Origin of the sequence: Aquimarina sp. MMG015, from assembly GCF_018100855.1 — a bacterium.
Taxonomy (GTDB): domain Bacteria; phylum Bacteroidota; class Bacteroidia; order Flavobacteriales; family Flavobacteriaceae; genus Aquimarina; species Aquimarina latercula.
On the sequence record NZ_JAGJEB010000001.1, the window covers coordinates 461,372 to 519,042 of the forward strand.

The 57,671-nt window shown below is 32.3% G+C and carries 49 protein-coding genes and 1 tRNA gene (1 of these 50 cut by a window edge); 18 read left to right on the forward strand and 32 right to left on the reverse strand.

Going from position 1 to position 57,671, the window contains the following annotated elements:
• The first annotated feature begins 217 nt into the window (after positions 1 to 217).
• Genes J8L88_RS01975 through J8L88_RS01990 form a run of 4 tightly spaced genes read left to right on the forward strand, consistent with a single transcriptional unit; the run spans position 218 to position 3,127 of the window.
• Entirely contained in the window at positions 218 to 1,015 is a 798-nt protein-coding gene (locus J8L88_RS01975) for a hypothetical protein (protein WP_211059802.1), read from the forward strand.
• Positions 1,016 to 1,034: 19 nt separating this feature from the next.
• Positions 1,035 to 1,685 carry a hypothetical protein gene (locus tag J8L88_RS01980; protein ID WP_211059803.1) on the forward strand — a complete coding sequence of 217 codons (651 nt, stop codon included), beginning with the start codon at positions 1,035 to 1,037 and terminating at the stop codon, positions 1,683 to 1,685.
• Positions 1,661 to 2,440, forward strand: a complete 780-nt coding sequence (locus tag J8L88_RS01985; protein WP_051336253.1) for a sensor histidine kinase — start codon at positions 1,661 to 1,663, stop codon at positions 2,438 to 2,440. Before J8L88_RS01980 ends, J8L88_RS01985 begins: the two co-directional genes overlap by 25 nt.
• 33 nt (positions 2,441 to 2,473) lie before the next feature.
• On the forward strand, positions 2,474 to 3,127 hold the full coding sequence (locus J8L88_RS01990; protein ID WP_027394680.1) for a response regulator transcription factor: 654 nt from the start codon (positions 2,474 to 2,476) through the stop codon (positions 3,125 to 3,127).
• An 88-nt stretch (positions 3,128 to 3,215) separates the two neighbouring features.
• Here the strand turns inward: J8L88_RS01990 and J8L88_RS01995 are convergent, their stop codons facing one another.
• Positions 3,216 to 3,806, reverse strand: coding sequence for a carboxymuconolactone decarboxylase family protein (locus J8L88_RS01995; protein WP_027394681.1), 591 nt, complete (start codon positions 3,804 to 3,806; stop codon positions 3,216 to 3,218).
• Positions 3,807 to 3,934: 128 nt separating this feature from the next.
• Between J8L88_RS01995 and recJ the strand changes: the two genes are divergently transcribed.
• Positions 3,935 to 5,620, forward strand: a complete 1,686-nt coding sequence (recJ, locus tag J8L88_RS02000; protein ID WP_118390036.1) for a single-stranded-DNA-specific exonuclease RecJ — start codon at positions 3,935 to 3,937, stop codon at positions 5,618 to 5,620.
• A 60-nt stretch (positions 5,621 to 5,680) separates the two neighbouring features.
• A complete protein-coding gene (locus J8L88_RS02005; RefSeq protein WP_211059804.1) occupies positions 5,681 to 6,028 on the forward strand; it encodes a hypothetical protein in 348 nt (115 codons plus the stop codon).
• 10 nt (positions 6,029 to 6,038) lie between these two features.
• Here the strand turns inward: J8L88_RS02005 and J8L88_RS02010 are convergent, their stop codons facing one another.
• From J8L88_RS02010 to pdxA, 12 genes are all read right to left on the reverse strand, one after another.
• Entirely contained in the window at positions 6,039 to 6,971 is a 933-nt protein-coding gene (locus J8L88_RS02010; RefSeq protein ID WP_162897368.1) for an alpha/beta fold hydrolase, read from the reverse strand.
• 114 nt (positions 6,972 to 7,085) lie between these two features.
• Positions 7,086 to 7,724 (reverse strand): hypothetical protein, encoded by a 639-nt coding sequence (locus J8L88_RS02015; RefSeq protein WP_211059805.1) that lies wholly within the window; start codon positions 7,722 to 7,724, stop codon positions 7,086 to 7,088.
• Between the two features lie 48 nt (positions 7,725 to 7,772).
• Positions 7,773 to 8,225 (reverse strand): 3-oxoacyl-ACP synthase, encoded by a 453-nt coding sequence (locus J8L88_RS02020; RefSeq protein WP_027394685.1) that lies wholly within the window; start codon positions 8,223 to 8,225, stop codon positions 7,773 to 7,775.
• A gap of 123 nt (positions 8,226 to 8,348) precedes the next feature.
• Entirely contained in the window at positions 8,349 to 8,891 is a 543-nt protein-coding gene (locus J8L88_RS02025; RefSeq protein WP_118388105.1) for a hypothetical protein, read from the reverse strand.
• Positions 8,892 to 8,964: 73 nt separating this feature from the next.
• On the reverse strand, positions 8,965 to 9,639 hold the full coding sequence (gene mtgA, locus J8L88_RS02030; protein ID WP_211059806.1) for a monofunctional biosynthetic peptidoglycan transglycosylase: 675 nt from the start codon (positions 9,637 to 9,639) through the stop codon (positions 8,965 to 8,967).
• An 18-nt stretch (positions 9,640 to 9,657) separates the two neighbouring features.
• Positions 9,658 to 10,770: an FAD-binding oxidoreductase gene (locus tag J8L88_RS02035; RefSeq protein ID WP_118388101.1), complete on the reverse strand. Its 1,113-nt coding sequence runs from the start codon at positions 10,768 to 10,770 to the stop codon at positions 9,658 to 9,660.
• Positions 10,771 to 10,818: 48 nt separating this feature from the next.
• Positions 10,819 to 12,171, reverse strand: a complete 1,353-nt coding sequence (gene accC, locus J8L88_RS02040) for an acetyl-CoA carboxylase biotin carboxylase subunit (protein WP_027394688.1) — start codon at positions 12,169 to 12,171, stop codon at positions 10,819 to 10,821.
• A gap of 90 nt (positions 12,172 to 12,261) precedes the next feature.
• Complete coding sequence (gene accB / locus J8L88_RS02045) at positions 12,262 to 12,753, reverse strand: acetyl-CoA carboxylase biotin carboxyl carrier protein (RefSeq protein ID WP_118388099.1); 492 nt, start codon at positions 12,751 to 12,753, stop codon at positions 12,262 to 12,264.
• Positions 12,754 to 12,781: 28 nt separating this feature from the next.
• A complete protein-coding gene (locus tag J8L88_RS02050; protein ID WP_027394690.1) occupies positions 12,782 to 13,777 on the reverse strand; it encodes a beta-ketoacyl-ACP synthase III in 996 nt (331 codons plus the stop codon).
• A 269-nt stretch (positions 13,778 to 14,046) separates the two neighbouring features.
• Entirely contained in the window at positions 14,047 to 14,244 is a 198-nt protein-coding gene (gene rpmF / locus J8L88_RS02055; protein ID WP_027394691.1) for a 50S ribosomal protein L32, read from the reverse strand.
• 10 nt (positions 14,245 to 14,254) lie between these two features.
• Complete coding sequence (locus J8L88_RS02060) at positions 14,255 to 14,794, reverse strand: DUF177 domain-containing protein (protein WP_027394692.1); 540 nt, start codon at positions 14,792 to 14,794, stop codon at positions 14,255 to 14,257.
• Positions 14,795 to 14,958: 164 nt separating this feature from the next.
• Entirely contained in the window at positions 14,959 to 16,029 is a 1,071-nt protein-coding gene (gene pdxA / locus J8L88_RS02065; RefSeq protein ID WP_027394693.1) for a 4-hydroxythreonine-4-phosphate dehydrogenase PdxA, read from the reverse strand.
• 85 nt (positions 16,030 to 16,114) lie between these two features.
• On the opposite strand from pdxA, the gene J8L88_RS02070 reads away from it, so the two are divergent.
• Entirely contained in the window at positions 16,115 to 16,702 is a 588-nt protein-coding gene (locus J8L88_RS02070) for a riboflavin synthase (RefSeq protein ID WP_027394694.1), read from the forward strand.
• A gap of 15 nt (positions 16,703 to 16,717) precedes the next feature.
• A complete protein-coding gene (locus J8L88_RS02075; protein WP_211059807.1) occupies positions 16,718 to 17,452 on the forward strand; it encodes a hypothetical protein in 735 nt (244 codons plus the stop codon).
• A gap of 82 nt (positions 17,453 to 17,534) precedes the next feature.
• Here the strand turns inward: J8L88_RS02075 and J8L88_RS02080 are convergent, their stop codons facing one another.
• Positions 17,535 to 17,708, reverse strand: a complete 174-nt coding sequence (locus J8L88_RS02080) for a hypothetical protein (protein ID WP_155839739.1) — start codon at positions 17,706 to 17,708, stop codon at positions 17,535 to 17,537.
• 384 nt (positions 17,709 to 18,092) lie between these two features.
• Between J8L88_RS02080 and J8L88_RS02085 the strand changes: the two genes are divergently transcribed.
• The gene (locus J8L88_RS02085; protein ID WP_211059808.1) at positions 18,093 to 21,077 is read left to right on the forward strand and encodes a carboxypeptidase-like regulatory domain-containing protein; all 2,985 of its coding nucleotides are present in this window, start codon (positions 18,093 to 18,095) and stop codon (positions 21,075 to 21,077) included.
• A gap of 418 nt (positions 21,078 to 21,495) precedes the next feature.
• Positions 21,496 to 24,510 (forward strand): carboxypeptidase-like regulatory domain-containing protein, encoded by a 3,015-nt coding sequence (locus J8L88_RS02090; RefSeq protein ID WP_211059809.1) that lies wholly within the window; start codon positions 21,496 to 21,498, stop codon positions 24,508 to 24,510.
• Positions 24,511 to 24,592: 82 nt separating this feature from the next.
• Here the strand turns inward: J8L88_RS02090 and J8L88_RS02095 are convergent, their stop codons facing one another.
• Complete coding sequence (locus tag J8L88_RS02095) at positions 24,593 to 25,999, reverse strand: serine hydrolase (RefSeq protein WP_211059810.1); 1,407 nt, start codon at positions 25,997 to 25,999, stop codon at positions 24,593 to 24,595.
• 19 nt (positions 26,000 to 26,018) lie between these two features.
• A complete protein-coding gene (locus J8L88_RS02100) occupies positions 26,019 to 26,984 on the reverse strand; it encodes an ankyrin repeat domain-containing protein (protein WP_211059811.1) in 966 nt (321 codons plus the stop codon).
• Between the two features lie 212 nt (positions 26,985 to 27,196).
• Here J8L88_RS02100 and J8L88_RS02105 point away from each other — a divergent pair, with 212 nt between their 5' ends.
• On the forward strand, positions 27,197 to 28,270 hold the full coding sequence (locus J8L88_RS02105) for a sensor histidine kinase (protein WP_211059812.1): 1,074 nt from the start codon (positions 27,197 to 27,199) through the stop codon (positions 28,268 to 28,270).
• A 3-nt stretch (positions 28,271 to 28,273) separates the two neighbouring features.
• A complete protein-coding gene (locus tag J8L88_RS02110) occupies positions 28,274 to 28,987 on the forward strand; it encodes a LytTR family DNA-binding domain-containing protein (protein WP_211059813.1) in 714 nt (237 codons plus the stop codon).
• A 127-nt stretch (positions 28,988 to 29,114) separates the two neighbouring features.
• Here the strand turns inward: J8L88_RS02110 and J8L88_RS02115 are convergent, their stop codons facing one another.
• Both J8L88_RS02115 and J8L88_RS02120 read right to left on the reverse strand, forming a co-directional pair.
• Positions 29,115 to 32,744, reverse strand: coding sequence for a M1 family aminopeptidase (locus J8L88_RS02115; RefSeq protein WP_211059814.1), 3,630 nt, complete (start codon positions 32,742 to 32,744; stop codon positions 29,115 to 29,117).
• 13 nt (positions 32,745 to 32,757) lie between these two features.
• Complete coding sequence (locus tag J8L88_RS02120; protein WP_211059815.1) at positions 32,758 to 33,636, reverse strand: ABC transporter ATP-binding protein; 879 nt, start codon at positions 33,634 to 33,636, stop codon at positions 32,758 to 32,760.
• Positions 33,637 to 33,843: 207 nt separating this feature from the next.
• On the opposite strand from J8L88_RS02120, the gene J8L88_RS02125 reads away from it, so the two are divergent.
• Together J8L88_RS02125 and J8L88_RS02130 are read left to right on the forward strand one after the other, a co-directional pair.
• On the forward strand, positions 33,844 to 34,869 hold the full coding sequence (locus J8L88_RS02125; protein WP_211059816.1) for a sensor histidine kinase: 1,026 nt from the start codon (positions 33,844 to 33,846) through the stop codon (positions 34,867 to 34,869).
• Positions 34,866 to 35,600, forward strand: coding sequence for a LytTR family DNA-binding domain-containing protein (locus tag J8L88_RS02130; protein WP_247666397.1), 735 nt, complete (start codon positions 34,866 to 34,868; stop codon positions 35,598 to 35,600). Before J8L88_RS02125 ends, J8L88_RS02130 begins: the two co-directional genes overlap by 4 nt.
• A gap of 61 nt (positions 35,601 to 35,661) precedes the next feature.
• Here the strand turns inward: J8L88_RS02130 and J8L88_RS02135 are convergent.
• A tRNA-Ile gene (locus J8L88_RS02135) sits at positions 35,662 to 35,735 on the reverse strand.
• Between the two features lie 56 nt (positions 35,736 to 35,791).
• Complete coding sequence (mce, locus tag J8L88_RS02140) at positions 35,792 to 36,193, reverse strand: methylmalonyl-CoA epimerase (protein ID WP_027394701.1); 402 nt, start codon at positions 36,191 to 36,193, stop codon at positions 35,792 to 35,794.
• A gap of 115 nt (positions 36,194 to 36,308) precedes the next feature.
• Between mce and rbfA the strand changes: the two genes are divergently transcribed.
• Both rbfA and J8L88_RS02150 read left to right on the forward strand, forming a co-directional pair.
• Positions 36,309 to 36,701, forward strand: a complete 393-nt coding sequence (gene rbfA / locus J8L88_RS02145) for a 30S ribosome-binding factor RbfA (protein ID WP_027394702.1) — start codon at positions 36,309 to 36,311, stop codon at positions 36,699 to 36,701.
• Between the two features lie 90 nt (positions 36,702 to 36,791).
• Entirely contained in the window at positions 36,792 to 37,997 is a 1,206-nt protein-coding gene (locus tag J8L88_RS02150; protein ID WP_211059817.1) for an ABC transporter permease, read from the forward strand.
• Between the two features lie 13 nt (positions 37,998 to 38,010).
• Here J8L88_RS02150 and dusB read toward each other — a convergent pair whose 3' ends face one another.
• Complete coding sequence (gene dusB / locus J8L88_RS02155) at positions 38,011 to 39,003, reverse strand: tRNA dihydrouridine synthase DusB (RefSeq protein WP_211059818.1); 993 nt, start codon at positions 39,001 to 39,003, stop codon at positions 38,011 to 38,013.
• Between the two features lie 297 nt (positions 39,004 to 39,300).
• Between dusB and lepA the strand changes: the two genes are divergently transcribed.
• Positions 39,301 to 41,097 (forward strand): translation elongation factor 4, encoded by a 1,797-nt coding sequence (gene lepA, locus J8L88_RS02160; RefSeq protein ID WP_027394705.1) that lies wholly within the window; start codon positions 39,301 to 39,303, stop codon positions 41,095 to 41,097.
• 317 nt (positions 41,098 to 41,414) lie between these two features.
• Here the strand turns inward: lepA and J8L88_RS02165 are convergent, their stop codons facing one another.
• Positions 41,415 to 42,236 (reverse strand): Cof-type HAD-IIB family hydrolase, encoded by an 822-nt coding sequence (locus J8L88_RS02165; protein ID WP_027394706.1) that lies wholly within the window; start codon positions 42,234 to 42,236, stop codon positions 41,415 to 41,417.
• A 99-nt stretch (positions 42,237 to 42,335) separates the two neighbouring features.
• On the opposite strand from J8L88_RS02165, the gene J8L88_RS02170 reads away from it, so the two are divergent.
• Complete coding sequence (locus J8L88_RS02170) at positions 42,336 to 42,758, forward strand: secondary thiamine-phosphate synthase enzyme YjbQ (RefSeq protein ID WP_027394707.1); 423 nt, start codon at positions 42,336 to 42,338, stop codon at positions 42,756 to 42,758.
• On the opposite strand, the gene J8L88_RS02175 is transcribed toward J8L88_RS02170, so the two are convergent.
• The 10 genes from J8L88_RS02175 to uvrC form a co-directional block, all read right to left on the reverse strand.
• The gene (locus J8L88_RS02175; protein WP_027394708.1) at positions 42,755 to 43,195 is read right to left on the reverse strand and encodes a hypothetical protein; all 441 of its coding nucleotides are present in this window, start codon (positions 43,193 to 43,195) and stop codon (positions 42,755 to 42,757) included. The genes J8L88_RS02170 and J8L88_RS02175 overlap by 4 nt on opposite strands.
• A 91-nt stretch (positions 43,196 to 43,286) precedes the next feature.
• Positions 43,287 to 46,511: a TonB-dependent receptor gene (locus J8L88_RS02180; RefSeq protein ID WP_211059819.1), complete on the reverse strand. Its 3,225-nt coding sequence runs from the start codon at positions 46,509 to 46,511 to the stop codon at positions 43,287 to 43,289.
• A 177-nt stretch (positions 46,512 to 46,688) separates the two neighbouring features.
• Positions 46,689 to 48,326 carry a glucose-6-phosphate isomerase gene (gene pgi, locus J8L88_RS02185; protein WP_211059820.1) on the reverse strand — a complete coding sequence of 546 codons (1,638 nt, stop codon included), beginning with the start codon at positions 48,324 to 48,326 and terminating at the stop codon, positions 46,689 to 46,691.
• 4 nt (positions 48,327 to 48,330) lie between these two features.
• The gene (locus J8L88_RS02190) at positions 48,331 to 49,587 is read right to left on the reverse strand and encodes a peptidoglycan DD-metalloendopeptidase family protein (protein ID WP_027394716.1); all 1,257 of its coding nucleotides are present in this window, start codon (positions 49,585 to 49,587) and stop codon (positions 48,331 to 48,333) included.
• 6 nt (positions 49,588 to 49,593) lie between these two features.
• The gene (locus J8L88_RS02195) at positions 49,594 to 50,559 is read right to left on the reverse strand and encodes a tryptophan 2,3-dioxygenase family protein (protein ID WP_027394717.1); all 966 of its coding nucleotides are present in this window, start codon (positions 50,557 to 50,559) and stop codon (positions 49,594 to 49,596) included.
• Positions 50,559 to 51,335, reverse strand: coding sequence for a DUF3108 domain-containing protein (locus tag J8L88_RS02200; protein WP_027394718.1), 777 nt, complete (start codon positions 51,333 to 51,335; stop codon positions 50,559 to 50,561). The genes J8L88_RS02195 and J8L88_RS02200 overlap by 1 nt, the downstream gene beginning before the upstream one ends.
• A 411-nt stretch (positions 51,336 to 51,746) precedes the next feature.
• Positions 51,747 to 52,886: a 4-hydroxyphenylpyruvate dioxygenase gene (gene hppD, locus J8L88_RS02205; RefSeq protein ID WP_211059821.1), complete on the reverse strand. Its 1,140-nt coding sequence runs from the start codon at positions 52,884 to 52,886 to the stop codon at positions 51,747 to 51,749.
• A 153-nt stretch (positions 52,887 to 53,039) separates the two neighbouring features.
• On the reverse strand, positions 53,040 to 54,197 hold the full coding sequence (locus J8L88_RS02210) for a homogentisate 1,2-dioxygenase (RefSeq protein WP_211059822.1): 1,158 nt from the start codon (positions 54,195 to 54,197) through the stop codon (positions 53,040 to 53,042).
• A gap of 181 nt (positions 54,198 to 54,378) precedes the next feature.
• Entirely contained in the window at positions 54,379 to 56,664 is a 2,286-nt protein-coding gene (locus tag J8L88_RS02215; protein WP_211059823.1) for a patatin-like phospholipase family protein, read from the reverse strand.
• Positions 56,665 to 56,671: 7 nt separating this feature from the next.
• Positions 56,672 to 57,671: the 3' portion of an excinuclease ABC subunit UvrC gene (gene uvrC, locus J8L88_RS02220; protein WP_118388055.1), read on the reverse strand. 800 nt of this gene lie beyond the right edge of the window; 1,000 of the gene's 1,800 nt are visible here — the last part of the coding sequence; the start codon falls outside the window, past its right edge — the gene reads right to left on this strand; its stop codon occupies positions 56,672 to 56,674.

Sequence of the window (57,671 nt, forward strand, 5' to 3'; positions counted from 1 at the left end):
TATAAGTATCTGTTTTTATATTTAAGTATTTACTGCAATTATGCCGTAGAATTACCTGTTTGTAAAAAATTAATGGTAGGTTCAACGAAATAAACACGTGGTAAATACGTGTTTTTTAATGGTTATTACTTGTTAATGCATTCATTATTAGCTCCAAAGGTGTTTTTTGTTTAGTTTTAAAGGAATAAACCAATTTAACGTATAAATTTTCACACAAATGGAACAGGCAATCCAACCAAAACAATTAATGACTTTAGAACAAGCAGAGAAAATTGAGAGATGGCAACAGGAAGAAGTATTGTTGTTAGCCAGACACTTTCAACGCCTAAATGAAACAAAAGGTAGGCCCTTTAGTGGATACTATACTAGAGCTAATTACTTTCAGATGGATGCTGTAGATGTTGCTATATTAAATAGCCTTAAAGATGATGGAAAAACTATTCAAAGAATTAAAACTCATATGGCATTAGAAGTAGAAGACAAAAAGAATTTCACTTTTGTGCCAATTATAGAAGTAGACCTAGAAGATACAATCAACAATTTGTTTTTTACTTTGATTCCAAAATATAAGGAACCGGTAGAGCCAATTCAGAATGGAACAATAGGAGATCTGGATACTGGAGGAGTATTGGTGCCAGGGATTTTTAAAGAGATGATTTTAACCAATTGGAACAATCTTGAAGATAATTTGATAGATGATCTTTTTGTAGCGGTTGATACAAAAACAAGACAAAGAGAGCGAGTAAATTATTACTTAATTGATAACATTGATATAATCGATCTTATTAATGATTCTTTATTGGGAGAAATTGAGGAATTTATTCTCTATCCCGGAGTTGATATGAATAAGTTTCATAAAAGAGATATGATTTCGTTTACTCCAGTCATAGGAATTACTCCTGTAGGTGAAGTCATTACTGAAATTTTATCAAGACATGCGTTGTTAGAATTTACGGATGAAGAGATTTTTATAGAATATTCTACTCCTTGTCCACCTACGTGTCCTAATGAATAATTAGTTTAACTAGTTACTAATGAATGAAGGGTTTTTTAAATTTTTAGGGAATGTATCGTCTTTTATAGTGATAATTCCTTTGTTACTGGCAACTTATAGATTTAAGAAACTAAATAAGGTGCAGATTCGTCTTTTGTATTTGTTAGTATTGGTATTGATAGTAGAATCTATTTCAAATATGCTTTGGCGGCAAAAAATAAACAATCTACCAGTTTATCATTTTTATGCAGTGATTGAGTTTCTATTAATTATTAATATCTATAGGATTGTACTGTCAAAAATTTTCCCAAAACAGTTTTTTATTATTCTGGGGATTACATTTACTGTTTTTGCCATAACAAATACGCTATTTTTTCAAAATTTAAATACATTTAATTCTAATGTAACGACACTTTTAGGTATCATAGTAATATTTCTTTCACTTAGTTATTTTTATGCTTTATTAAAGGAAGTAAAATACAATGCGCTGGAAACCAATCCTATGTTTTGGATCAATGCTGGTTTTTTAATTTATTTTTCCAGTAACTTAATCCTGTTTTTTATTAATAACAATATGTTTCAAGGGTCTACAGAAGCTAGTTATCTCGTTTGGGGACTCCATGCTATTGTAAACATTGTATTGACAATTTTTTATACCATCGCTTTATGGGTGAATCCGAAGAAGCCATAGCATTAAAGATTATTATCATTGGTATGATAGTGATTTTTTTATTATCACTATCAGTGATTGTATTTTTTATTATTTATCAGCGAAGACTATTAGAACAACAAAAAAGGCATCAAAAAGCAGAGTCAGATTATCAAAAGGAGTTACTAAAAACGGCTATCCAAAGTCAAGAAGTAGAACGCAGCAGAATCGCAAAGGAATTACATGACGATGTTGGAGCTATGTTAACAACTACTAAATTATATATTGGTCAAATAACTCATGAATTAAATCCAGAAGAATTAACAACGATAGCAGATAAAATAAGTGGTTTTTTTGATGATATGATACAGAGTGTACGCAGTATTTCTAAAGATTTAAGACCTGTAGTATTAGAAAAATTGGGATTTATGGAGGCCATAGATAGTTTAGTGCAAACCATACGAGACACTGGTAAAATCAATATTTCTTTTATAAATAACACCACATATTCTGTATCTAAGACAAAAGAGCTAAATCTTTATAGAATTATTCAGGAGTTAATTACCAATACACTTAAACACGCAGAAGCTACAGAAATAAAAATCGAAATGAAAAATGAAAAAGAGACATTAATCATTGTTTATGAGGATGATGGAAAAGGTTTAAATCAAAAACAGCTTCAATATAGAAAAGGATTAGGACTAAAAAATATAGAAAGCAGGTTGTCCATTTTATCAGGAACCATTAGCTTTTTAGAAGAAAAATCTGGAATGAAAGTATTACTCAAAATACCATAGTAAATGCACTCTTAACAACCTAAATAAATACCCATGGAAATTATAAAACTAGGATTAGTAGATGATCATAATTTGTTTCGAGAAGGGATTAAATCACTTTTGGATAAAATGGACAATATAGAACTGGTTTTAGAAGCTGTAAGCGGCAAAGATCTATTAGCTAAATTAAATAAACTTGTTCCAGATGTGATTCTATTAGATTTAGAAATGGAAGAAATGAATGGAGTAGACGCTACGTTAAAAATAAAAGAGTCATATCCAAATATGAAAGTTATTATTCTCACTATGCATAAAGAAGAGCGAATGATATCATATTTGATGGAAGTTGGAGCTAATGGATACTTGCTTAAAGATACCAATCCACAAGAATTAGAGGATGCAATACGATCTGTATGTGATAAAGGTTTTTATTTTAATCCTTTTGTTTCTCAGGCGTTACTGAAAGGATTAAAGAATAAGTCCAACAAGCCTCCTGTAATTGGAAAAGATTATCATCTTACTACTAGAGAGTTAGAAGTGTTGGAGTTGGTGACCAAAGAATTTACGACGGCAGAAATTGCGGCGGAATTATTTTTGAGTGTTCGAACCATAGAAGGCCATCGAAAAAATTTAATGATGAAATTAGAGGTAAAAAACACTGCGGGATTGATTATTAAAGCAGTACGAGAGAAGATTATTTCTGTCTAAAAACAATCATAAAAAGGCCTCACAGATTATTGAAATTTGTGAGGCCTGATATTTTAAGAGATAAGAAAACCTATATGTTCAATAGATATTATACGTGTTTTCCTTTTTCCCAACCGTGTTTTCCGAGATATTGTTCGCCAGATTCAATAGCGCCTTCTTCTACGGTAGTTCCCATAGAGTCATTCCAACGATTTAGATATCCAAACAAAGAAATCACACCAAGCATTTCTACGATTTCACCTTCATCCCAATATTTATAAAGTTCTGTTTTGATAGCCTCATCAACATTGTTAGGTACCAAAGAAGCAGCAAGTGAAAAATCTAGTGCAGCACGTTCCGCATCACTAAAAGCTGGGTGTGTTTTATATTCCCAAATATTATCTAACTGTTCCTGTTCTGCACCATAACGTTCTGCAGCACGTATAGCGTGCGCTTGACAATATCTACATCCTGTAGCATTACTACTTACCCAAGCAATCATACGTTTTAGAGCAGAGGTTACACGACCTTCATTTGCCATAACCGCTTTGTTAAGATTAATAAAGGCTTTAGAAATGGCTGGTCTTCGCTGCATGGTCAATACAGAATTTGGACAGAAACCTAAGGTTTCGTTAAAGAATTCCGCCAATTCTTTGGTTTCTATATCATGTTCTGCGGATAGAGGTGTAACTAATGGCATGTGTATGTATATTTTTTTGAGTTAATTTAATTTTAGCAAACCAAAATACAAAACTAATGTCAAACCGGAACGAGTAGCGATGTTTTTTGTACTTTGGTTTTTTAAATAATTTCGGAAGGATAATGCCAATGAGATGGACGCTTAGACCAAAACCAAATATTACTGCAATTACCAACCTGTCAAAAGCACTTAATGTAGATGAAATCATTGCTTCTTTACTAGTTCAAAGAGGAGTTGATACATTCGATCAAGCTAAACAGTTTTTTAGACCTTCCTTAAAAGATTTACATGATCCTTTTTTGATGAAAGATATGGATATTGCTGTTTCTAGAATAGAAAAAGCAATATCAGATGAAGAGAATATTATGGTTTATGGAGATTATGATGTAGATGGAACTACTTCTGTAGCTCTGATGTCTTCGTATTTAGAAACCATTACATCACAAGTAGCAACATATATTCCGGATCGATATGCAGAAGGATATGGGGTTTCTTATCAAGGAATTGATTATGCCTCTGATAATGATATTTCACTTATTGTAGCGTTGGATTGTGGTATAAAAGCAATAGAAAAGGTGGCATATGCAAAATCAAAAGGAATTGATTTTATCATTTGTGATCATCATAGACCGGGAGATATAATTCCAAAAGCAATTGCAGTATTGGATCCTAAGAGAGAAGATTGTGATTATCCTTATAAAGAATTATGTGGTTGTGGAGTAGGTTTCAAACTAATACAAGCTATTGCTTCTAAAAGAGGTGATTCTATAGAAGATCTTCTAATATATTTAGACCTTGTTGCTACAGCAATCGGAGCGGATATTGTTCCGATAACAGGAGAGAATAGGGTGCTTGCTTATTTTGGTTTAAAAGTAATAAATCAAAATCCAAGAACAGGTTTTAAAGCAATGTTATCGCAAGTAAAAAAGAAAACGCTAACAATTACTGATGTAGTATTTATGTTGGCTCCTAGAATTAATGCAGCAGGAAGAATGAAACATGGATTGCATGCGGTAAACTTGCTTAAGGAGAATGATTTAGAGCTTGCATTACAATATGCTTCTGAGATAGAAACGTATAATAGTGATCGAAAAGATGCTGATAAAAGTATTACTGAAGAAGCTTTAGAGCAAATAAGCCAAAATTCTGAAGAAGATAAATTCACAACAGTAGTTTATGATGAGAATTGGCATAAAGGAGTAATCGGAATTGTAGCATCCAGACTTACAGAAACATATTATCGACCAACCTTAGTTTTCACAAAGAGTGGTTCTAAGTTAGCCGCTTCTGCCAGATCAGTTAAAGGATTTGATGTATATAACGCATTGAATGAATGCGCAGAATATATAGAACAATTTGGAGGTCATAAATACGCAGCAGGATTAACATTGAAAGAAGAACAGTATGAGCCGTTTAAGAAAAAATTTGAAGAAGTAGTAGCTACCACTATCGACAAAAGATTATTGACACCAGAAATAATGATAGATACAACAATGGAGTTGGATCAAATTACACCTAAGTTTTTTAGAATTTTAAAACAATTTGCACCCTTTGGTCCAGGGAATCTGGCGCCTGTGTTTATGACAGAAAATGTAAAAGATACGGGGTATGCAAAATGCGTAGGAGCAGATGAGAAACATTTAAAGTGCAAGATGCAAAAAAATGGATTGGCAATAGGAGGAATTGGTTTTAATCTAGGACCTAAATTTAATTTGATATCCGATAATCAGAATGTGAAAGTAGCATATAACATTGATGAAAATGAGTGGAACGGAACAGTTTCTCTACAATTGAAGTTAAAAGATATAATTTAATTTATTTTTATTTAGATTAATTATAAATAATTAATATTTTTGAATCAAATATGATTCAGAATGAGTGCTATAAATAGAATTTACAGTAATAAAATTGGAATATCTTTCTTTTGGAGAAAACAAAAATCAGATGATTCGCCAAAAGTTCAATTGGTATTTAGGGATATTGGATTTTTACTTACCTTAAATGAACTTAAGGATTTTTCGGATTCATGCAGACTTACCGAGCAATCTCAATGTTGTGATCAATGTAGTCATAATTGCAGATCACTATTACTTAGAACGCCATCTGATAAAATTGATTTAGCAATAAGTAAAGATGAACTAGAACAAGTACATGAGTTAATCAACGGTACTGTTTTTAGAGTAGAATTACAAAAATGGATAACCAGTACTGGACGAAACTAATAGTATTTTTCTATCGAAGAAAATCCAAAATTTTATAAGATATTTCTTCTGCTTTAGTTTCTTGTATAAAATGTTTTTCATCTATAAAATGAATATCTGCCTCATCAATTTTCAGGGCATTTGTCACTTTAGTTTGTTGAGGAGTCCATTGTAACATGGTGTCATGAATCCCCCAAATAACTGCAACAGGAATTTCAATATTTTCAAAAACTAAAGAATAATCAGGAAAATAATTACAAGTTCTTGTAAAGAAATAATACATTCCATCAGTTTTACCTTCTAATAAAGGAGTTTTATAACCCTCTACATCTATTTCGTTTAACGTATTTTCTTTAAGCCCTTCTTTGAATAATGATTTCAGAAGTGTATTGGTTGTAACTCCATTCCGATAGGACCACATTGCAGCTTTAGCAGCTGGACCAGGACTAAATCGTATTGGCGGATAAAAACCTTCCTCATACAATAATGTATTTAGTATAATAAGTTCTTCAATTCGTTTAGGAGCTTGATTAAAGAGCTCCCAAGTCCATACACCTCCTACATCGTGCATTACGTGAGACCAATATTCAATACCTAAACCATCCATTAAAGCAAGAAGCCTTTTAGCATGTTCTTTTTCACTATAAATTTTATATCCTTCTGGAGAATCGCTAGAACCATATCCTAACATATCTGGAACAATAACTCGATAGCCTCCAGCAACCAGAGGGTCTATCATTTTACGATATAGCCATCCAGAAGTAGGAACCCCATGAAGAAGTACAATTGCCGGTCCACTTCCTTTATCTATATATTTAATTATGCCATCTTTACTTGGAAATGATCGTTGTTGGGCTCTAAATTCTTCATAAGTCATTTGACCTTTTCTGATTTTAGTATTCTGATATGGTTTACACCCAAAAACAATTACTACGATTAGAAGTAATAAAGAAAGCTTCTTCATTTAGATTGACAATTTGTGAGGTAGCAATTTACTTAAAATCATTTTTTTATACTATTAGATTTAACAAATTTCTAGTACCTCTATTTATATATTATATTAATGGGGGCGTTTGATCTATTCTGTTATAACAATACCATTTAATAATTCTTCGGCAACGGGCTTATATTCCTCTAAAAGATTTTGAGATGTGTATGCTAAAAATTGAACAGATCCTTCTTCATTCGAAAAATAGTACCCGTAATAAGAAATCTTTATTCCTTGCATGGTACCGTCCATCTGCATCAATAACATTTTCAGTCCATTGACCATTCTGTATTCTTCTTTTACAACTTGTATGTCAGGAGCAATTTCTCTTCCATTTTCAAGTGCTAATTCTTTAAATGATTCTAGAGGGATTTCTACTTTTTCAGTAATAATTATGGCATATAAGTCTTCTCCACGTAATTGAAGTTCGTACTCAGCATCATCATTATTAATTCCTTTTTTAAAAGACCATTTTTTTGGGTTTAACCAAAATCCTAATTTAGTACTGTTGCTTTTTAATAAGAAAGTTGATTTCTCACTTTTTTCGAATGTAGCAGGATTCGTAGTAATTTCTTTTTCAATTTCTTCTTCTTGATTTAAGTATTTCCAAGTGCCATCGGTATATAAAATTACTTCTTCACCAGTTTCCGTTACAGCATTTGTTTGAGCTTGTAATGAACTAGTGATCAAAAGAAGAATTATAGAAAGTAATAAGTAGTTGTTTTTCATTATTGTAGATGTTTATATTGTACAAATCTATTAGATTTTATTTTATAACTACACCAAATTTTTTATTTGTATTTCATTTCCATTAAAGTTAAAATAATCACCTATCTTTTTTCCTAATAGTAATTTTCCAATTGGAGTATTGGTAGCTATTGCGAAATACGTTTTATTGTCTATAATAATTTTCCCGGACGAAATGCTTAAGAAATAATTCCCTAGTGATGTTTCTATGATGTTTCCTAATCGTATTACTTTAGAAGACGAGTATATATCAATTTTAGCTAAGGTTTCTTGAAGTTTTTGAACCTCTGCTAATTGCGCTCCTGCTTTTTCTCTTTCTAATTGCAACATTGCCCTCCCAGTTTCATGTTTGTCACCAGCGGTACTTTTTGTCTCAGAGTTAAGAGATTCCTGAATATTAGCAATTCTATGTTCAATACGATTTAAGCGATCCTGTACAAATTGTTGACAATGATCATATAGAGTTTCTTTAATGTTTCCCAAAAAAAATAGATTTAGAATTCTAATATAGAACAACTGTAATAATTGCACAAATATGAACTTCGTTAAGCAAAAAGAAGACTAATTTTAAACTAATAATTTTCTTCTTTAGTGGATTCACTAAAATTAAGTTTTTGGAAGAAAAACATCTACAATACCTTCTAGATATCCCATATTATTATAATTAAAATCGATAACTCTACAATTTTCTGCTACTATAGCAATTTCATCAATTAATATTCTTGGGTCGTCTTTAAAATAAATTTGAGTTTCCAATGAATGATGCCCTTTAGCAGAAATTTTATAATGAAAATGCCTAGCTCTATATCCATATACACCTGGTCGTATAGTTTTTATTTTATAAGCTCCAGATGCGTCCGTAATAATACATCCTGTTAACGTTGTTTGGGATGGAAAATAAAAATTACCATCATTATGATACGCACCTGCATCGTCTGCATGCCAGATTTCTATTTTTGCATTTGGTACTATCTGTTTGTTTTTGGTAAAGATTTTTCCCGATATTATTGTGGGAATTCCAGGTAGGTTTTTGGTATTTAGATTTACAAATTGAGGTGATGTAGAGAAGTCAGAATATTGGGTAGCTAAGCTATTTTTTATCCCATTCGTATGTTGTAAAAAGGTATTATTTCCTGAATTGGTTTTCATAATAAAGAATTTTAAGGGATTTACTTTAAAACAAACCACTCGGATTTTACCCTACCATCTGGAGATATTTTTTCTACTTAGAAATAGAAAAAGCTCCATAATTACGCATCTGTAGGAGAATCCATTTTTTTCTTTTTTGTATATAATTAGATGCTGGTTCTGCTAGATATTTTCTAGGGTTAGGAAGTATTGCTGCTACTGCGGCAGCTTCATTTTTAGTAAGACTTGTGGCAGGTTTATTAAACCAAAATATAGCGGCAGCTTCTGCACCATAAATTTGATTTCCCATTTCTATGCTGTTAAGGTATACTTCAAGAATACGTTCTTTACTCCAGAAAGTTTCTATCAAAAAAGTAAAATAACTTTCTAGCCCTTTACGTATCCAACTTCGTTGTGGCCATAAGAAAACATTCTTTGCTGTTTGTTGGGATATAGTGCTAGCACCTCTTAATCGTTTCCCTGTTTTGTGTTCTTTAATTGCTTTTTCAATTGCCTTGGTGTCAAAACCTCTATGTTCTAGAAAATGTTGATCCTCACTACAGATAACGGCAAGTTGTAAGTTTTTAGAGATATTTTTTAGGTCAACCCATTGATGTTCTATTGGGATTTTTTCGATGGATTGAGCGTTTCTAATAATCATCAGTGGAGTCACAGGAACATTGACCCATTTGTATATGAATACCCAGATTACACTAAGGATTAAGAAGGCTAAAAAACCTTTGAAAATCAAACGAAAGATTTTTTTCATAGTTAATCGGAAATTGATTTATAACAAATCTGCTAGCTCCATGCCAACCTGACTTCCAATTGCTATACCCATACCACCAAGCCGAACTCCGCAGAAAATATTATTGGATACTTGTTTGACAATAGATTTTTTTTGGGAACCAACTCCCATAATACCACTCCAGCGATATTCAATTTCAAAAGTAGTACCTGGTAAGATAGTTTCTTTTAAAATCTTTTCTAGTTCTTGTTGTACTAATTCTGTTTGACCTTGTTTAGTAGTCTCCTCAGCTTTGAAATCAAGATTTCTTCCTCCACCAAAAAGTATTCGATTATCAATATTTCTGAAGTAATAATACCCTTTGTCTAGGTGAAATGTACCCTTAATATTTAAGCCTTCAATTGGTTTGGTTATTACTACTTGTGCTCGCGCAGGCTTTACATTTTGAATTCCAAATTGAGAGGCGAAACCATTGGTGGCGATTAGTACTTTATTAGAGGAAAACGTAAAATGATTTGTTTTTATTTCGACAGTGTTCGGATTTTCAATAAGATCCTCGACAATACAGTTGTTTAATATCTTAACACCAGAAGTTTGAACTTTTTGCAGTAATGCGCTCATCATTTTACCGGTATCGATTTGCCCTTCAAATTGATTTACGATATAATGCGGTTGAATATTTTTGAAGCAGAAAGTATTCTTTGTTTCTAAAAATACGTCATCTTTAAAAACAGGTGTTAATAGGGAGTTTATATCTGAGATTTTAGAAATGCAATTTTCATATAGATTAAAATCAGTTTTTGTAAAAAGCTCGTAACCTCCGTTACGATGATAATCAATATTAGAATCACCGAGATTATTACGCAATAATTGAAGGCCATTTCTTCTCTTTTGTACTAAATCTAAAACTTCTTCTTGAGAGTGAGTCTCTAGGTCATCCAGAATTTCGGAGATACTTCCAAAACAAGCGAAACCTGCATTTTTAGTGCTTGCTCCATTAGGAAAAACTCCTCGTTCTAATATAAGTATTTTAGCCTTTGGAAACTTTTGGTGTATTCTTAGAGCACTGTTTAATCCAACAATTCCGCTTCCGATGATAGTAAAATCGACATTGGATAACCACGTTTTATATTCCCAATAGCTAAAATCCATTATAATAAGTTCATAAAAAAAGCCTCAATAATGAGGCTTAATTGTTAGTTAGTTATCTTTTGGTTCTTCCATCTCAAAATCCTCCATAAACTTCGTGGTGTAATTTCCAGAAACATAATCGGGATGATCCATAAGTTGCCTATGGAATGGGACAGTAGTTTTTATTCCTTCTACTACAAATTCATCAAGAGCCCTTTTCATTTTATTGATTGCTTCTTCGCGAGTTTGAGCAGTGGTGATTAATTTAGCGATCATAGAATCGTAATTCGGTGGAATAATATAACCACTGTATACATGAGTATCTATACGTACTCCGTGACCACCTGGAAGATGTAAATTCGTTATCTTACCTGGTGAAGGACGAAAATCTTTGTACGGATCTTCAGCGTTGATTCTACATTCAATAGAGTGTAATTGTGGGTAATAGTTTTTACCAGAAATTGGTACTCCAGCAGCAACTAGTATTTGTTCTCTAATTAAATCATAATCTACTACTTGCTCTGTGATAGGATGCTCTACTTGGATTCTAGTATTCATCTCCATAAAGTAGAAGTTACGATGTTTATCAACTAAGAATTCTACAGTTCCAGCTCCCTCGTATTTAATATATTCTGCAGCTTTAACTGCTGCTGCTCCCATTTCATCTCTTAGTTCATCTGTCATGAACGGAGAAGGAGTTTCTTCAGTAAGTTTTTGGTGTCTTCGTTGAACAGAACAGTCTCTTTCAGACAAGTGACAAGCTCTACCATTACTATCACCTACAACTTGGATTTCGATATGTCTTGGTTCTTCGATAAGTTTTTCCATGTACATATCATCGTTACCAAAAGCTGCTTTACTTTCTTGTCTGGCAGATTCCCAAGCATTTTGTAAATCTTCTTCTTTCCAAACTGCACGCATACCTTTACCACCACCTCCAGCACTTGCTTTAAGCATTACTGGGTAGCCTGTTTCTTTAGCAACTTTTATACAGGTTTCGAAATCAGGAATTACACCTTCGCTTCCAGGAACACAAGGGACTCCTGCTTCAATCATAGTAGATTTAGCAGATGCTTTATCTCCCATTCTATCAATCATTTCTGCACTAGCACCGATGAACTTTATCTCGTGCTCTTCACAAATTTTAGAGAATTTAGCATTCTCTGATAAGAATCCATACCCTGGATGAATAGCATCGGCATTTGTGATTTCTGCAGCTGCTATTATATTGGACATTTTTAAGTATGATTCGCTACTTGGTGCTGGTCCTATACATACAGCTTCATCAGCAAAACGAACATGTAAACTTTCAGCGTCAGCAGTGGAGTATACTGCTACGGATTTTATACCCATTTCTTTACAGGTTCTGATTACACGCATTGCAATCTCACCTCTATTGGCTATTAGAATTTTTTTAAACATAACGTTCTAAATTTAAAAATCTCAAATTCCATGTTCCAAATTCCATACTATTGGATTTTGGGATTTGTCAATTGGAATTTTAAAATTGGGTTATGATGGGTCTATTAAAAATAATGGTTGATCAAATTCTACAGGAGAATTATCATCAGCTAAAATCTTAACAATTTTACCTGAGACTTCACTTTCAATTTCATTGAAAAGTTTCATTGCTTCGATGATACAAAGCACATCTCCTTCTTTGATTGTGTCTCCAACTTCTACAAAAGTTGATTTATCCGGAGATGGTTTTCTATAAAGTGTTCCTATGATAGGAGATTTTATAGTAATGTATTTAGAATCGTCTTCTTCTTTTGCTGCGGGTGTTTCTGCAGCTGCAACTGGCGCAGCAGCTTGTACTTGTGTTACAGGTTGTGCTGCTGGGACTGCACTACCTACAGGTATTTGTTGTACAATTGTTGTTTCTTTGTTGTCTTCTGAAGTTGTTCTGATAGTAATTTTTACATCTTCCATCTCTAACTTCACTTCGCTAGCCCCAGATTTGGCCACGAATTTGATTAAATTCTGAATTTCTTTTAAATCCATAATGTTGGGTATTGTGTGTTTTAGTTGTTTAGGAATTATAGGCCCATTTTAAGAAAATGGAACCCCAAGTAAAGCCTCCACCGAATGAGGCAAATACTATATTATCTCCTTTTTTGAGTTGTTTTTCGTAATCACTTAATAATAAAGGTAAAGTTGCTGAGGTAGTATTACCATATCTATGAATATTCATAAGAACTTTACTATCGTCTAGGTTCATTCTATTAGCAGTAGCATCAATAATACGTTTATTAGCTTGATGCGCAACAAGCCAATCTACATCATCTCCTGTAATATTATTACGTTCCATGATTTTAGTACTAGCATCTGCCATATTGGAAACAGCGTACTTAAAAACAGATTTACCGTCTTGTTGTACAAAATGTTGTCTATTTGCTATTGTTTCTTCGGTTGGTGGTAAAATAGATCCTCCGGCTTCAATTTTTAAAAATTGGCGACCCACTCCATCCGTACGTAAATATTCGTCTTGTAGTCCTAACCCTTCTTCATTAGGTTCAAAAAGGGCTGCACCACCTCCATCTCCAAAGATGATACAAGTCGTTCGATCTGTATAATCAATTATTGAAGACATTTTATCAGCTCCGATTAGTAATATTTTCTTATATCTTCCTGCTTCTATATAGCTGGCTGCGGTAGACATTCCGTATAAAAAGCTAGAACAAGCAGCTTGTAAGTCATAAGAAAAAGCGTTTATCGCTCCTATCTCAGATGCAGCATATGCTGCTGTTGCTGCTACTGGAAGATCCGGAGTAGCAGTTGCGAATATTACCATATCTATCTCTTTGGGATCGAGATTTTTTTTAGCAATTAAATCTTCTGCTGCTTTTATACCTAAGAAAGAGCTTCCTTTGCCTTCTTCTTTAAGTATTCTTCGTTCTTTAATACCAGTACGAGTGGTGATCCATTCATCGTTTGTATCGACCATGGTTGCTAATATATCATTAGATAACACATAGTCCGGCACATAAGCGCCTACAGCTGTGATAGCGGCTGTGATTTTACTCATATCTTGATTTTAGTTTCACCTGAATCTTTTATTTGGTTTCAGATGGAATTCGCTAATAACTCTGTTGCTTGCTCGCTTTTCAGGAATTAGCATCAATAAATTGCTTAGCTCATTTCGTTACTTGTTATACAAAACGCATAAAAAGTGGTTGAAAATACTAAATTACATGCAAATATGGCGCAAAATAATTGGATTTTGACACATATTCAACTAAAAACAAAAAAACTCTCACATTTGTGAGAGTTCTTGTTAGAATTTTAACAATATACTTAAGCTACTTCTTCTTCAGTATTGTCAATAATTACTTGACCACGGTAATATAATTTACCTTCGAACCAATGTGCTCTGTGGTATAAATGTGCTTCTCCTGTTGTAGGATCTGTAGCTATTTGTGGTACAGTAGCTTTATAATGTGTTCTTCTCTTATCTCTTCTTGTTTTGGAGATTTTTCTCTTAGGATGTGCCATTGCTTAGCTATTATTTATCGTTTAATAAGTTTTTTAATTTATCCCAACGAGGATCAATTTCCTCGTTATCATTTTCTAATGTTTTCTCTTTCGGGCTTAATTCTTCTAGTTTTTCAAGTATATCAGATTCTAATGTTCCATCTTCGACACCAGGGTGAACTCTTTTAGAAGGTACTCCTAATACAATAAGTTCATAAATATATTGTTGAACGTTGATTTCATATTCTCCGTAAGGAATAATAAGAATTTCTTCGTTCTCATTGTTGTACTCTTCTCCAAATTTAACAACTAAAAAGAATTCATTCTTAATAGGTAAATTAAAAGGTTCATTGGTGACATCGCAATTAACATTTATGGTACCATTGGCCACAAATCCAAGCTCTAACATTGTCGTTTTTTTATTAAACTCCAAATCAACTTTAATTGCAGATGCATTAAATTCATCATACTCAAAATGTTCAAAGAACGTATTGCCAATCTGATACTCAAACTTGTGTAATCCTTGCTTCAGTCCAACAAAAGGGATATTAAACTCTTTTAGTGGTTTCATTTCATCATCAGTTTTGAGTCTCTGCCAATTCGGCAAAGGCGGGTGCAAAGATAACAAAAAATCGTTATGAATGCATTTTTGTAAATAAAATTATATCAGAAAGTTAGTCTCTGACAATGTTTTAGCACTTAAGTATGGATATACTCAATTAATTTTCTTTTTAATTATTGTTCTTTGTTGCTTTTATATTGGGGTTTTCGAGGTTGTTTCTTTAATGGGTTTTTTGTTAACTCTTTGTACTCATTTCTGTTTTTGAAAATTTTCAAAGCCGCAAACACAGCCTCCTTAAACGATCCATTATCAGCTTTATTTTTTCCTGCAATTTCAAATGCAGTCCCATGATCGGGAGATGTTCGTACTTTGTGTAAACCTGCTGTATAGTTAACGCCTTTGCCAAAAGATAATGTTTTAAAAGGAATCAAACCTTGATCATGGTAAGATGCAACGATCGCATCGAATGTTTTATAACTATTTGATCCAAAAAAGCTGTCCGCTGCATAAGGTCCGTATACTAATTTACCGGACTCATTTATTTTCTTGATAGTAGGTTTTAGAATTTCTTCATCTTCTTTTCCTATGACACCATTGTCTCCACTATGAGGATTAATTCCTAAAATTGCTATTTTTGGTTTACTAATGCCAAAATCTTGTTTTAAAGTAGTGTAAATGGTATCAACTTTTTGCTCGATAAGTTTAGGAGTTATCGTATCAGCAATGTCCTTAACGGCTACATGATCTGTGAGCAAACCAACTTTTAATGTATCTGTAATCATAAACATTAAGCTGTTTCCCTCTAATTCTTTATCTAAATAATCTGTATGCCCTGGAAAATTAAAATCTTCTGATTGAATACTATGTTTGTTAATTGGAGCGGTTACAAGTACATCTATTTCATCATTTTTTAATGATTTGGTAGCTGCTTTTAGTGATTTTATAGCATAAGCTCCAATTTTTTCATCTTCTTGTCCAAAATTAATATCAACTCCTTCTTTCCAGACATTTAAGACATTTATTTTTCCATCTATAATTTGTGAAGTCTTATCAATTCCATGAAGATTAACATTAATATTATACTTCTTTTTAAGAAAAGAAAGAATTTTAACGGATGCAAAAATTACAGGAGTGCAGAAATCAAGCATTCTAGAATCTGCAAATGTCTTTAAAGCTACTTCACTTCCTATGCCGTTTAGATCACCTATTGATATACCTAATCTTATTTTTTCTTCTTTCTTCATTATAATCTACTTTATAAGTATTTTTGAAATCTAAAAAAAGATCTCAAATTTTGAGGTCACAAATTTAACTAAATAATTCGCATTTATGTTTACAGGAATCATCGAAGAATTGGGAACAGTTACTAATCTGAAAATTGATCAAGAAAATTTAGATATTACCGTTCGTGCGAATTTTACTTCAGAATTAAAAATTGACCAAAGTGTTTCCCATAATGGAGTTTGTCTTACTGTTGTTTCTATTTTAGATGACACTTATACTGTTACTGCTATTAAAGAGACTTTAGAAAAAACTAATTTAAATGATCTTACAGAAGGAAGTGTTGTGAATCTAGAAAGAGGAATGAAACTTGGGGCTAGATTAGATGGCCATATTGTTCAGGGGCATGTAGATCAAACTGCAGTTTGTAATAATATAAAAGAGGCAAATGGGAGTTGGTATTTTACTTTTGAATATGATCCTTTGCTAAATAATATCACGATCGAAAAAGGTTCTGTTACTGTTAATGGAGTTAGTTTAACAGTTGTGAATTCTAAAAAGAATGAATTTAGTGTAGCTATTATCCCGTTTACATATGAACATACTAATTTTAATACTTTTAATGTTGGTACTGTGGTAAATTTGGAGTTTGATGTTATTGGTAAATATGTGAAAAGAATTACAGAATTAGGTTAGGTAATAGTTAAGAAAATGAAGAAAAGGATTTTAATGATACTAGCTTTTTTGTCACTTCTTTCTTGTAATGAGACTAGTGAAGTTCTATATAAAGATAGTTTCGAGGCGTATTCTGTTGGAGAAACGCCAAGTGATCCTTGGGAAAAGACAGGTAATGGAATTGCTGTTATTGATGATACCAAATCGTTTAACGGAAATAAATCAGTCCATTTTGTAACGGGAGAAGGATATAATAACCGTGCTTTTTTAGGGATCAATAATATTTTTCCATTAAAAAATAATGCATACTATGGTAGTCTAAAAATGTATGTTCAAGAGGCTTCTCCTAACGGAATCCATTGGACAATGATCCAGAGTTCAGGTAAGGTAAAAAGTGAAGATTATTCTTCGGAAATTAGATATGGTGGTCAGCATAATAAAAAGTTGATGGCTAATTATGAAACACAAGGGGTAAAAAGTGATTGCTGGAAGCATTCTGATATAGAAATACCAGAAGGTAAATGGTTTACGTTACAATGGTATTTTAATGGAAATCAAGATAGAATGCGGTTATGGTTGGATGGAGAATCAATAGAATCCCTAACTGTGGTAGGTAATGGAGAAGGTTGTGTGGAAAATGATACTAATGGTCAATGGAAATTTCCGATAATGGAAAATATACTACTAGGTTGGGTTGATTATCAAACTGGAGGTGGAACAAGAAATATCTGGATTGATGACTTGATCATATCTTTGGAAAAGATAGATTAATAATTAATTTAATAAACCTATGTTGAATTATGGAATTACTCCAGTCCAATTAAAAATCTGACGTATCAATTAATGATATATTTTAACTAGCAAGAATCGTATCTATTTTTTCTACTTCATTAAACCGAAAAAGAGAGAAAGTTTCTTCATCTATCTTTAAAATTACACCTCCTAGATCTTTAACATCGGCGCACGATTTAAAATCCAATACTTTACCAAAATGTTGGCTTTTAGTATCAATTACTTTATACTGCATAATCACAAGTTTTGATTTGTATTCCCTTATATCATTATAGCTGTTCTTTCCCCAAAAAACATACCATAATGTAGTGATCCTAGGTTGTAAATCTAAGATGAGTGATTCAAATTTAAAAATTATTTTATCAGGTTTTATTAACAATATTGGTTTAATGCTTTGATTTTCAGTTTAAATCCGATCAAAATGGTATAACAATAGTTAGGATTTGGTTAATTTTTTAAATCTAAGGTTTCTTTGTTTTATCTTGGTATTAAAGTTGTGGGATAAATATAAATCTCTAAAAACTTTGATCTTATTATAGATAGATAATCGATGGGCTAACATTGTTGTTTCAATGTAATTACTAAATAAAATGGCTTTATTAATCTTAGAAATATGAATATGCGCAAATTATTATTTTTATTTTTTTTTGGGTTTCTTCCTATACTAGTTTTTTCACAATACAACATTAGGATAGAGGCTTATATAATTGATCAGCAAACAAATCAACCTATTCCATATGTGAATATAGGATTTGTTGATAATGGAATAGGAACGGTGAGTAGAGAAGATGGTTGGTTTCAGTTATTATATGACGAAGAAAGAATTCCTAAAACAGCTACCATACAGATCTCTAGTATTGGATATAAAACATTGAGTTTTTCGGCAAATAGATTTTATAATTTATTAACTAAAGACAATAAAATTTATTTAAAACCAGATGTACAAGCTCTCGAGGAAGCAGTAGTTATTGCCGATAGAAGTATTAAAGATTCCTTAGGGTATTACTCTTACAACGCTAATCTAATGGCTTACTGGAAGGATAAGCAGGCACTTGGTGGAGAAATAGGCTCATTTATAAAACTTGGAAAAAAGAGAGGTACGAAAATTCAAAAGTTAAAATTTAATATCCTTGAGAATACCGCAGATAGTTTGTTAGTGAGGGTAAATGTTTACGATGAAAAAAGAGGGAAGCCAAATAACAACCTACTTCGTAATAATATTTATCATACAATTTCTAAGAAAAGTGGAGAAGAAATCATTGATTTGTCGGCCTATAACATCAGAGTGGATGATGATTTTGTAATGTCATTAGAACTTATAAAAGTATATGGTGATGACATACAATTTGCAATAACAGCCAGTGAATATGGCAAAGCTTATTTGCGATATGTAAGTCAAGATGCTTGGAAGCGATTATATAAAAAAGGAATAGCATTTAAGGTAGAAACATCCTATTTAAAATCACAAAAAGAAACAAAAGAAAGACAGAAACCACAGCATATAACGGTGTATTGGGATGCTTCTTTATCAATGAGGAATAGAGATCTAGAAGCTGAAAAGAAAATATTAGAAAAGTATTTAACTAATTTAGAAGAGGTAAGAGTAGACTTAATTCCGTTTACAAATCGTCTTCATGATAAACAAACTTTTGATATTAGAAAGGGTAAGAGTAAAGAGTTGATAAAGGCTGTCGAAAATATTGCTTATAATGGTGCGAGTAATTTTTCAAATTTGTTTCCCGAAAACCTTGATACAGATCAATATTTGGTCTTTACTGATGGTTTAGCGACTTATGGAGGGCATCAAACGAAATATGAAGTTCCTATTTTTTACATAAACAGTAAAGATAAGGGGAATCATATTGCGCTTCAGGAGGCAAGTCAATATAGTGAAGGCTATTATCTACATCTTCCTAAAATGAGCACAACTCAGGTTCTTACATATCTATTAAAAGATAGTATTGATGTTTCTGTATACAATAAACAAAGCACGGAAGATTTTGTTTCTGGAGAAGTTTTCTCTGATCAAAGTCCAGTTCAAGGTTGTGCTGTTCGGGTAAGAGGCTCTCTGATAGAGGCTGAAACCGATGCCGACGGAAAGTTTTTAATCGATGCCAAAAGTGGAGATATTTTAGTTTTTGAGCATTTTGGTATGGTTAAAAAAGATATAACACTATCGGAAGCAAAAGATGTAAAAGTAGATTTGGTTTCTAAATATGATAGATTGGATGAAGTAAATCTACAATCTAAGAAGTCAAGCGGTGGAGAAGAAATTGTAAATAGAGGAGATCAAAAAGTAAATAAAAGAAGGTTAGGAAGTGCTAATTATGTTTTAGAACAAGAAGACTTTCCAAAGTCGGCAATTTTTTTATCTGATATTATTCGAGGTAGATTCCCTGGTGTTCAGGTGATTGGAGATGGAGACCGAGTAGTATATCGAATACGAGGTAGAAGGTCTATTAATTTAGAAATTCCACCCTTATTTGTGGTAGATGGTGTTCAGTATACAAGACCTCCGGAGTTTTTACAACCTTTTATTATTAAAAGTATTTCTGTAATTAGTGGTATGTCTGGTACTGTAAGGTATGGTGCTTTGGGAGCAGGAGGTGTTTTTATTATAGAAACCAAACTAAATTCTCCCGATTTTGGTCCAGATGATGAAGCAAATTCTTTATTAGTAAAAGGAAATGATTATAATGAATCAGTGCTTTTATTAGATGAGAATAAGAATAAGCCAGCATATCTGAACGATTTATGGAATAGTGCAACGTACAATGAAGCGCTAGCTTCGTATTACGAATTAAGAGATACTTATTTTACTGATATTTCATTTTATCTTCAGACAGCAGAATATTTTACTATGTGGAATGAAGACTTTTCTAAAGAAGTGTTGTCTAATATAGCCGAGATAGGGAATCATAATTACAAAGCAATGCGTGCATTGGCGTTTAAGCTAGAGGAAACAAAACAGGTGGATAAAGCCTTGCTAGTTTATGAGAAGTTACGAGAACTAAAGCCTAATTATGCACAATCATATTTGGATCTGGCCAGAATTTATACAGAAAATGCAAATTATGTAGAGGCTTTTGATCTGTATAAAGAAATGCTTGCCAATAAGAATGATAATGTAAAGTTTGATGGTGTTTGGAAGCAATTAACTTCACAGCTACAGAGTTTTATGAATAATCATAGAGCTCAGGTATCTTACACAGATATTCCTGAAGCGTATTTGAGAGTTAAAAGTTCTCCAGTTCGAATTGTTTTTGATTGGAATGATCCTAATGCGGCTTTCGAACTTCAGTTTGTAAATCCTGAAAATAAATATTTTAAATGGTCTCATTATTATGAAAACCAACCGGAAGAACTATTAAAAGAGCTAGAACAAGGAATTACTTCTAAAGAGTTTATACTGGATAAAAAATTTCAGGGAGAGTGGATTGTAAATATCAAATATTTGGGAGAAGTCACTTCATCTTTAAATCCTGCGGTAATGAAGTATACTATTTATCATAATTATGGATTACCAGAAGAGCGTAAAGAATTGAAGTTTATTAAATTATATGATCAAAAAGAAAAAGTAAGCCTAGATAGGTTTGAGATATAATCAATGATATTATTGAAATTATCGATTAATAAAAAAGCTCTGGTATTTACCGGAGCTTTTTTATTTTAAGAAATTAAACTTGATATTCTTTTCGTATTTTCTTAAAAATATAGCGGTGTAAAACAACAACAAATCTTTAGGTTATAAAATGGGTTGTAGCCAGCATTTTTGGATTAACATATTAGTAGAAATTCCAATGGTGTTAGCCAAAGATTTTTTAATTATTCCTTTACAGTAAAAAAAATCAAAATGGAAGTTTTCCCCCTCAATTTTGGTATTATAATTGATGCTATTTAATAGTTCTTGTATGGACAAATTTGGGGGGCAAAACCTATGGGCAAAAACTGTATTCCTAGCATGTCAATTTGAAGAAGAGGTTTTGTAGAATCCGTATTAATAATTTCTAAAATGATATTATATGAATTTACACAAATTACTATTTTTTTTCAGTTTAATTTTATTACCAATTACCCTTTCTGCTCAATATAATATACGAGTAGATGCATATGTAATAGATCAATTTTCTAATAAACCTATACCTTATACAAATGTAGGGTTCATTGATCAAGGGATCGGAACAGTAACCAAGAAAGATGGTTCTTTCAGTCTTTTCTATGATGAATTAAGTATTAAAAAGACGGGGATTATTAAGTTTTCTAAGATAGGATATCAAACACTAACATTCTCTGCAGGTGAGTTTTATAATTTGCTTACTAAAAACAATAAAATATCCTTAAAACCAAACCCTAAGTCTTTAGAGGGAAAAGAAAAAAAGTTTTCGGGGAAATATCAAATCAACACCATAGGATGTAATACAGATCAATTTAACCATAAATTATCATGGAATAATAATCAACCACTAGGGAGCGAAATAGCTTCTTTGATTAAGTTAGGTCAAAAAAATGTGCAAATTCATAAAGTAAGGTTTAATATTTTGAAAAATGCATCAGATAGTATTTTGGTAAGAGTTAATATTTACAATGAAAGATTAGGAAAACCAAACAAGAATGTACTGCACAAGAATATTTATCACACTATTTCTGTCAAAGAAGGTGAAGAAATAATTGATTTATCTCCATACAATATTACGTTACAAAATGATTTTGCTATTGCATTAGAATTAGTTGAAGTATATGGAGATGTAGTTGATTTTCAAATAGGAAGTAGTGATTATGGTAAAGTATATTCTAGAGCTATTAACCAAAGTAAATGGAGGCAGGTTTACGAGTCAGGAGAGGCTTTTTCAATAGAAACGGTAGATCTTATATCGGAAAATATTGGTATGAAAAGACAGCAACCGGATCATATTACTATTTATTGGGACACTTCACTTTCTATGCAAAATAGAAATTTGGATGAAGAAAAAACCTTATTACAAGAATATTTATCATCGGTTGGTAATATAAAGGTAGACCTTATTCCCTTTTCAAATCATTTACAAAAACAGCAAACATTTAAGATAATAGAAGGAAGGAGTGAGAAGATTTTATCAGCTATAGAAAATTTACCATATAATGGTGCAAGCAATTTTTCAGAACTCTTTTTAAATGAGAAATCTACCGATATGTATTTTGTTTTTACAGATGGATTAGCAACATATGGGGAGCATGAATTTAACTATACAACACCAATTTTTTTCGTAAATAGTAAACAAGAAGGAGATCATATCACATTACAGCGAACAGGTAGGTATAGTAATGGTTTTTACATTCATTTATCAAAAAATAGTCTCTCTGATGCTCTTAAACATTTGCAGTTTCATACAAAAGATGCGTTTGTCTATGATGAGAAATGGAATACAGTAGAGCTTATTTCGAGTAAAGTTTTTGATAATGAAAACCCAGTTCAGGGATGTACAGTTCGTGTAAAAGGAAGCTTTGTAGAAACAGAAACCAATGCTAATGGCGAATTTAGTATTGATGCAGAACAAGATGATGTTTTAGTTTTTGAACATTTCGGAATGAAGACAAAAGAGATGTCTGTAGAGGATACGAAGAAATCAATAGTACAGCTAACAGCCAGATACGATAAACTTGATCAGGTTGATATTTCATCCAAATCAGATAAAAATAAGGTTACTGAGAAAAGGAAAAGATTAATTAATGCAACTAAAACTTTAACTAATGATGAGTTTCCCGAATCAGCAATTTTTCTTTCGGATCTTATCAGAGGTAGGTTTCCTGGAGTATCTGTAAATGGAACAGGAGATTTGGCAAGATATACCGTAAGAGGTCCAAACTCTCTAGGTCAAAATCGTGGAGCAAGGCCTTCTTTGGGTCCAGGTGCACAGTTTATTCCTGGAGTTGATCCTCTTTTTATAGTTGATGGAATTCCATTTCGTCAACCACCAAATTTTATACAACCATTTCAGATTAAAAGTATATCATTAATAGCAGGTTTACAGGGATCAATTATATACGGGACTGATGGTGCTGGAGGTGTTATCGTAATTGAAACTAAAGTAGGCTCATTAGAGTTTTATAAAAAACAACAGGATACTTTATTAGTAAAAGGAAACGACTATAATGAGTCAGTACTGTTGCTAGATATTAGTCATAATAGACCTGAATATTTAAGTGAATTATGGGATAGTACTTCATATCAGGAAGCATTAGCGTCTTATTATAAACTAAAAGAAGAATATGCTTTTAAAGTTCCTTTTTATATCTATGCATCAGAGTATTTTATGCGGTGGGATAAAAAGTTTTCTGAAGAGGTTTTATCCAATCTTGCCGAAGTAGGAAACGATAATTATAAAGCAATACGATCTTTAGCATTTAAATTAGAAGAAATGCAGCAAATAGATAAGGCGTTATGGTTTTATGAAAAATTAATAAAACTTAAACCTGGATACGCACAATCGTATTTGGACCTAGCACGAGTGTATACGGAAAATAAGAAATATACAAAAGCTCTTGATATGTACGAAGAAATGTTAGCTAATAAACATGATCGTGCAGAGTTTGATGGTGTGTCGAAACAATTGATATCACAATTCCGTAACTTTCTGAACAACCATAGGTCGGAAATCGTATATGAAGATATTCCGAAAGATTACCTGAAGGTACATAGCGTTCCTGCAAGAATTGTTTTTGATTGGAATGATCCAAAAGCATCTTTCGAGCTTCAATTTGTGAATCCAGATAATAAGTATTTTAAATGGTCACACAATTATGAGGATCAACCCAAAGAACTTTTAAAAGAATTAGAACAAGGTATCGTTTCTAAAGAATTTGTTTTAGATAAAACATTTAAGGGTCAATGGACTGTTAATATTAAGTGTCTTAATGAAAACATTTCTGAAATGAATCCAGTTTTTATGAAGTATACTATTTATCATAATTATGGATTACCAGAAGAACGTAAAGAAGTAAAGTTTATTAAGCTCTATAATCAACAAGAAAAAGTAAGCTTGGATAAGTTTGAGATTTAATCAAAGTTTATCTTAGCTTCTAGAATATATTTAAAAAAGTCCTAGCACGCTAGGACTTTTTTGGTAGTTATTGAGATAATTCTTAAAGAGTTTTAAAAGTAGCTATTGGCTTTTCTTCTACTGGATTTACTGATTGTCTATTAAAATAAGTGTACAATCTACCTTCTAGGAACTCTTTTTCTAGAAGACTTAGATATAAAAGACCATATGGTGTGGCTAATGTATAATGATCTTTGCTGCCTAAATAATAAATAGGATTGGATTTTAAAAAGTTGTCATTTGTAGTCTCTAATAATCCGTTTTTTTGATCAAACGAAAGAGTTCCTTTAAATTCTTTTGAACCTTTATTAGAGTTAAAAGTTAACTCGACTTTTTGATTTTTTATTCGTAGAAGTGAATTTGTTTTGTGATGCTCTCTCACGATTTGAGCAAATATATGTGCGGTTTCTTCAATAAGAACTTGACAACTGGTATTTACCATCAGGGAAATACTTACATTTTCTTCTGGAAAATAGGCAACTACAGTTCTAGCACCTAACCAATTGCCAGCATGTTCAATAACTTTGTTTCCAAAAGGATCAATTGAGGTGCGCCAAGCAATTCCTACATTGGTTTTTGTCCCATTTAGTAATTGATGACTTTTAAACATTTCTGCAACCACAGCTTCTGAAATGAAATCAGTGCTGTATGCATTCATCATTTTTACTAAATCTATAGAGGTGCTTCTAAAACTAGCTCCAGGAATTTTATAACTTCCGTTAGTAATTCTCTCCTCGCGTAATTGATTCTTTTTTATATAATATAATTGTGCATCTTTTTTAGATAGCATATTTATATTTTCAGCTTTGGTGTTAACCATTTTTAAAGGATCGAATATATATTTTTGCATATACTCCAAGTAGCTTTTTCCTGATGCACCTTCAATAACTGCTGCTAATAAATTATAAGCGTGCGTGGAATATTTATAATCCGTATCAGGTGGAAAAAGAAGCGGAGCCTTCATTAATTCTACCGTTTCCCTAATAGAAGTGTATTGTTTTTTTTTATACCGATTTCCTTTTGGACGGTGCTCTAATCCAGAAGTGTGCCCTGCTAGTTGACGTGTAGTCAAGTTTTTATAAGGTTCTTTTATGTAGGGGATATATGTTTTTACTGGAGCATCAAAATCTAATTTCCCTTCTGATGCCAAACGGCCCAATGCAGTGGCCGTTATGACTTTGGCTACAGATGCTGTACGTACTCGTATAGTTGGTTCCATTTTAATACCCTCTTCAATATTTGCGTAGCCAAATCCATCTGCATATATCAGGTCTCCATTTTTACTAATGGCAATTGACATTCCTGCAGCATGGGTTTGTGCTAAAAAGGCTTTTGCTAAAGTTTCAATTTTAGAATTTACCGAATTTGAAAGTTTACTGCTGTTGTTTTGAGCCCGTACAACAAAAGTTGAAAATAATAATAGTAAAAAGTAGATATATATTGTTTTCATTAGTATGTAAATTATGAATTTATCGTACCGCTCCTTTGTCTACTAAATAACTAATAACCTCTTGATGATTTCCTCTCTTAGCCATTTTTAAAGCACTTCTTTTTTCGGATAGTATAGAGTAACTGTCTCGTACAGATTTATTTATATCAGCACCTTTATCAACTAGGAATTTTACTGTTTCTAAATGTCCATTCCACGCGGCTCCGATAAGAGGTGTTTCATCTCCAGAAACAAAAGCATTTACATCGGCACCTTTGTTTACCAAGAACTTAACGATTTCTAAATGGCCTCTTTTAGAAGCTACGATTAATGGATTTCCATCGCGATCACTTTTTTTATTCACGTCGGCACCAAGAGATACCAAAGCTTCTACCATCGCAAGATCTCCTTTGACTGACGCTTGTATCAAAGCAGTACCATCACCAATAGTTTCTTTATCAATATCTCCATTAGATGAAAGCAGTAGTTTTAAGATTTCGATATTTCCTGAAGCTCCTGCTAATTGAATTGGATTGCCATCTCCTTCTACTTCGCTATTGGGGTTAGCGCCTTCTTTTAAAAACAGTTTTACAATTTCGCTATTATTTCCTTTTATGGCGGACATTAATGGAGTTCCATCACCACTAATTTTTTGGTTTACGTCGGCTCCTTTTGTGATCAAGTATTTTGAGAATTCAAAATGACTGTTTTGCGCAGCAATCATAAGTGCACTTGCATCATTTTTATATCTATAAGAGGTTTTAGCTCCTGCGCTAAAAAGCAGTTTCGCGATAGGTAGATTCCCGTTTAAAGATGCCATTCCTAATGGAGTTCTTGGTTGTATTAATCCTTTATATGTACAATTGGGATTAACAGTTTTTAAAAGCTGTTCGACTTTGTTTTTATCATTACTTTTAACTGCTTTTAGGAGATCTTCGCAAGTTTGAGATTTTGCAGATATACTGCTAATAAATAAGATGATCAAAAATGTAATTAAAGTTTTCATAAGTATTCGTTTTATTTTGATTATAAACCAAAAGTATTGGTTAAAAGACCACATAAAATATTAAATAGACGAACTGATGTTTTCTGCAAATAGAAACTTGATTAAGAAGGGGTGTTATATTGATCAGTTGGAAACAGCTTTCTATACGGAGTTATTCAGTGTTAGGAGTTTTGTGCTCTATTACGCATCATTAATATGTATTTTTATGGTGTATGAAAAACAATAATTCATTTTTGGATAATGTTCTACAGAATAGAGTTCTTTCGCATATACTGTTTTGGTGTTCTTTTCTAGTGATATTTACAATATTAGGAGTTTTGGATTCAGGAACTTTTAAACCTAATGCGCTAAGCAATTTGGCAATGTTACCCTCGCAAATTGCCGCAGCTTATTTTCTTAATTATTATCAGTTACCTAAACTTCTTTTAAAAAAGCGATACTTTTTATTTTTTGTATCCATTTTTTTAAGTGTATATTTTCTATCTGCTTTTGCAAGGTTTAATGTAGTTCATATTGTAGAACCCTTTTTTAGAGAAAATTTTGAACAAGAAACTATTAAAGAAATCTTGCTAGATTTTATCTATATATTTTCTGTATACTGTCCTGCAGTGTATACATATGCCCTTATCATGATAGCTGTTAAAGCTATTAAAACTCGATTCGAAGAGAAACATCAAATAGAAATATTGCAGAAAGAAAAAGCTACGAGTGAATTGAAATTCTTAAAGGCGCAAATTCAACCACATTTTTTATTTAATACACTTAATAATTTATATGCGCTTACATTGGCAAAATCAGATTTAGCACCAAAAGTAGTTTTGAAACTATCAGAATTACTTGATTTTATTTTATATCAAAGTGATCAGGCAAGTATCTCGATTGAAAAAGAAATTGAACTAATACAAGGTTTTATAGATCTAGAATCCCTACGGTATGGTAATGCACTGGATGTTTCGTTTGAAAAGAGAGTAGATGATCTGAATACTCAAATAGCACCCTTGGTTCTATTACCGCTTATAGAAAATGCATTCAAGCATGGAGTGAGCAGCGATCCTAAGAACGCCAAAATACATATTGATTTATTAGTTTCTGGTAATAGTATAAAGTTTAAAGTATTTAATACAAAACTTAATGATTCAGTAAAACAAGTAACGAATACAAAATCAGGAATTGGAACTAGTAACCTTAAACGCCAATTAGAAATTAATTATCCTAACAAGTATACATTAGAAATAGATGAGAAACAGGATAGTTATTTTGTAGAATTATTGATAGATTTGAGTTAGACCATGAAAAAAATAAGATGTATAGCTATTGATGATGAACCTCTAGCGCTCGAAGTAATACAAGCTCATTTAAAGCAAATTCCTGATGCAGAACTTGTAGCAAGTTATACGGATCCTATTGAAGCTTTTGATAAGCTTAAAGATTCAACAATTGATCTTATTTTTTTGGATATTGAAATGCCTTTATTGTCTGGTTTAGATTTTGTTAAATCACTTAAGAACCCACCGAAAATTATTTTCACAACGGCATATCGTAACTATGCTATTGAAAGTTATGAACTGCTGGATGTAGTAGATTATTTATTGAAGCCAATTTCATTTATGCGTTTTTTTAAAGCTATCAACAAATACAAAGCATTAGTTAATACTGTAGTTATAAGAGAAGAAATTAAGGAATCTGCAATTACTAATGATCATCTATACGTGAATTCTAATAAGAAGTTTATTAAAATTAATTTTGAAGAAATACTTTATATTGAAAGTATTAAAGATTACGTAAGAATCCACTTGAAAGATGCCTCTATTATGACAAAGGATTCGATTACTAATTTTAAACTTAAATTGCCTGATAATTTTTTAAGAATACATCGTTCATTTATCGTTAATATTATAAAAGTAACAGCTTTTACTAAGGTTGATGTAGAGATCGGGGATAAAGAAATTCCTATTGGAGCAAGTTATAAGGAATATGTTATGAGTTTTCTTTCTAGTAATTAATACTTTTTAAAAGGGTAAATCAAGATTGTCATTTTTGCTTATCGCTTTTTATAAAAAAGCTGCTCTTAATAAAAGAAACAGCTTTGTGCGAAGCTTGCTTGGGCTTAAATTAAGTATTCCAAGATGCTTACTTACTTTCTTCTATCTGATATGTATTATCATCAATATTTAGCTCAATTAATAATCTTTTGGGATCGATTACTGCTTCTAGAGGAAGTTGATCTACCTCTAAAGTAAGGCTCTTTTCTTCTGTGTCGATTAATACTCGTTTAGAAATTAGAAACTCGTTTTTATCTTCAGAAAACAAACCTATATTTACCCAATTGTGTGGGTTAACTTTATATTTTTTACCTAGACTATCTACTTTTATTTTTGAAGCATTGATAGTTAAAGTTACTTCATAGTTTCCATTATGTAATGTTTTATAAGTAGCCTTTTTTATACTATAATCATACAATGTAATTTCTTTAAACCAGTCCGTTAGAAGAAACTGCAAATCGTTCGGGATTTTTGGCTGTAAATAGGTTATGAAATCTAAGGTAGTTGGATAGGGTGCTCCTTTGTATTTATAAGCATTTAAAAATTCCTTTAAAGCTTCGTTTACTTTTTCCTCGCCGATGTAGTCTTGCAATGCATATAAAACTAAACTCCCCTTACCATAATGAATATATCCTTGATCTTTAACTTTTATGAGTGGTACTTCTTTTTGTGTTTCATTACTTCTACCAGTTAAATATCTTTCGAAATCGTATGCTAAAAGTTTCTTCATTTTTAAATCATCTTTGAGCTCATTTTTCATCACCATTAATGCTGAATATTCAGCGAAACTTTCGGATAACATAGTCGCTCCTTCTATATTAGCACCAATTACTTGGTGTGCCCAATATTGATGTGCCATTTCATGTGCAATAATCGAATAGATAACATTATTATCGTTTTTGTTGGTGAGATTAGTGATAAATCCGCCTCCTTCAGTATATGGCATTGTCCCCGGAAAAGCTTGTGCAAAATTGTAGTATTTAGGGATTTCTACAATTCTGGCTTGTTTATGAAAATAAGGGCCAAAGTTCTTAGTATAGTACTTCAGTGATTTTTCTACGGCATCTTGCATTATAGAAATATTGTATGCGTGAGATTTGTGATAATATACTTCTACATCAATATCATTCCATTTTTTCTTTGCGACCTCATATCTTGCCGACATAAAGTTGGTGAAATTGATAGATTGATGATCATTTTTGTAATGATAATAAACTCTACCGTCCGCAGTCCATTGTTTGATTAAAGAACCAGGTGAAATAGCTGTTTGATCAGCTGTAGTCGAAATAATGGTTTCTATGTCTACCCAATCGGATGCTTTTCTGGTGATGTAATTTTCTTGCAGGTTTTCAGCATCTTTTTCTTCTAATGTAGTTGTTGATTTTCGTGGTTTTAACCCTGCTTGTTTTCTATCATTTTCATTCATTAATTCATTATAAGGTTCGTATCCTGTGGATGGTAATATATGCGTAGAATCAAAGAAGGTTCCGTTTTCTACAACTCTGATATTAGAAATGTTATTCTCGAATCCGTGACTTATATATTCCGTATCTACGATAATATCCATTCTGGCATTCGGAGCTAAAGGAGTTTTTAGTTTAAAAATTTGATACCCTAATTCTTCATCATTGAGGACTAGTTTTGAATTTGGGATGGTCAATTTTTTTATCCAATTTGACTTCTGTAAGTCAACGTTTTCATTCCCCTCTCCTAAGAAATAATACAATGAATAATGAAGAGCATCGATAGGAGAGTCACTTTTATTCTCAATCGTTATTATTGATTTAGATATTACATTTCTTTCATTCGGATAGATATCGATATTATACTGTATTGCGACGTTTTTGGGTTGTACAAGGTGTTCATACTTTTTATATTTTCTTTCATACGATTCTTGCATTTTTTTAATCTCGTTAGTAGTATGGTACGTATTCAGAATTTGGGTGTTATAGTATACAAAACTAGCTGTTATCCCAAATAAGAAAGTGCAAATAAAGAGAGTTAGAACGTAGTTCTTAGTAACATGCTTTTTAGCAGATTTAAGTCTGTTTTTGGTTCCTTTTATAACACCTCTATTCCAAAATAAACTTGCAATAGTAACCGATAGGATTCCAAAAAGAATCCAGTATGCATTAAACCAGTTTTTAGCGGTTAACACCCGACTAAATCCATTCATATCAGAATATGTATAGGTTGGTGAAAATCCAAGATTTACCATATAGGATTTAATTCCTAGAATATCGATAACTAAAAATTCAATTAAAAAGATGAGTAATATGGATACGAAATACGTCAAATACTTATTATTTATAAATATTTGAAGGCTTATTAGGATGCACGACCAAATAACATATGTTGGTAATCCTGCATATAAAAAATCTTGTAGGTAAACAGTTATTTCTGGATTAGTATATCCGTTAAATAGTTGATATACAATAGAGATTATAATTAGTAAGATATCAAACAAAAGACTAATCGTAATTAGCGAGCTAATTTTAGCTAAAAGGATAGTTAACGATATGTGAGGTGTGCTATCAATTACTTCACTAATACTATTTTTTCGTTCTCTCCATACCAATTCACCACTAAAAAAGACCAATAGTATCATTCCCATAATCATGCTGATAGGTCGATTAAAAGCTAGCATCTTGCTAGTTACATGATAAGATTGTAATCCGTAATATTCAAATCCGTTTATTAGTTTATTTATTAAGATAAGTACTCCAAAAAACAGTAATATTTTGAAGGTGCTACTTTTTAGAATCGTGTAAAGATTACTCTTTAAAAAACTAACAAATTGTAACCAAGAGGTGTGAAAATTAAAACTGCTATTTATTTTAGGAAGGTAAAGTATCTGTGTCGACGTATTACGTATAACATGCTTCTTTGATTTTTTTATTTTTTGTTGTTTCTGAACAAACGAAAAAGAAGAATAAGAAACCATTAGCGTCGCTATCCCGATGCTTACCCAAAGTAATCTATTAATGAGTAACCATCCAGAGAAAGATACTACTTGCGTATTTTTCTCTATTGGAGTAAAGTATTTGGTATCTATCGTATATGCTCTTAAGCCAATCATATCTGTTATCGCAGCTAATCCTTCTGTACTAATATCGTTTATGAATGTACCAGAAAGTAAATAGAAAACTATAATGATAATGGTAGCAATAAATGAAATGATTGTGCTTTTCCATTTGGTAGCAATAGCAAAAATGATCGCACCAGAAACAAACATATTCGGCAGAACAAACAATAAGAAGTTATTGATAAATGTTTTGGGTTGTAAGGCGCTGATTGTTTTAGCGTTTTCAATTCCAGCTTCCAAACCTATTTCTGTAACTATAGAGAATCCTAAAAACACGCCTAATAAAGGTAGAGTAGCTAAAACTAAGCCCCCAAAAAACCTACCAAAATAATAACTTGCTTTATGTATGGACGTGCTAAATAAGATCCCTGCGAAGTTGTTTTGATAATCTTTTAAAGCTGCATTGTTAAAATAAGCGGTTGCAATTAGTAGTGCTATAATACATAAGTTGGCGGTATACATACTAACGACATATGGCGCATTTTTAAAAACGTTTCCGGTAGCACCTCCAAAAGTAATATCTAAGTTTATCGTACCAGCAGCCGATATAATAGTAAAAATGACTAAGAATATATAAATCATAGGTCTTTTAAGGCCCGTTATGACTTCCTTTATAAAGAATGTTTTAAACATAATTGTAGATTTTTTAATTACTTTTTATGGTATTGATCTTTGCAAAAAACACATCCTCTAATGTTGGGTTTACTTGTAGAAATCCTTCAGAAGGTTTTTCGTCACTTAATACGTGGATTAGCGGGTTGCCTCCAACCATTTTATTTGATATTACGGTATGTGTATTTTTGTAACTTTCTAGTTCATTCCGATTAATGAGCTTTTGCCAAACTTTATTATGCAGTTCGTCAATAACCTGTTGAGGTTTGCCTTTGCAAATGATCTTACCAGTATTCATGATTGCCATGTTCTGACACAGTTCTCTAACGTCTTCTACAATATGGGTGGATAGTATGACAATGACATCATTGGCAACATCCGCTAAAAGATTATGAAATCTATTTCTTTCTCCAGGATCTAAACCAGCCGTGGGTTCGTCGACAATAATTAGTTTTGGGTTGCCGATTAATGCTTGAGCAATACCTATCCTTTGTTTCATTCCTCCAGAAAACCCTTTCACTTCTTTATTACGTTTTTCATATAGATTTACTTTTTGTAATAAATAGTTTACCAGTTCTTTTCGTTCTTTTTTTACAGACACGCCTTTTAATATGGCCATATGATCTAACAACTGTTTAGCGGTAATTTTTGGATACACGCCAAACTCTTGTGGTAAATACCCTAAGACTTTTCTTAGTGCTATTGGATCTTTTATTATGTTTATTTCTCCCAGAAAAGCAGAACCGCTGTCGATTTCTTGTAATGTGGATAAGGTTCTCATTAATGATGATTTTCCCGCGCCATTGGGGCCTAATAAACCAAACATACCACTAGGTATTTCTAATGAGAGATTATCTAAAGCTTTGACTCCGTTAGCGTATGTTTTATTTAGATTGTTGAGTATTAGATTCATTTTGTTCCGTTTTGATTATGAAACAAATAAATTCTAATTGGAGATTTCTAGCTATTTAATTTATCGAACTCCTCTTTTTATTTGGTAAAAAGCCGGTAATTATCGATCAACTAAGTTCGTTTATAAAAACTACATGTTCATGAGTGAATTTTGGCTTTTCATTGATTTGAATAGGTTGTTCACTTAGTGAATTCATATTTTTGTTATATGATGACTACACATAAAAAGCGTTTTGTGATACATCTAGTAATATTATTGAGTGTTGCTATTATATTATCCATGCTGATGTTTTTTTCCTCAAAAGAAGATATTTCGCTGAATGCTTTACCTGGGTTTTTTCTGCAAACTTCATCAAGTATTTTTCTTTTATTAGCGCCGCCAGCTTATTTCAATATTTATTGGTTGATTCCAAATTTTCTTGTCAAAAAAAAGTATCTGATTTACACAATCATTGTTGTTGCTTTAGTCGTAGTTTGGGGATATATCTTAGGAATTGGAGAACCTTGGATAGATCGAAATTGGTTTAATGAGCCTAATGAAAAACCTAATTATGGAGTAGGTGTCATAGGAATTGTCTTATTGTTAATCATAACTACATTGCTGCATATCTCATATCGATGGTTTATTCAATTATCTACAATTAAACAAATAGAGAATGATCAATTGCATTTAGAACTGTCATCTTTAAAAAATCAAATCAATCCCCATTTTTTCTTTAATACGCTTAATAATTTATATGCGTTGTCTTTGGAGAAATCAGATCAAACACCTTCTGTTATTTTGAAGTTGTCAGAAATGATGAGGTATACAATTTATGATTGTAAAGAACAGGAAGTTTCATTAGAGGGAGAATTAACGTATATAGAAAATTTTATTGCGTTGCAGAAAGTGAGACACCATAAAAGAGGAGTGATTACTTTAAAAAATGATATTGATAATACTAATATTAAAATTGCTCCTATGATTTTAATTGTATTTATTGAGAATGCCTTTAAGCATGGATTTGATTTACTAGATAAAGAGGCGTTTATTAATATAAGTTTAAAAAATGAAGATAATATACTTCAATTTTACATTGAAAATAATTTTAGCAATAGTACAGAAAAACATGAAAAAGGAATAGGTCTTGAAAATGTAAAAAGAAGATTGGCGTTAATTTATCCTGATACTCATGAGCTTAAAATTGTTAAAAATGAAACGCTATTTAGTGTAGACCTAAAATTATATGTATGATGAAATGTTTAATAGTAGATGATGAACCACTTGCACATCGAGTCATTAATAATTACTGCGATAATCTTTCGTTTATAGAGATAGAAAAAGAGTGCTATTCTGCCTTTGAGGCAATTAATTATTTAAATGAAAATCAAGTTGATTTAATATTTTTAGATATAAACATGCCAAAATTAAAAGGTTTAGATTTTTTAAGAACGTTAGACAATCCTCCTTTGATTATTATTACTTCAGCATATCAGGAATATGCCATGGAAGGGTATGAACTAGCTATTCAGGATTATTTGCTTAAACCTTTTAGTTTTGAACGTTTTTTAAAAGCTGTTAATAAAGCGGCTCAGCAACAAAAATTACTAGAGGGATCTAAAAAGAAAAGTGAATTGGAGATTACTACGAAAGCTTCATCTAACTCTGCAAGTAATCATCAAGAAAGTATATTTATTAAAGGAGATAAGAAAACGCATCAAGTAGCACTAGATGGTATTTTATACTTGGAGAGTATCGGTAGTTATGTGAAAATTCATTTGAAAGATAAAACCATTGTTTCGTTAGATAGATTGACAAATTTTGAAAATAAACTTCCTAATAATCTTTTTATAAGAATTCATCGTTCCTATATAATCGCTGTTGGAAAAATTAATTTCATCGAAGGTAATCGTGTGAAAATTAATGATGTATTTATTCCTGTCGGGAGTGTTTATAAACAAAACTTGACTAAGTTTTTAAAATAAGCTTGATTAGATTTTACTGCATTAAACAAAAAAAGCCCTAGTTTTCACTAAGGCTTTTCGGTGGTCCCACTTGGGCTCGAACCAAGGACCCCCTGATTATGAGTCAGGTGCTCTAACCAGCTGAGCTATGGGACCTAAAACGGAGGGCAAATTTAAGTAATTGCATCAAACACGCCAAACATTTTTTTAATTTAATTTATCTCTTGGCAAAGCTCTACCAAAACACCATTCGTAGTTTTTGGATGTATAAAGGCAACCAGCTTATTATCAGCTCCTTTTTTAGGAGTTTTATTGATTAGTTGAAACCCTTCTTTTTCTAATCTTTCTAATTCTTTTTCGATATCATCTACGTCAAAAGCAATATGATGTATCCCTTCTCCCTTTTTAGAAATAAATTTTCCAATAGGTCCATCTTCTTTAGTACTTGCAACGAGCTCGATTTTATTTTCACCTACTTTAAAAAAAGAAGTAATAACAGATTCACTTTCTACTATTTCTTGTTTGTAAGGAGCAACGCCCAATAATTGTTCATATAAACTGTTCGATTGATCAATATCTTTTACAGCAATTCCGATGTGTTCTATTTTATTAATATGATTCATGAGATGTTGTTATAACTTTGGAAGTAAAAGTACAAAATAGGTATAAGCAAAGGATTTTATAGCAAAAGAAAATCAAAGCATCACATATTTAGCTATTTTTGCAGTTATGGAAACAAATAGACAGAAAAAAATAGGTGGAGTATTACAGCGTGATGTTGCTGATGTAATACAACATGCATTGCGTGAAGCTGGAGTACAGGGGATTTTAGTTTCTGTTACTAAAGTAAGTGTTACGACTGATTTATCGATCGCTAAGGTATATATGAGTGTTTTTCCGCATAACGAAGGAGAGAAAGTTTTACAGGAAGTGAATGCAGTAAAATCACAAATAAAACATCAAGTAGCACAGCGAACAAAAAATCAACTTCGTCGTATGCCAGAATTATCCTATTATATAGATGATTCTTTAGAGTATATTGATAATATCGATAAAGCAATAAAAGGAAAAGAAAACCCATTAGAGAATCCAGATTTATTGCCACGTCGCAAGAAGAAGTAAAACTTTATCGTTATTGCAAAATAAAAGTACACCATTATTCTATTATCTTTAATTAAAATTAAACTTACCTAAAACTTAGGATCTAACAATTTGAAATTTTCTTACTACATCGCTAAGCGTTATTTATTTTCTCCTGGTAGTAGCAATGCTATTAATATTATTACGGGTATCGCAGCAGCTGGAGTTGTAATAGGAGCTATGTCCTTATTTTTAGTGTTATGTGGGTTTGCGGGTTTGAAAGATTTTAGTCTTCAATTTTCATCTTATTTTGATCCGGATCTTAAGATTTTTCCAGCAAATGGAAAAACATTTGTTTTTGCAGATGCTCAAAAGGAAAAACTAACAGATTTGAAAAGTGTAGTAAGTTTTTCTGAAATTGTAGAGGAGCGAGTATTTCTTAAGTTTAAAGACAAACAAAAAACGGGCATTATCAAAGGTGTTGATACTAATTATAAGAATGTAATTGAGACCGATAGTATTATTATTCATGGGGAATGGTTAACTGGCAATAATGCGCAAGTGGTTGCTGGTTTAGGGATTAGTAGAGAGTTAGGAATGGGTGTTGAGCAAGTTTATACTAACTTCTTAAATATATATGTACCAAAACCTGGTAAAGGAATCCCTAAAGATCCATCCAAAGCTTTTAGGAAAAAAAGTGGTGTAAATATTGGCATGTACTCGGTAAATGAAGATTTAGATAAAAAGTATGTTTTTAGCACTATTGGTTTAGCAAGAGAGTTATTGGCTTTGCCAAATGACAAAGTTACTAATGTAGAGCTTAAATTAACACCTGAATCAGATCCAGAATCTGTAAAAAATGATATTTTAAAGATTTTTGATAATCAAGTTATTGTAAAGGATAGAGTACAGCTTAATGATACTTTGTACAAAATGCTAAATACTGAGAACCTTGCAGCATATTTAGTGATTACCTTGATAGCAATTATAGCTTTGTTTAATGTTGCTGGAGCTATTATTATGATGATTATTGATAAAAGAAAAAATATTAAAACATTGCATAGTGTTGGAGCATCATTACAAAATATTAGAAAAATATTTTTGTTTCAAGGATCTTTAATGACAATTCTAGGAACCTTATTAGGGTTGCTTTTAGGATTTATAGTGATTACATGTCAGCAACAGTTTGGTTTGTTAATGATTACGCCTACATTGCCGTATCCAACTAAAATTACGTTAGTTAGTTTTGCGCTAGTATTTTTTACAATAACAATCATTGGAGTTATTGCATCTTTATTAGCATCTGGTAGAATTAATCAAAAGCTAGTAAATTTTTAGATAAGGAGTCTTCTTATACAAATTCAAATCCACTGAATTTTTCTTGTATCTCATCAAATGCATTAAATACATCGATAGAATCATCACTAGTTACCATTTTCATGCGATATTCTTTAAAGTGAGGAATTCCTTTAAAATAATTGGTGTAATGTCTTCTAGTTTCGAAAACACCTAGCTTTTCTCCTTTCCAATCAATTGCCATTTGCAGATGTCTACGAGCCGCAATTACTCTTTCTTCTATCGTTGGAGGAGGTAGATGCTCTCCTGTTTTAAAATAGTGTTTTACTTCTTTAAAAAACCACGGATATCCAATACTAGCTCGTCCAATCATCGCGCCATCTAATCCATATTGATCTCTCATTTCCATAGCACGTTCAGGGCTGTCAACATCTCCATTTCCAAAAACAGGAATATGCATTCTTGGATTGTTTTTTACTGCTGCAATTGGTTTCCAATCTGCATTGCCTTTATACATCTGCGCTCGTGTTCTGCCGTGGATTGCAATCGCTTTTGCTCCTGCATCTTGTATTCGTTCTGCGACTTCTACAATTTTGATAGAGTCATGATCCCAGCCTAATCTAGTTTTAACGGTAACTGGTAATTTGGTATGTTCTACCATTGCTTTGGTTAAGGATACCATTAGATCGATATCTTTTAGAATACCTGCTCCTGCACCTTTGCTTACTACTTTTTTTACAGGGCATCCAAAGTTTATGTCAATAATATCTGGACCAGAAGCCTCTACGATTTCAACCGATTTAAGCATGGAGTCAAGATTAGCACCAAAAATTTGAATTCCTACAGGGCGTTCTTTTTCGTAAATATCTAACTTCATTACACTTTTTGCGGCATCACGAATCAGCCCTTCGCTAGAAATAAATTCAGTGTATACCACATCCGCCCCTTGTTCTTTGCACAAAGCTCTGAATGGTGGGTCACTTACATCTTCCATTGGTGCTAACAGCAATGGAAATTCTCCTACATCTATGTCTCCTATCTTTGCCAAAACCCTATGTTTTAATGAATTTTATTGTTGTAATAGGTAGCAAAAGTACGAATTATAAGTAATCTTCAAAGATGAATGAGATTTCAATTATCGTGTAGGTTTAAAAATGATGTAGTAGATGATATAAACCTTTTAAAATCGATTATATTTGCAGACTAAATGATTTTGGTTCAATTGGATCGAATTTTTTCGGACAGGGATAGAAGTGTCATCCTTTTTTGTTGCTGATGGAAAGAGCGGTGGTAAGCAAAAAAGATATAATGGATAGCCCGGTTCAGTCCGCCAAAAAAAAGAAAAATGAAAAACATAAGAAATTTTTGCATTATTGCGCATATTGATCACGGTAAAAGTACATTAGCAGATCGATTGTTAGATTTTACAGGGTCTGTTACAGCTCGTGAAGCTCAAGCGCAGTTATTGGATAGTATGGATCTAGAACGTGAGCGTGGAATTACGATCAAGAGTCACGCGATCCAGATGGAGTATACATATAAAGGGGAAGAATATATTTTGAATCTTATTGATACTCCTGGTCACGTGGATTTTTCTTATGAAGTTTCTCGTTCTATTGCGGCTTGCGAAGGCGCTTTGCTTATTGTAGATGCAGCACAAAGTATACAGGCTCAGACGATTTCTAATTTATATTTAGCATTAGAAAATGATCTGGAAATTATTCCAGTTTTAAATAAAGTAGATTTACCTAGTGCTAATCCCGAAGAAGTAACTGATGATATTGTAGATCTATTGGGATGTGATCCCGAAGAAGTAATTCCTGCTAGTGCAAAAACGGGTATTGGGATTGAAGAAATTCTTGCAGCGATTGTAGAAAGAGTTCCAGCACCAGAAGGAAATCCTGATGAACCATTGCAGGCATTAATTTTTGATTCTGTCTACAATTCTTTTAGAGGTGTAGAAACTTATTTTAAAGTAGTAAATGGTGAGATCAAAAAAGGTCAGCAAATCAAGTTTGTTGCAACCGGAAAAGATTATTCTGCTGATGAAGTAGGAACACTAAAGCTAAATCAAGTAGTAAAGAAAAGTATTAAAACGGGTGATGTAGGATATCTGATCACAGGTATTAAAGATGCCAGAGAGGTAAAAGTTGGAGATACTATTACAGATGCTAAAAATCCTACTCAGAATGCTATTGAAGGTTTTGAAGATGTAAAACCAATGGTATTTGCTGGTATTTATCCGGTAGATACAGAGGATTATGAAGAGTTACGTTCTTCCATGGAGAAATTACAGCTTAATGATGCTTCATTGGTGTTTGTACCTGAGAGTTCAGCAGCATTAGGATTTGGTTTTCGCTGTGGATTCTTAGGAATGCTACATATGGAAATCATTCAAGAGCGATTAGAGCGTGAGTTTAATATGACTGTGATTACTACAGTGCCTAACGTATCTTATCATGCATTTACTAATAAAAATCCGGATGATATTATTATCGTAAATAACCCTACTGATTTACCGGATCCTTCCTCTATGAATCGTGTAGAAGAACCTTATATAAAGGCAACTATTATTACCAAGTCAGATTTTGTAGGTTCGGTGATGTCTCTATGTATTGAAAAGCGTGGTGAGATAACCAATCAGACATATTTAACTACAGAACGAGTAGAGTTGACATTTGATATGCCACTAGCAGAAATCGTATTCGATTTTTATGATAGACTTAAAACAGTTTCTAAAGGATATGCTTCTTTTGATTATACACCTATAGGAATGCGTCCATCAAAACTGGTAAAAGTGGATATGCTACTTAATGGAAATATTGTAGATGCTTTATCTGCATTATTACATAAGGATAATGCTTATGGTATTGGTAAAAAAATCTGTGAAAAACTAAAGGAATTAATTCCTCGTCAACAATTTGATATTCCAATTCAAGCTGCCATTGGTGCAAAGTTTATTGCTCGTGAAACAGTAAAAGCATTGCGTAAAGATGTTACTGCTAAGTGTTATGGAGGTGATATCTCTCGTAAGCGTAAATTATTGGAAAAACAGAAAAAAGGTAAAAAGCGTATGCGTCAGGTAGGTAATGTAGAAATTCCTCAGGAAGCATTTATGGCTGTATTAAAGCTAAATGATTAATTGCTTTACAATTTATATTCAGTAAGAAAAAACCTATATTAATCTGAATAAAAAAGGGTGAAATGCATTTTTTTAAGATAAAAAACTAATTTTAACCTTTTTTTTATATATTTGTACTCGGATACATAGTTCGAAAATTCACTTTTGTATCTGGAATTAATTAAATAACGATAATATAAATAGCTATGCAGAATTTTTTTACTAAGCAACCTATCTACGTTTATTTTTTCATTATTTCTATCGTATTAGCTTGTATTTCATAAAGAATTATCGATAATATAGAGAAACATTAAGTTTTCCTGTAGATGATGTATACTTTATTTAACAGCGTTTTTCTTTTTAGCTTCGATCATCTTCGATAGCATATATTCAACACCGTTTTCATCATTACTTTTGGTAGTATAATTAGCAGCAGCTTTTACATTAGGATGTGCGTTTTGCATTGCAAAGCTATATGTTGCCTGAGACATCATTTCTAGATCATTATTATAATCACCAAATACCATGGTCTCATTGGTAGAAATATTTAGACTTTTCTGAACATTTTTTAAGGCATGTCCTTTATTGGCGTTATTATGAGATAAATCGAGCCAGACTTTTCCCGAGACTTTTACTTTTAGTCGATTTTCTAGGTGCTTAAGTGCTGGATATAGATATTTTTCTGCTCCTTTTTCATTGCAGATAGCAATTTTTAGATATTGGTCATCTATTACCTCTGATAAATTTTTTACTATTTCGTATCTTCCATAAAATTCGTTTAGCATATTTTCGAAATCTTTACCATAGTCTTCTATATATGCTTTTTTTCGTCCACATAGTATTACTTGGGAGCCTTTAAGATCTTTTGTCGCATCTAAGAGTTCTAAATAAGTTTTGCGATCAATCTCTGTAGTTTGTAATTCTTCATCTCTATGCATTGTTAAAGCACCGTTTTCTGCAATAACAATCATATCATCTTTAATCGCACTCAATTTGTGTAGAATACTATAATATTGTCTTCCACTAGCTGCAACAAATGTAACCCCCAATTCTTTTAATTCATCAAATAAATAAAAAAATGATTGACTTACGTCTCCCCTTGAATTGAGAAGTGTACCATCCATGTCAGTAGCAACTAATTTTATTTGAGATAAATCCATGTGATAAAAGTTAAGATAGCAAAGGTATTAGAGTTTACAGTAACAATGTGAACTCTTCTTGTAAAATTTGTATTAAATTGGTTCTTTAATCTTCTTGTTATGAAATTCTTTCAAAAAGAAATAAAATTACAGCCTTATTCTAGAGGTTTTCATTTGATTACAGATGAAGTGATTTCTAAAATTCCTGAGATTAGTGAAATAACTATTGGTCAGTTACAGGTTTTTATCAAACATACTTCAGCGAGTTTAACCATTAATGAAAATGCTGATCCTACAGTTCGTCAGGATTTTGAAAGTCATATGAATCAAATGGTGCCAGAAAACCAACCATACTATATCCATACCTATGAGGGTCCTGATGATATGCCTGCCCATATTAAGGCTTCATTAATGGGAGTTTCTGTACAAGTGCCAATTACTGGAGGTAAACTTAATTTGGGAACCTGGCAAGGGATCTATTTATGTGAACATAGAAACTATGGAGGTTCTAGAAAATTAGTGCTAACCTTATTTGGTTCTTAGAACCAGTTTGCCCAAGGAATTCTAGATAACATTAATAACCATGCAATTGTATAAAAAATTGCCAACATTTTAAGTTTTGGAGTAGAGGTCAATTTCTTTTTATGCTTGGAATATCCAATAGTAATAAAAACAACCATAGCTATCATCATCATAGGGTGTTCTACATTGTATAACCTTAGTAAAGGATCTCCCATGATATCGCTTACAGAAACTCCCTCTGTAAACCACATGATACTTGGAGATACAAAAAAGATTATAATTCCTATTAATAACTGAAGATGCGTAACTATTAATCCAAAAAGAGATATTCTAAAATCTTTTGGAGCATATTCTCTTTTAGTAAAAAAACCAATTAAAGCGTTGAAGGTAGCAAGGGTAACAACAAGAACAACTAGGTATGCCCAATAAGAGTGAACGATTTGTATAGCTTCGTACATAATGATGTGTTTAGTTTATCCAAAGGTAAACATAATGTACAAAAAAACCTCGCTCAAATTGAGCGAGGTTTTTAATTCTATGGATATAATTTTAGTTGAAGATATATCTTAAACCAATTTGCATTTGCCATCTTGATGATTGTAATCCTGCATCATCTAATTGCTCTAAACCGTCTTCGAAAGAAGCAGGGTTAAAACTAAATTCTGGATCAGGACCAGCTTGTTCTGTTTCTAATAAACGAACATCACTTATAAACTTACGTTTTCCCCAATCTTCGTTTAATAGATTCGTGAAGTTGAAAATATCTAAAGACACCTGAAGTGTGTTTTTGTATTTTCCAGTATTGATATAAAAGTCTTGTAAGAATTTTAAATCAATAGTGTTACTCCAAGGACCTCTAGATCCATTACGCTCTGCATATTGACCTCTTCTACTTCTTAAGTAATCATTTCCTTCGATAAATGCATCTAAAGCATCCCACTGTTGTTGAGAACTTAATCCATTTTCTCCATCAACTAATACAATTTCACTCTGATTAGCTGGGATATAGATTAATGCGTTATCTCTAGAATCATCATTTAAAAGATCTCTACCTTCTCTGTAAATAAAAGAATAAGGAGAACCTTGATTAGCTTCGTAGAAAAGAGCAATAGTAGATTTCATGAATCCAAGATATTCTTTTTCATAACTTACATTTGCTGTTATACGAGAACCTTGAGAGAAATCAGATCTTGCTAGAGGTATATCTGCATTCTTACCGTTTACAGTTTGTATGTTTCTCCATTGAGAACTATTCTGAGAAGAAGTTCCATCAAAAATTGATTCAGCTTCACCATAAGAATAAGATACACTTCCTTGGAAACCATTAGAGAATGGTTTTCTTAAAGTAACAGAAGCGTTATAAGAGAAACCTTCACCTGTATTTGTTCCTAATGTAATTCTTCCATATGTGTTATCAATTAAATCACCAAAACTATCGCTGTAAAAAGGTCTGTTATCAGCACCATTCAAGAAACCTTCTGCTTCAGCAATGTTTAAGTTTTCATAATAGATATTTGTAATTACATCTGTATATAAGAAATCTGCGCTAGCAATTAATCCCCAGAATGGTAATTTTTGATCTATCGCAATATTATATTTCATGAATTGTGGTAATCTTAGGTCAGGACTAAAGATATCCACATTCCCAGCTAAACCTCCAGTACCTGGCTCTACTGCTACAGGCTGTTGGTTGATATCAGGATTAAAAGTAATCGTAGAAGGATCTAAGTTAAATCCACCTGTAAATCCACCTGTAATTCCATTATTGTTGTAAGATCCTCCAGGCCATACTAATGGAATTCTAGAAGTAAACATTCCTAATCCACCACGTATTTGAGTAGTTCTATCATTTTTTACGTCCCAGTTAAATCCAACTCTTGGAGATAAATGTGCTTTAGGATTAATTGCTTTACCAACTCTAGCTCCACGTAAATCTTTTCCAGCTGCTTCTAAGATAGGAATAGTTCTATTGTTAAAGTCATCATTTACTGGACCGTCTTCAAAAATAGGAACATCTACTCTTAAACCAGCAGTGAACTTAAAGTTTTCAGAAATACTAACTTCATCCTGAACATATACACTTGGCTGGTATAATTTAAATTCTGAAGCTCCATCAGACTCATCACCAACAGCAGTACCTCCAACTAGAGAATAACCTCTTTGATATTCGTCAATAATTCCAGCATAGAAATCACTAACACTATTAAAAGTGTAATCACCGTAGTTAAATGCAAAGAAAAGGTTCTTTATTTTAGAAAACTCGTGTTGAGTACCAATTGTTATCGTGTGTTTACCACTATAGATTTCAAAATTATCAGCAATGTTTAAGATATCCTGATCTAATAAGTTCGCTGTAGAGAACGGTTCTGCACCAAAAGTAATAGTACCATTACCATCTCTAATATCTACAGAAGGGAATGGGTCACCTGATGGGTCTCTATCATCTCTTACTGTTTTGTATCCTACTAATAAACTGTTAGATGCCCAGCTACCAAATGATGAGTTAAGCTCTAATGTTGTTTCGTTCTTTACACTTTCGAAAAGCTCAGATCCGTTGATGAAACCAATTCTTGTGTTACCACTGTTTCTAGCTTCTAGATTATCTGCACTAACATAATTATGTTTTACACTTAATTGATTGTTTTCATTAATATTCCAATCTAATCTTACTGTAAACTTGTTACTTTCTAGTGTTCTAGTATTGTTGTCAAAACCACCTGGATTAAATCCGTATGTTGTTTGTAAGAAGTTAGAAAGATCTTGAACTTCAGATAAACTAGAATCTCCTTGGTAATTACTAAAGTTAAATGGTTGTGGAGTTTCAGTTTCTTCTCTTTCGTAATTTACAAAATAGAATAATTTGTCTTTTATAATTGGGCCACCGATTCTAACACCATAGATATTAGAAGAAAAGTCAGCTAATTTTTCTCTAGACTCTCCATCACCTACTAAGCTAGGAGGAGTTTTTCCTGCAAGATCTTGGTTTCTAAAGTATGTGTATGCAGATCCTTCGATTCTGTTTGTTCCAGATCTAGTAATTGCATTAATAGCACCACCAGCAAAACCTGATTGTCTTACATCAAAAGGAGCAATATTAATCTGAAAAGTTTCAATCGCATCAATAGAGAATGGATTTACTCCAGTTTGTCCTCCATCTGTTCCCGAACCAGCTAAACCAAATACGTCATTACTTACACCACCATCGATGTATAATGCATTGTATCGGTTGTTTTGACCTGCTAAAGAAACTGAGAATCCGTCATCACCTTCAGTAATCTGTGCTTGCGGAGTAATTCTTACGAAATCCGCTACCGATCTAGATACAGAAGGCAGAGAGTTAATTTGTCTTTCGCTTACTGTAGTTTCAGTTCCAGTTTTACCAGAATCAAATACTCCATTACGATTAGCTGTAATTACAACTTCTTCAAGAGCATTTGCTTCTTCTTTCATTTGAGTGCTAATAGATTTAGAGCTTCCTAATTGAAGAAATACTCCATCCTGTACGAAACCTAAAAAACCAACATAAGAGATTGTTACTCTATATGGTCCACCGGTTCTCATATTGGCGATTCTATAATAACCATCAAAATCTGTAATTGCTCCATACTTAGTACCAGATGGTGTATGAATTGCAATTACATTAGCACCCGGAAGTGCGGCACCTGTATTATCTGTAACTTTTCCATTCATGGAAGATTTTGTAACACCTTGGGCGGACATTTCTGCAAATGTCGCCAAAAGAATTACAACAAATAAAAATGTAATCTTTTTCATTATAATGAATTGAGTTAATTGTTTGGCGCAAAAGAACGAATCTTTGTGCAATCTAAGTTTATCTAAACGTTAAAATTTTTCACATAAAAATTTAACGGTTTTAAGGTAACTCTATTTCGTATTTAATTGATTTGTAATTGGTTGAAAATATCAAAAAGTTATTAACCAAAAGAATAATTAATCTAAATACTTTTTTAACAATGTTTTTGTAGATGAATCATGGTCAGAAATCTGCGAATTATCGATTTCGTTTAGAATATTTGTAGCTAATTGCTTACCAAGTTCTACGCCCCATTGGTCATAACTGAAGATGTTCCAGATAACTCCTTGAACAAATATTCTTTGTTCGTACATGGATACGAGTTTGCCTAAACTTTTGGGAGTTAGTTTGTTGATAAGTATGGTTGTGGTAGGCTTATTACCTGTAAATATTTTAAAAGGTTTTAACTGATCTAATGTTTCTGTAGGAAGATTTTTAGACTTTAATTCTTGAACAACTTCTAACTCAGTTTTTCCATTCATTAAAGCTTCGGTCTGTGCAAAAAAATTAGCCATTAATTTATCCTGATGATCTTTATCAGCAAATAAGGACTTTTTAAAACCTATAAATTCTGCAGGAATAAGCTTTGTACCTTGGTGTATTAGTTGAAAGAATGCATGCTGAGCATTTGTTCCTGGTTCACCCCAAATGATGGTTCCTGTTTGATAGTCAATTGTTTTTCCGTTGCGATCTACACTTTTTCCATTACTTTCCATAATCCCTTGTTGTAGATATGCAGGTAATCTATGTAAATATTGAGAATAGGGTATAATGGCTTCACTTTCGGCTTTAAAGAAATTATTATACCATACGCTTAATAACCCTAAAATAACAGGTATGTTTTCTTCGAAATCAGTAGTTTTAAAATGCTCATCCATTTCGTGGGCACCTTCTAATAAAGCTTCAAAATTTTTATATCCAACGGATAAGCTTATAGATAGTCCAACTGCGCTCCAGAGAGAAAAACGACCTCCAACCCAATCCCATAATGGGAAAATATTATCTTCAGAAATACCAAATTTAGTAACGTTAGGAATATTACTAGATACTGCAACAAAATGTTTGCCTACAGCTTCTTGAGAAGCTTGTTTTATAAACCAACTTCTAGCAGTAGTAGCATTTGATAATGTTTCTTGTGTAGAGAAAGTTTTTGAAACTACAACGAATAATGTAGTTTCTGGATCTAGATTTTTTAATTTTTGATGTACATGATCACCATCAACATTGGATATGAAATGTACTTTTAAATGATTTTTATAATACTCTAAAGATTCTGTTATCATAGCCGGACCAAGATCCGAACCGCCAATACCAATATTTACGATATCTGTAAAAACTTTATTGGTATGTCCTTTTAGTTCTCCATTGATAACTTTGTCACAGAATCCTTCAATTTTGTTTTTTACAGCGACTACTTCTGGAACAACATTTTTGTTATTAACAGTTATGGTTTTATCTGATGGTGCTCTAAGGGCAGTGTGTAAAACAGCTCTTCCTTCTGTTTCATTAATAAGATCTCCGGCAAAATAACTTTGTATTGCTTTATCCAGCTTAACTTCTTTTGCAAGATCGATTAATAATTTTTTAGTAGTTTCATCTATCCTGTTTTTAGAGTAATCGATATAAAAATCTTTCCATTCAATAGAGAGTTCTTCTGCACGATCTGGAGATCCTGCAAAAAGATCTTTTAGATGAGTGTCTTTAATATTTTTGTAATGGTTTTCAAGTGCTTCCCAAGCTTTTGTGGTGGTGGGATTAATAGTTGGTAATGCCATGTGGTTATAATATTTCTTGTTTTGGTTTGAATACGATACTGTCTAGTCTAGTTTTAAAAGGTTCGATATGTTTGTAAAAAGCTGGCCGTAAGCTATCTTTTAAAGGTTTAGACGCTGGTAAATCTTGCTTAAATGGGTCTACTTCTTTTCCGTTTTTCCAGAAACGGTAGCAAACATGAGGCCCACTTGTATTTCCTGTCATTCCTATATAACCAATTACATCTCCCTGTCTAACATATTCTCCAACTTTTACTGCTCTTCTACTCATGTGTAAGTATTGTGTTTCGTATGTCGAATTATGTCGAATTTTTACATACTTACCATTTCCTCCTCTACGTTCGGACTTGGTTACGGTTCCATCCGCTGTAGCTAAAATTTGAGTTCCAATCGGTGCGGCAAAGTCTGTTCCTCGATGCGGTCTTATTTTATTTCCGTAGTATTTTATTCTTCTTTTAAGATTGTATCTCGAAGAAATTCTACTAAACTGAACTGGTGCTCGAAGAAACGCTCTTCGAAGATTATTTGCTTCTTGATCAAAATAATCTGAGGTTCTATTGATAGTGTCGTCTTCGAATTGGAATGCGTATATAGGTTTACTTCTATGCTCAAAGTAAGATGCTTTGATTTCTCCAATTCCTGCCGGAATTGTGTCATTTATATATTTCTCTGTATAAATTACCTTAAACTGATCTCCCGCCTGTAGTCTTGTAAAATCTATGGTCCATGCGTAGATGTCTGCCATTTTATAAGCAACAAGAAAACTAAGATCCATTTCATCAAAAGTTTGTGATAGATTGCTTTCTATAGTTCCAGAAGCTATTCTTTCTACAATCTTTACTGGTTTCGCACTTTTTCTTGCGACAATACTATCTCTAAAATCGACAACAGTATAATCTATAAGCCCGTTTTGATACACAAAAACTTGTGCTTTTTCAGTAGTGTCTTTTGATTTAAGAAGTGTGTATGCTTTTCCAGCAGTAATTCTGGCTACATTAAACGTGTCTTTAATTTTATTCGAAATTTCGAAAACTTTGGCTCTAGAAATACCGTGACTGTCCAAAATAGCTCCAAAACTATCTCCTGGTCGGACAGTATCCCTAACTACCATAAAATTATTAAGGTTGTATCCAAATTCCTTAACAACTGGCGGCTCTTTTATTTTTTCAATTATTTCAGGAACTGTAACTACTGGTTCTTTTTTCTCTTGCTGACATGAAATCAATACTACCGACAAAAGTAGTATGTAACCTAAATTCTTCAACTGACTTTATTTTGTGGTATTAAATTGATGGGTTACCCATTGTTGTCCCCAGTTTTCCTGTTCTTCTGCGCTCCAAAGATTAGGAAAAAACATGATCCTTTGAAAACTTGGTGGTAGAAACTTTTTCCAGTTAGTTCCTCCTGTAGCCAATACTTCGCCTTTATCTTTATTAAGATACCTGTAGGCGGCACCCATATGCATTAATAACCAATTAATATTTACATTGGTGTCAAAAGTACGCATTGCATTGATAAGCTGCACATTATTTTGCTCTTTTTCCGGAAGTTCCAAGTATTTGTGATAGATCGTACTTTGTTTTACTTGATTTGCAATACGCATCATTCTAGGAGTATAGCGATATTCAAATTGCTTAAGTGTCAATGTTTTTTCGCCGGTTTTAATATCTGTAGCTCCAGATTTCCAGTATAAATGTTCATATACTTCTTCGAGCGAATCTTGTTCAGAAAATTGATCTCTTTCTTTAGCGTTTACAAGATTTACTAAAGGAGTAGCATATATTTCTATCATTCTGAATTGTACAGACTGAAATCCACTAGCAGGTAAAAGAGACATTCGGTATTTTAAAAACTGATCTCTATCCATTCCTTTGATCATAACATCAAAAGAGTTTATGAGAACTCTAAAATACCTATTAATTCTATCTAATTTTTTTGTAAAAAACTCTGCATTCTGCAGTTTGTCATCAATGATTTGTTTTAGTTCATGGATGATTAGCTTAAAATAGAGCTCGGTAATCTGATGGTACATTATAAAAATTTCTTCATCAGGGAAATGTGTTCTCGGAATTTGTAAACTAAGCAATGTGTCCAGATGAATATAATCCCAGTAAGTAAGGTACTTATCATGAAGTAAACCATCTAAATAGGATCCAAGATCCTGACCGGAATTTTTAAACTTTTTTTCGAGCTGTAATATTTTTTCAGCAATCTCGGGTTTTATGGATTGGTCCATTAATCTATAACAATTTTGAGAGGGTGTTTAAGACCTTTGTAAGCTATTAGATCTGCGTTAATAGATCCTACGAGAATATCAGCTTTTATTCTAATTGGCATGCGATTATCATCATCACTTACCCAAACAGTTAAACTTTCCTCTTCTTTAAATACTCTTTCGGCTTGTACAATTGGACGAAATTTTAAACAACGAATTTTGTTTCCATTCATTTTTATAGTTTCTCGTCCTAAAAAGCGTAATTTGAATAGGTAATTTTCATTATCAAAAAACATATTGACAAATTGTTCATCACCTTTCTTTAGCGAAGATACATCAATATTATTTCTTAGGTAATAAAATGAAGACATCATATCTTGTATGTTGTCTTTGGTATTGAATGTCTCTTTCTTGTTGTATTTTTTATTAAATACTTGCGCTTTTTTATTATCGTGATCAAAATTAATTTCAATATCCTTGGTATGGCCTCCTTCGTTGATCTTACGAATAAACCGATAAGGTTTTATTTCGTTTTTATCTACATATGTTTCATAGTAATCCTCTACTTTAAAAAACACACTTAAAAGCCCTGAAGATTTCCCCGTTCCTACAATATGATGGACGGGCATTCCATTAAGAATTTCATCTTTAACTTCTAAGGTAGCGTAACTGGCTGTAAAAACTCCGTAACGGATTTTAAATTTGAACCATTCGCCATTTTCAAAAGACTTGTGGTTTTCTTGAGCAACCGAAGAAGCTGAAATCATAATTAGTAATAAAAGAAGATATCTTTTCATGACTGTTTTGGGCATTGTTTTATTAACGTATGTGTTATTATGATGAATATTTACAATATCCATTCCAAAAATACTATATAATATAAACAGATAAAAATTAGTAGTATTACTTAATTCTTAAAAAAAGTTGATAAAAAAAGAGAGCCACCACAGCTCTCTTTTACTTTTATTAACCAACTAAAAACTTAAATTATGAGAATAATTATTGTTTTTGGTATAAGCAGTAACCACTCCGCTTATGATACAAACATCAGCTTTTTTTGCATAATTATCAAACGAAAACGTTTTTTTATTATGATATTTAACAAAAATTTAGGCAGAAACGCATTATTTTTCAATAATCTCAATTTATTAACAATGCTTGCTTTAATTATTCAAAAGGATTTAAGAGTTTTAAATGAAGTAGCTGGTTTACAGTGTCCCTCTTTGTTCTTGTTCTCTTTCTATTGCCTCGAATAACGCTTTAAAATTTCCTTTTCCAAAAGATTGAGCTCCTTTTCGCTGGATTATTTCAAAAAACATAGTTGGTCGATCTAAAACGGGTTTAGTAAAAATCTGTAATAGATATCCCTCATCATCTCTATCAATTAAAATTCCAAGTTCTTTTAAGGGTTGTAAATCTTCATCAATTTCTCCAACTCTATCCAAAACAGTTTCGTAATAACTAGCAGGTACCGTAAGAAATTCAACTCCTCTTTGTTGAAGCGCAGAAACAGTTTCTATAATATTATCGGTCGCTAGCGCCATATGTTGTACACCTGCTCCGTTGTAAAAATCTATATATTCCTCGATCTGAGATTTTTTTCTTCCTTCTGCTGGCTCATTTATAGGGAACTTAATTCTACCGTTACCATTACTCATTACCTTACTCATTAAAGCGGTATATTCTGTAGAAATATCTTTGTCATCAAAAGAAACTAATTGAGCAAACCCCATAACTTTAGCATAAAACTCACACCATTTATTCATTTCATTCCAACCAACATTACCAACCATATGATCAATATATTTAAGGCCTGTAGATTCGGTGTTATATGGTTTATCCCAAGCGATATATCCTGGTAAGAATACACCTTTATAATTTTTTCTTTCTACAAAAATATGAACTGTCTCTCCATAGGTGTGTATACCAGAAAATACAACAGTACCATCTTTATCTTCTTTCGTAACTGGTTCCATATAAGATTCAGCACCACGTTTGGTAGTTTCTTCATAGCTTTTTGTTGCATCATCTACCCAAAGAGCTACTACTTTTACTCCATCACCATGTGCATTGATATGTCTATTGATATCTCCATCAGGTTGTAACGGTGAAGTAAGTATCAATGTAATTTTGTCCTGTCGTAGTACGTAAGAAACACGGTCTTTAAGTCCAGTTTCTAATCCAGCATAGGCTATAGGTTGAAATCCCCAAGCGGTTTGATAATAGTATGCGGCTTGCTTTGCATTACCGACATATAATTCTACATAATCAGTACCTAAAAGTGGTAAAAAGTCTTCAGCTTCGGGAATTATTTTTTCTAAATTTTGGGAAGTTATATTTGTTGACATAATATCTTATTTTGTTGTTGTGAAAATTGTATAATGAGGCAATTCATCCAGAAAATTAAAAAATTATTTTCTGGATACAATCTACCACATAGCTCTAAGATGTGCCGAAATATCTTTTCTGTAATTCAACATGAATTTATATTTATAAACTGGTTATTCTAACCAGGATTTGTGATAATCTTCATCAGCTATTTTCATTGCCTCTTTGGTAACCATAAGAGGTTTAAAAGTGTCAACCATTACGGCTAGTTCATCTGTTTTTGTTTTACCGATGCTTCTTTCAGCTGCTCCTGGATGTGGTCCGTGAGGAATGCCCGCGGGATGAAGTGATATGTGACCAGCATCAATATCATTTCTACTCATAAAATCACCATCTACGTAATACAAAACTTCATCGCTATCGATATTACTGTGATTATATGGAGCAGGAATACTTTCTGGGTGATAATCATATAATCGAGGAACAAATGAACAAACTACGAACGCATCTGTTTCAAAAGTTTGGTGTACTGGCGGTGGTTGATGAACTCTTCCGGTAATAGGTTCAAAATCGTGAATCGAAAATGCATATGGAAAATTAAATCCATCATATCCTACAACATCAAAAGGATGTGATGCATAGACCATATCAAAAATTTCGTCTTGTTTTTTTACTTTGATTAGAAAATCACCTTTTTCATCATTACTCTCCAATTCATATGGAGCTCTTAAATCTCGTTCACAAAAAGGAGAATGTTCTAATAATTGACCAAACCAATTTCTATATCTTTTTGGTGTGTAAATTGGTCTTCTGGACTCTACAATAAACAACCGATTTTCAGTGGTATCAAAATCTAACTTATAAATAGTTCCACGTGGGATTAGAATATAATCTCCGTATTTGAAATTTAAATTACCTAAATGACTTCTAAATTTGCCACTTCCTCGATGCACAAAAATTAATTCATCCGCATCTGTATTTTTATAGAAATATTCTGAAGTAGATTCCTGAGGAGCCGATAAAATAATACTCACATCACTATTGGTAAGTACATTTTTCCTGCTATCTAAATAATCTTTTTCTGGTGCAACATTAAAACCGTGTAGTCTATACGATTTAATATTATTTTTAATTGCAATTTCTGGGGCTACACTATAGCTTCCTTTAATTTCTTTTACCTGAGTAGGTCGCTGATAATGATATAGATTGGTGGACATTCCGTCAAAACCAATGGTTCCGAATAATTGCTCATAGAATAGATTGCCATCTGGTTTTCTAAAAATGGTATGGCGCTTAGGTGGTATTTTACCTAGAGAATGATAAAAAGGCATGATTTTTTAAGATTATGGTGTTAACTATTAGTTTTGAAAAAAGTAATGCAATAGTAAACCGCTGCCTTATTCCGGATTTCGCTTAATAAGGTAGTGTAGTAGCAATAATAAATTCTGCCAGTACAAGCTCATAACAATACAAATATCGTAAATATTTCCATCTTTTGGATTATAAAAGGTATTAAAACCAAAAACCAATACTGAAATACCATTCTCCTTCTTTTTGTTCAGGAGAATAAGAATATTTTACTTGCACTGGACCTGCAAAAGTTTCTAGACCATATCCCAAAGCATATCCAGAATACTCTGGAGATTCTAACCAATCTCCAGAGTCAAATAATCTACTGCCAACATTAGCATAATTTGCTGCCAAATTAATATGGTTTTTTGGAAAGATTTCATAGTCCAACGTAACAGAAGCTTTAGCAAAACTATCTCCTACGATACTTAAGAAATCATATCCATAAAATGGAATATTATTATTGATCATTTTTGCACCAAAACCACCAACAAAGAAGTTTAAGCTTCTTACATTTTGTTCTTCCCATCTATTACCTGCACTTACCCCTAAATTAATAGCGGTTTTTTCAAAAACTTTAAAGGCATATCCAAAATCGGCTTTTGCAATAACAAAATTACTATCCGTGCTATTTGGATTATCATCAAATAAGTAATAATTAACTTGTCCATCAAAGAAAAATCCTGAAGAAGGAAAGTATTTATTATTATAACTATCAAATTTTAAGTAAGATAGTGCACTCCAGTAGTTACTATTATCAAATACAACCCTAGGCAATTGATCCTCATCTTCTCCGATGGTTTCAGAAATAAGTCGAAATCTTCTATATTCTGCTCCAAGGCCTAAAGAAAAAGTTTGGTTTAATAAAGTTTCTAAATAAAATTGGGTTTTAAAATCTAAGTAATCAAGATTTATCTTATTCACTTCGATATCCGGCAAGCTAAAATCCTCTCTAACCAATTCATATTCTACATTTCGATTAAAACGATTTAGACTATTTTTTAATCCAATACTCCAATAAAACCCTTTGTCAATATAATAGTCAAAATTGTATCTTATATTATCACCTAAAGCGACATCAAACGAAAGAACATCATTATTAAAAAGTAAACTTTTTTTAGTGAAGTTGACTAGAGCTGCTGTTTGATATAAATCATCATAATGCAATGCAAAACGTAACAGCATAGTATTTTCTGATTCTTTTACATTAAGAACTAGTTCTTTTCCATCTTTTTTATCGATTAGTCGGTGACTTACTCTATCAAAATTCCCAGTAGCGGATAAGTTATTAATTCCTTCATATAATTTCTTATACGTAGTGGTTTTCGGATTGTTTAATTTTAGTTTTAATTTACCTTTAATATATGACCTTGTGTATCTTTTATTTCCCGAAATGACTAGACTGTTAATTAGAAGTGTATCTGAGTTTTTAGGAATTTTTATTCTTGGGCTAGAAGTTTTTTGAAGCCTTTTTATTTCTCTCAATTTTTCATAACTGGCAAAAGCTGCTTTTTCTCCATTAGCAATTATTTTATCAGCTTGATCAAAAGATATTAGAGAAAATTCCGAAATAGAGGGTTTTATGTATATGTCTGTTTCAGGCATTTTAGATTTCATGTCATTAATAGTTCTAAAATTGCTGATCTGTAGCATTATGTTAGTTGCAGAGTTTAATTGATCTCTAGGTATTAGACTATCTTGAACATCTATTCCGATAACTATTTCGGCTCCTTTTTCACGTATTTCTTTAATGGGATAATTATTAGCAACTCCACCATCAGTCATTAAAACTCCGTTTAACTCGATTGGACTAAAAATAGATGGTAAAGCTCCACTGGCTGAAACAGCTTCAGGTAAGTATCCTTTGTCTAATAAAACCTGTTTTCCTGTTGCAATATCTGTAGACATACAAAAAAAGGGAATTGGAAGCTTACTGAAATCGTCAATTTCGTGTACATGAGATGTTAAACGGGCAAATTCATTAAAAAAGTTCTGACCTTTTGACAACCCTTGTGGTAATCCAACTTTAAAATTGTCAAATGGTAATGTTAATGCATATTTTTCTGAATCCTCACGTTCATAAAAAGTTTTTGCTTTTCTTGGTAAATCATCTTGTATAAGCACATTAAAATCAACAGCTCTAAATATTGAATCTAATTCTTTAGCATTGTATCCAGAAGCGTATAACGAACCCACAATTGCTCCCATGCTTGTTCCGCCAATATAATCTATTCTAATCCCAGCTTCTTCTATAATCTTTAATGCACCAATATGTGCTAACCCTTTAGCGCCACCACCACTTAGAACTAATCCTACCTTAACATCTTGTTCTTCTGATTTAACATCAATTTCTGGAGTGCCTTGATCTTGAGTCCAGCCTGTTTTAAAAGTAAAGAATACCACAATTAGTAATAGTATATGTAAAACTTTGTTCGTGGTAGATCGCATAATAGGCTTATTCTTTTTTAGAAAGATAGTAATTATACACTTTGGTTGCGCGTGAATTTCCAACGACTTCTTCTAGTTCTTTTTTTGATGCTTCACTAATTCTTTTCACAGACCTGAAATGTTTTAGTAATTCTACAACGGTTTTTTCCCCAATTCCAGGTATAGAATCGAGTTCTGTATCTAAGGCAGCTTTACTTCTTTTTTGTCTATGGAAAGTTATACCAAAACGGTGTGCTTCATTTCTAAGATGTTGTATGATCTTTAAAGATTCTGATTTTTTATCTAAATATAGCGGTATAGAATCTCCAGGATAGTAGATTTCTTCAAGTCTTTTAGCGATTCCAATAATAGTAATTTTCCCTCTTAAATTAAGATCATCTAGAGCCTTTAATCCAGAAGACAATTGTCCCTTACCTCCGTCCACAATTATTAATTGAGGCAGTGGTTGCTTCTCTTCTAAAAGGCGTTTATATCTTCGATAAACAACTTCTTCCATGGATGCAAAGTCATTGGCTCCTTCTACTGTTTTGATGTTAAATTTTCGATATTCTTTTTTACTTGGTTTTCCGTTTTTAAAAACCACACAGGCCGCTACCGGATTTGTTCCTTGTATATTAGAATTGTCAAAACATTCTATATGTCTTGGTTCTTCTGGCAATCTAAGATCTTTTTTCATCTGAGCCATTAATCGTTTTACATGGCGATCTGGATCAATAATCTTAATCTGCTTAAACCGCTCTTGGCGATAGTATTTGGCATTTCTTAGCGATAAGTCTACAATTTTCTTTTTGTCTCCCAATTGAGGAATCGTAATTTTCAAATCCTCTCCAACATCAACTTTTATGGGAACAAATATTTCTTTAGATCTCGAACCAAATCGCTGTCTTAGTTCAATAATAGCCAGTTCTAGTAATTCTTTATCAGTCTCTTCTAATTTCTTTTTGATTTCTGTTGTATGGGATCTTATAATAGCACCATAAGAAAGCTGAAGAAAATTCACGTATCCA

Excerpts from the sequence above, each read along its gene's own strand:
- J8L88_RS02110 (WP_211059813.1), top strand. The coding sequence starts at position 28,274 with ATGAAAAAAATAAGATGTATAGCTATTGATGATGAACCTCTAGCGCTC.
- accC (WP_027394688.1), bottom strand. The coding sequence starts at position 12,171 with ATGTTTAAAAAAATTCTAATAGCCAATAGAGGTGAGATTGCAATGCGT.
- J8L88_RS02165 (WP_027394706.1), bottom strand. The coding sequence starts at position 42,236 with ATGGATTTATCTCAAATAAAATTAGTTGCTACTGACATGGATGGTACA.
- J8L88_RS02175 (WP_027394708.1), bottom strand. The coding sequence starts at position 43,195 with ATGTACGAAGCTATACAAATCGTTCACTCTTATTGGGCATACCTAGTT.
- J8L88_RS02025 (WP_118388105.1), bottom strand. The coding sequence starts at position 8,891 with ATGAAAACCAATTCAGGAAATAATACCTTTTTACAACATACGAATGGG.
- J8L88_RS02005 (WP_211059804.1), top strand. The coding sequence starts at position 5,681 with ATGAGTGCTATAAATAGAATTTACAGTAATAAAATTGGAATATCTTTC.
- J8L88_RS02070 (WP_027394694.1), top strand. The coding sequence starts at position 16,115 with ATGTTTACAGGAATCATCGAAGAATTGGGAACAGTTACTAATCTGAAA.
- rbfA (WP_027394702.1), top strand. The coding sequence starts at position 36,309 with ATGGAAACAAATAGACAGAAAAAAATAGGTGGAGTATTACAGCGTGAT.
- J8L88_RS02015 (WP_211059805.1), bottom strand. The coding sequence starts at position 7,724 with ATGAAAAACAACTACTTATTACTTTCTATAATTCTTCTTTTGATCACT.
- mtgA (WP_211059806.1), bottom strand. The coding sequence starts at position 9,639 with ATGAAAAAAATCTTTCGTTTGATTTTCAAAGGTTTTTTAGCCTTCTTA.
- J8L88_RS02210 (WP_211059822.1), bottom strand. The coding sequence starts at position 54,197 with ATGCCTTTTTATCATTCTCTAGGTAAAATACCACCTAAGCGCCATACC.
- J8L88_RS02050 (WP_027394690.1), bottom strand. The coding sequence starts at position 13,777 with ATGAGTAAAATCACAGCCGCTATCACAGCTGTAGGCGCTTATGTGCCG.
- J8L88_RS01995 (WP_027394681.1), bottom strand. The coding sequence starts at position 3,806 with ATGCCATTAGTTACACCTCTATCCGCAGAACATGATATAGAAACCAAA.
- rpmF (WP_027394691.1), bottom strand. The coding sequence starts at position 14,244 with ATGGCACATCCTAAGAGAAAAATCTCCAAAACAAGAAGAGATAAGAGA.
- pgi (WP_211059820.1), bottom strand. The coding sequence starts at position 48,326 with ATGGCATTACCAACTATTAATCCCACCACCACAAAAGCTTGGGAAGCA.
- J8L88_RS02035 (WP_118388101.1), bottom strand. The coding sequence starts at position 10,770 with ATGGATTTTAGCTATTGGGAATATAAAACGTGGTTATCCAATGTCGAT.
- J8L88_RS01980 (WP_211059803.1), top strand. The coding sequence starts at position 1,035 with ATGAATGAAGGGTTTTTTAAATTTTTAGGGAATGTATCGTCTTTTATA.
- accB (WP_118388099.1), bottom strand. The coding sequence starts at position 12,753 with ATGGATTTAAAAGAAATTCAGAATTTAATCAAATTCGTGGCCAAATCT.
- J8L88_RS02095 (WP_211059810.1), bottom strand. The coding sequence starts at position 25,999 with ATGAAAACAATATATATCTACTTTTTACTATTATTATTTTCAACTTTT.
- recJ (WP_118390036.1), top strand. The coding sequence starts at position 3,935 with ATGAGATGGACGCTTAGACCAAAACCAAATATTACTGCAATTACCAAC.
- pdxA (WP_027394693.1), bottom strand. The coding sequence starts at position 16,029 with ATGAAGAAAGAAGAAAAAATAAGATTAGGTATATCAATAGGTGATCTA.
- J8L88_RS02195 (WP_027394717.1), bottom strand. The coding sequence starts at position 50,559 with ATGGACCAATCCATAAAACCCGAGATTGCTGAAAAAATATTACAGCTC.
- J8L88_RS02075 (WP_211059807.1), top strand. The coding sequence starts at position 16,718 with ATGAAGAAAAGGATTTTAATGATACTAGCTTTTTTGTCACTTCTTTCT.
- J8L88_RS02100 (WP_211059811.1), bottom strand. The coding sequence starts at position 26,984 with ATGAAAACTTTAATTACATTTTTGATCATCTTATTTATTAGCAGTATA.
- J8L88_RS02010 (WP_162897368.1), bottom strand. The coding sequence starts at position 6,971 with ATGAAGAAGCTTTCTTTATTACTTCTAATCGTAGTAATTGTTTTTGGG.
- J8L88_RS02105 (WP_211059812.1), top strand. The coding sequence starts at position 27,197 with ATGAAAAACAATAATTCATTTTTGGATAATGTTCTACAGAATAGAGTT.
- J8L88_RS02120 (WP_211059815.1), bottom strand. The coding sequence starts at position 33,636 with ATGAATCTAATACTCAACAATCTAAATAAAACATACGCTAACGGAGTC.
- J8L88_RS02130 (WP_247666397.1), top strand. The coding sequence starts at position 34,866 with ATGATGAAATGTTTAATAGTAGATGATGAACCACTTGCACATCGAGTC.
- J8L88_RS02115 (WP_211059814.1), bottom strand. The coding sequence starts at position 32,744 with ATGTTTAAAACATTCTTTATAAAGGAAGTCATAACGGGCCTTAAAAGA.
- J8L88_RS01990 (WP_027394680.1), top strand. The coding sequence starts at position 2,474 with ATGGAAATTATAAAACTAGGATTAGTAGATGATCATAATTTGTTTCGA.
- J8L88_RS01975 (WP_211059802.1), top strand. The coding sequence starts at position 218 with ATGGAACAGGCAATCCAACCAAAACAATTAATGACTTTAGAACAAGCA.
- J8L88_RS02060 (WP_027394692.1), bottom strand. The coding sequence starts at position 14,794 with ATGAAACCACTAAAAGAGTTTAATATCCCTTTTGTTGGACTGAAGCAA.
- J8L88_RS02080 (WP_155839739.1), bottom strand. The coding sequence starts at position 17,708 with ATGCAGTATAAAGTAATTGATACTAAAAGCCAACATTTTGGTAAAGTA.
- J8L88_RS02200 (WP_027394718.1), bottom strand. The coding sequence starts at position 51,335 with ATGAAAAGATATCTTCTTTTATTACTAATTATGATTTCAGCTTCTTCG.
- J8L88_RS02085 (WP_211059808.1), top strand. The coding sequence starts at position 18,093 with ATGCGCAAATTATTATTTTTATTTTTTTTTGGGTTTCTTCCTATACTA.
- hppD (WP_211059821.1), bottom strand. The coding sequence starts at position 52,886 with ATGTCAACAAATATAACTTCCCAAAATTTAGAAAAAATAATTCCCGAA.
- J8L88_RS02180 (WP_211059819.1), bottom strand. The coding sequence starts at position 46,511 with ATGAAAAAGATTACATTTTTATTTGTTGTAATTCTTTTGGCGACATTT.
- lepA (WP_027394705.1), top strand. The coding sequence starts at position 39,301 with ATGAAAAACATAAGAAATTTTTGCATTATTGCGCATATTGATCACGGT.
- J8L88_RS02170 (WP_027394707.1), top strand. The coding sequence starts at position 42,336 with ATGAAATTCTTTCAAAAAGAAATAAAATTACAGCCTTATTCTAGAGGT.
- J8L88_RS01985 (WP_051336253.1), top strand. The coding sequence starts at position 1,661 with ATGGGTGAATCCGAAGAAGCCATAGCATTAAAGATTATTATCATTGGT.
- J8L88_RS02090 (WP_211059809.1), top strand. The coding sequence starts at position 21,496 with ATGAATTTACACAAATTACTATTTTTTTTCAGTTTAATTTTATTACCA.
- J8L88_RS02215 (WP_211059823.1), bottom strand. The coding sequence starts at position 56,664 with ATGCGATCTACCACGAACAAAGTTTTACATATACTATTACTAATTGTG.
- J8L88_RS02125 (WP_211059816.1), top strand. The coding sequence starts at position 33,844 with ATGATGACTACACATAAAAAGCGTTTTGTGATACATCTAGTAATATTA.